At 39.0% G+C, this 57,671-nt stretch carries 57 protein-coding genes, 1 tRNA gene and 1 rRNA gene (1 of these 59 running past the window's edge); 54 read left to right on the plus strand and 5 right to left on the minus strand.

The annotated features are described in order from the left end of the window. From rrf to tmk, 4 genes are all read left to right on the plus strand, one after another. A 5S ribosomal RNA gene (gene rrf, locus ACIQAA_RS32435) occupies nt 1-80 on the plus strand; the annotation flags it as partial. Between the two features lie 240 nt (nt 81-320). Next, nucleotides 321-536 (plus strand): sigma factor G inhibitor Gin, encoded by a 216-nt coding sequence (locus tag ACIQAA_RS30250; protein WP_402627023.1) that lies wholly within the window; start codon nt 321-323, stop codon nt 534-536. A gap of 84 nt (nt 537-620) precedes the next feature. Beyond that, nucleotides 621-2,060: an aminotransferase class I/II-fold pyridoxal phosphate-dependent enzyme gene (locus ACIQAA_RS30255; protein ID WP_402627027.1), complete on the plus strand. Its 1,440-nt coding sequence runs from the start codon at nt 621-623 to the stop codon at nt 2,058-2,060. A gap of 30 nt (nt 2,061-2,090) precedes the next feature. Beyond that, nucleotides 2,091-2,714 (plus strand): dTMP kinase, encoded by a 624-nt coding sequence (tmk, locus tag ACIQAA_RS30260; protein ID WP_402627029.1) that lies wholly within the window; start codon nt 2,091-2,093, stop codon nt 2,712-2,714. A gap of 48 nt (nt 2,715-2,762) precedes the next feature. Here the strand turns inward: tmk and ACIQAA_RS30265 are convergent, their stop codons facing one another. Together ACIQAA_RS30265 and ACIQAA_RS30270 are read right to left on the minus strand one after the other, a co-directional pair. Then, nucleotides 2,763-3,749 carry a glycoside hydrolase family 43 protein gene (locus ACIQAA_RS30265; RefSeq protein ID WP_402627031.1) on the minus strand — a complete coding sequence of 329 codons (987 nt, stop codon included), beginning with the start codon at nt 3,747-3,749 and terminating at the stop codon, nt 2,763-2,765. Between the two features lie 127 nt (nt 3,750-3,876). Next, nucleotides 3,877-5,028, minus strand: coding sequence for an ROK family protein (locus ACIQAA_RS30270; protein WP_402627170.1), 1,152 nt, complete (start codon nt 5,026-5,028; stop codon nt 3,877-3,879). Between the two features lie 325 nt (nt 5,029-5,353). Here ACIQAA_RS30270 and xylA point away from each other — a divergent pair, with 325 nt between their 5' ends. From xylA to ACIQAA_RS30300, 6 genes are all read left to right on the plus strand, one after another. Continuing rightward, entirely contained in the window at nt 5,354-6,685 is a 1,332-nt protein-coding gene (xylA, locus tag ACIQAA_RS30275) for a xylose isomerase (protein WP_402627034.1), read from the plus strand. 77 nt (nt 6,686-6,762) lie between these two features. Next, nucleotides 6,763-8,262, plus strand: coding sequence for a xylulokinase (xylB, locus tag ACIQAA_RS30280; RefSeq protein WP_402627037.1), 1,500 nt, complete (start codon nt 6,763-6,765; stop codon nt 8,260-8,262). A gap of 11 nt (nt 8,263-8,273) precedes the next feature. Then, nucleotides 8,274-9,644, plus strand: a complete 1,371-nt coding sequence (locus tag ACIQAA_RS30285; protein ID WP_402627039.1) for an MATE family efflux transporter — start codon at nt 8,274-8,276, stop codon at nt 9,642-9,644. 66 nt (nt 9,645-9,710) lie between these two features. Then, nucleotides 9,711-10,367, plus strand: a complete 657-nt coding sequence (locus tag ACIQAA_RS30290) for an SGNH/GDSL hydrolase family protein (protein ID WP_402627042.1) — start codon at nt 9,711-9,713, stop codon at nt 10,365-10,367. A 44-nt stretch (nt 10,368-10,411) separates the two neighbouring features. Further along, nucleotides 10,412-11,395 (plus strand): aldo/keto reductase, encoded by a 984-nt coding sequence (locus ACIQAA_RS30295; RefSeq protein WP_402627045.1) that lies wholly within the window; start codon nt 10,412-10,414, stop codon nt 11,393-11,395. 13 nt (nt 11,396-11,408) lie between these two features. Beyond that, complete coding sequence (locus ACIQAA_RS30300) at nt 11,409-12,011, plus strand: polysaccharide deacetylase family protein (RefSeq protein ID WP_402627047.1); 603 nt, start codon at nt 11,409-11,411, stop codon at nt 12,009-12,011. A gap of 16 nt (nt 12,012-12,027) precedes the next feature. On the opposite strand, the gene ACIQAA_RS30305 is transcribed toward ACIQAA_RS30300, so the two are convergent. Continuing rightward, nucleotides 12,028-12,645 (minus strand): YesL family protein, encoded by a 618-nt coding sequence (locus ACIQAA_RS30305; protein ID WP_402627050.1) that lies wholly within the window; start codon nt 12,643-12,645, stop codon nt 12,028-12,030. A 173-nt stretch (nt 12,646-12,818) separates the two neighbouring features. On the opposite strand from ACIQAA_RS30305, the gene ACIQAA_RS30310 reads away from it, so the two are divergent. The 11 genes from ACIQAA_RS30310 to rsmI all read left to right on the plus strand — a co-directional run bounded on the left by ACIQAA_RS30310 (nt 12,819) and on the right by rsmI (nt 23,311). Then, nucleotides 12,819-14,588 carry a sensor histidine kinase gene (locus ACIQAA_RS30310; protein WP_402627053.1) on the plus strand — a complete coding sequence of 590 codons (1,770 nt, stop codon included), beginning with the start codon at nt 12,819-12,821 and terminating at the stop codon, nt 14,586-14,588. Further along, nucleotides 14,557-15,342 carry a response regulator transcription factor gene (locus ACIQAA_RS30315; RefSeq protein WP_402627173.1) on the plus strand — a complete coding sequence of 262 codons (786 nt, stop codon included), beginning with the start codon at nt 14,557-14,559 and terminating at the stop codon, nt 15,340-15,342. The genes ACIQAA_RS30310 and ACIQAA_RS30315 overlap by 32 nt, the downstream gene beginning before the upstream one ends. Nucleotides 15,343-15,479: 137 nt before the next feature. Next, nucleotides 15,480-16,772 carry an extracellular solute-binding protein gene (locus ACIQAA_RS30320; RefSeq protein ID WP_402627176.1) on the plus strand — a complete coding sequence of 431 codons (1,293 nt, stop codon included), beginning with the start codon at nt 15,480-15,482 and terminating at the stop codon, nt 16,770-16,772. Nucleotides 16,773-17,056: 284 nt separating this feature from the next. Continuing rightward, nucleotides 17,057-17,932, plus strand: coding sequence for a carbohydrate ABC transporter permease (locus tag ACIQAA_RS30325; RefSeq protein WP_402627056.1), 876 nt, complete (start codon nt 17,057-17,059; stop codon nt 17,930-17,932). A gap of 17 nt (nt 17,933-17,949) precedes the next feature. Next, nucleotides 17,950-18,843, plus strand: coding sequence for a carbohydrate ABC transporter permease (locus ACIQAA_RS30330; RefSeq protein WP_402627058.1), 894 nt, complete (start codon nt 17,950-17,952; stop codon nt 18,841-18,843). Between the two features lie 195 nt (nt 18,844-19,038). Further along, a complete protein-coding gene (locus ACIQAA_RS30335) occupies nt 19,039-19,368 on the plus strand; it encodes a cyclic-di-AMP receptor (RefSeq protein ID WP_045515592.1) in 330 nt (109 codons plus the stop codon). 30 nt (nt 19,369-19,398) lie between these two features. Next, nucleotides 19,399-20,406 (plus strand): DNA polymerase III subunit delta', encoded by a 1,008-nt coding sequence (holB, locus tag ACIQAA_RS30340; protein WP_402627063.1) that lies wholly within the window; start codon nt 19,399-19,401, stop codon nt 20,404-20,406. Then, nucleotides 20,399-21,226 carry a PSP1 domain-containing protein gene (locus ACIQAA_RS30345; protein WP_402627065.1) on the plus strand — a complete coding sequence of 276 codons (828 nt, stop codon included), beginning with the start codon at nt 20,399-20,401 and terminating at the stop codon, nt 21,224-21,226. Before holB ends, ACIQAA_RS30345 begins: the two co-directional genes overlap by 8 nt. Nucleotides 21,227-21,238: 12 nt before the next feature. Further along, the gene (yabA, locus tag ACIQAA_RS30350; RefSeq protein WP_179603579.1) at nt 21,239-21,610 is read left to right on the plus strand and encodes a DNA replication initiation control protein YabA; all 372 of its coding nucleotides are present in this window, start codon (nt 21,239-21,241) and stop codon (nt 21,608-21,610) included. A 61-nt stretch (nt 21,611-21,671) separates the two neighbouring features. Continuing rightward, nucleotides 21,672-22,412, plus strand: a complete 741-nt coding sequence (locus tag ACIQAA_RS30355; RefSeq protein WP_402627068.1) for a tRNA1(Val) (adenine(37)-N6)-methyltransferase — start codon at nt 21,672-21,674, stop codon at nt 22,410-22,412. A gap of 17 nt (nt 22,413-22,429) precedes the next feature. Beyond that, complete coding sequence (rsmI, locus tag ACIQAA_RS30360) at nt 22,430-23,311, plus strand: 16S rRNA (cytidine(1402)-2'-O)-methyltransferase (protein WP_402627071.1); 882 nt, start codon at nt 22,430-22,432, stop codon at nt 23,309-23,311. Nucleotides 23,312-23,355: 44 nt separating this feature from the next. Here the strand turns inward: rsmI and ACIQAA_RS30365 are convergent, their stop codons facing one another. Next, on the minus strand, nt 23,356-23,646 hold the full coding sequence (locus ACIQAA_RS30365; protein ID WP_174524443.1) for a transition state genes transcriptional regulator AbrB: 291 nt from the start codon (nt 23,644-23,646) through the stop codon (nt 23,356-23,358). A 476-nt stretch (nt 23,647-24,122) separates the two neighbouring features. On the opposite strand from ACIQAA_RS30365, the gene metG reads away from it, so the two are divergent. From metG to ACIQAA_RS30500, 27 genes are all read left to right on the plus strand, one after another. After that, on the plus strand, nt 24,123-26,090 hold the full coding sequence (gene metG / locus ACIQAA_RS30370) for a methionine--tRNA ligase (protein WP_402627074.1): 1,968 nt from the start codon (nt 24,123-24,125) through the stop codon (nt 26,088-26,090). Between the two features lie 109 nt (nt 26,091-26,199). Next, complete coding sequence (locus ACIQAA_RS30375; protein WP_402627077.1) at nt 26,200-26,967, plus strand: TatD family hydrolase; 768 nt, start codon at nt 26,200-26,202, stop codon at nt 26,965-26,967. Between the two features lie 237 nt (nt 26,968-27,204). Then, a complete protein-coding gene (locus ACIQAA_RS30380; protein ID WP_402627079.1) occupies nt 27,205-28,383 on the plus strand; it encodes a ubiquitin-like domain-containing protein in 1,179 nt (392 codons plus the stop codon). Between the two features lie 197 nt (nt 28,384-28,580). Next, nucleotides 28,581-29,141 (plus strand): ribonuclease M5, encoded by a 561-nt coding sequence (gene rnmV / locus ACIQAA_RS30385; RefSeq protein WP_402627082.1) that lies wholly within the window; start codon nt 28,581-28,583, stop codon nt 29,139-29,141. Beyond that, complete coding sequence (gene rsmA / locus ACIQAA_RS30390; protein ID WP_402627085.1) at nt 29,134-30,012, plus strand: 16S rRNA (adenine(1518)-N(6)/adenine(1519)-N(6))-dimethyltransferase RsmA; 879 nt, start codon at nt 29,134-29,136, stop codon at nt 30,010-30,012. Before rnmV ends, rsmA begins: the two co-directional genes overlap by 8 nt. Nucleotides 30,013-30,136: 124 nt before the next feature. Continuing rightward, complete coding sequence (gene yabG, locus ACIQAA_RS30395; RefSeq protein ID WP_483874198.1) at nt 30,137-31,021, plus strand: sporulation peptidase YabG; 885 nt, start codon at nt 30,137-30,139, stop codon at nt 31,019-31,021. Nucleotides 31,022-31,226: 205 nt separating this feature from the next. Further along, on the plus strand, nt 31,227-31,490 hold the full coding sequence (gene veg, locus ACIQAA_RS30400) for a biofilm formation stimulator Veg (protein ID WP_132097037.1): 264 nt from the start codon (nt 31,227-31,229) through the stop codon (nt 31,488-31,490). A gap of 381 nt (nt 31,491-31,871) precedes the next feature. After that, nucleotides 31,872-32,057, plus strand: a complete 186-nt coding sequence (locus ACIQAA_RS30405) for a small, acid-soluble spore protein, alpha/beta type (protein ID WP_402627088.1) — start codon at nt 31,872-31,874, stop codon at nt 32,055-32,057. A gap of 695 nt (nt 32,058-32,752) precedes the next feature. Further along, nucleotides 32,753-33,622 (plus strand): 4-(cytidine 5'-diphospho)-2-C-methyl-D-erythritol kinase, encoded by an 870-nt coding sequence (gene ispE / locus ACIQAA_RS30410; protein WP_402627091.1) that lies wholly within the window; start codon nt 32,753-32,755, stop codon nt 33,620-33,622. Between the two features lie 56 nt (nt 33,623-33,678). Then, nucleotides 33,679-34,509 (plus strand): pur operon repressor, encoded by an 831-nt coding sequence (purR, locus tag ACIQAA_RS30415; RefSeq protein WP_402627093.1) that lies wholly within the window; start codon nt 33,679-33,681, stop codon nt 34,507-34,509. A 1-nt stretch (nt 34,510) separates the two neighbouring features. Beyond that, nucleotides 34,511-34,885 carry a 2-iminobutanoate/2-iminopropanoate deaminase gene (gene ridA, locus ACIQAA_RS30420; RefSeq protein WP_402627095.1) on the plus strand — a complete coding sequence of 125 codons (375 nt, stop codon included), beginning with the start codon at nt 34,511-34,513 and terminating at the stop codon, nt 34,883-34,885. 183 nt (nt 34,886-35,068) lie between these two features. After that, the gene (gene spoVG, locus ACIQAA_RS30425; RefSeq protein ID WP_003347151.1) at nt 35,069-35,359 is read left to right on the plus strand and encodes a septation regulator SpoVG; all 291 of its coding nucleotides are present in this window, start codon (nt 35,069-35,071) and stop codon (nt 35,357-35,359) included. Between the two features lie 382 nt (nt 35,360-35,741). After that, complete coding sequence (gene glmU / locus ACIQAA_RS30430) at nt 35,742-37,115, plus strand: bifunctional UDP-N-acetylglucosamine diphosphorylase/glucosamine-1-phosphate N-acetyltransferase GlmU (RefSeq protein WP_402627098.1); 1,374 nt, start codon at nt 35,742-35,744, stop codon at nt 37,113-37,115. Nucleotides 37,116-37,136: 21 nt separating this feature from the next. Next, nucleotides 37,137-38,093, plus strand: a complete 957-nt coding sequence (locus ACIQAA_RS30435; RefSeq protein ID WP_402627101.1) for a ribose-phosphate diphosphokinase — start codon at nt 37,137-37,139, stop codon at nt 38,091-38,093. Nucleotides 38,094-38,235: 142 nt separating this feature from the next. After that, the gene (locus tag ACIQAA_RS30440) at nt 38,236-38,871 is read left to right on the plus strand and encodes a 50S ribosomal protein L25/general stress protein Ctc (RefSeq protein WP_402627104.1); all 636 of its coding nucleotides are present in this window, start codon (nt 38,236-38,238) and stop codon (nt 38,869-38,871) included. Between the two features lie 313 nt (nt 38,872-39,184). Continuing rightward, nucleotides 39,185-39,745, plus strand: coding sequence for an aminoacyl-tRNA hydrolase (gene pth, locus ACIQAA_RS30445; protein WP_402627107.1), 561 nt, complete (start codon nt 39,185-39,187; stop codon nt 39,743-39,745). 130 nt (nt 39,746-39,875) lie between these two features. Further along, a complete protein-coding gene (gene fin, locus ACIQAA_RS30450) occupies nt 39,876-40,106 on the plus strand; it encodes an anti-sigma-F factor Fin (protein ID WP_063254885.1) in 231 nt (76 codons plus the stop codon). A gap of 99 nt (nt 40,107-40,205) precedes the next feature. Continuing rightward, nucleotides 40,206-43,739, plus strand: a complete 3,534-nt coding sequence (gene mfd / locus ACIQAA_RS30455) for a transcription-repair coupling factor (protein ID WP_402627111.1) — start codon at nt 40,206-40,208, stop codon at nt 43,737-43,739. A 192-nt stretch (nt 43,740-43,931) separates the two neighbouring features. Continuing rightward, entirely contained in the window at nt 43,932-44,468 is a 537-nt protein-coding gene (gene spoVT, locus ACIQAA_RS30460) for a stage V sporulation protein T (RefSeq protein WP_402627114.1), read from the plus strand. Nucleotides 44,469-44,668: 200 nt separating this feature from the next. Beyond that, nucleotides 44,669-44,917, plus strand: a complete 249-nt coding sequence (locus ACIQAA_RS30465; RefSeq protein WP_402627117.1) for a hypothetical protein — start codon at nt 44,669-44,671, stop codon at nt 44,915-44,917. A gap of 229 nt (nt 44,918-45,146) precedes the next feature. After that, nucleotides 45,147-46,769 (plus strand): putative polysaccharide biosynthesis protein, encoded by a 1,623-nt coding sequence (locus ACIQAA_RS30470; protein ID WP_402627120.1) that lies wholly within the window; start codon nt 45,147-45,149, stop codon nt 46,767-46,769. 6 nt (nt 46,770-46,775) lie between these two features. Next, the gene (gene yabN, locus ACIQAA_RS30475; protein ID WP_402627123.1) at nt 46,776-48,236 is read left to right on the plus strand and encodes a bifunctional methyltransferase/pyrophosphohydrolase YabN; all 1,461 of its coding nucleotides are present in this window, start codon (nt 46,776-46,778) and stop codon (nt 48,234-48,236) included. Nucleotides 48,237-48,253: 17 nt separating this feature from the next. Then, complete coding sequence (locus tag ACIQAA_RS30480; RefSeq protein WP_402627126.1) at nt 48,254-48,523, plus strand: RNA-binding S4 domain-containing protein; 270 nt, start codon at nt 48,254-48,256, stop codon at nt 48,521-48,523. 90 nt (nt 48,524-48,613) lie between these two features. Next, nucleotides 48,614-48,916, plus strand: a complete 303-nt coding sequence (gene yabP, locus ACIQAA_RS30485; protein ID WP_095250671.1) for a sporulation protein YabP — start codon at nt 48,614-48,616, stop codon at nt 48,914-48,916. After that, nucleotides 48,913-49,545 carry a spore cortex biosynthesis protein YabQ gene (yabQ, locus tag ACIQAA_RS30490; protein WP_402627129.1) on the plus strand — a complete coding sequence of 211 codons (633 nt, stop codon included), beginning with the start codon at nt 48,913-48,915 and terminating at the stop codon, nt 49,543-49,545. The genes yabP and yabQ overlap by 4 nt, the downstream gene beginning before the upstream one ends. A gap of 130 nt (nt 49,546-49,675) precedes the next feature. After that, nucleotides 49,676-49,954: an FtsB family cell division protein gene (locus ACIQAA_RS30495; RefSeq protein WP_402627131.1), complete on the plus strand. Its 279-nt coding sequence runs from the start codon at nt 49,676-49,678 to the stop codon at nt 49,952-49,954. Nucleotides 49,955-50,037: 83 nt separating this feature from the next. Then, the gene (locus ACIQAA_RS30500) at nt 50,038-50,481 is read left to right on the plus strand and encodes a S1 domain-containing RNA-binding protein (RefSeq protein WP_402627134.1); all 444 of its coding nucleotides are present in this window, start codon (nt 50,038-50,040) and stop codon (nt 50,479-50,481) included. Between the two features lie 115 nt (nt 50,482-50,596). On the opposite strand, the gene ACIQAA_RS30505 is transcribed toward ACIQAA_RS30500, so the two are convergent. Then, nucleotides 50,597-50,670 (minus strand) — tRNA-Met (locus tag ACIQAA_RS30505). Nucleotides 50,671-50,896: 226 nt separating this feature from the next. On the opposite strand from ACIQAA_RS30505, the gene spoIIE reads away from it, so the two are divergent. The 6 genes from spoIIE to ftsH all read left to right on the plus strand — a co-directional run. Continuing rightward, a complete protein-coding gene (gene spoIIE / locus ACIQAA_RS30510) occupies nt 50,897-53,377 on the plus strand; it encodes a stage II sporulation protein E (protein WP_402627137.1) in 2,481 nt (826 codons plus the stop codon). Between the two features lie 95 nt (nt 53,378-53,472). Beyond that, entirely contained in the window at nt 53,473-54,210 is a 738-nt protein-coding gene (locus ACIQAA_RS30515) for a VWA domain-containing protein (protein WP_402627183.1), read from the plus strand. Next, entirely contained in the window at nt 54,179-55,195 is a 1,017-nt protein-coding gene (locus ACIQAA_RS30520) for a protein kinase domain-containing protein (RefSeq protein WP_402627185.1), read from the plus strand. The genes ACIQAA_RS30515 and ACIQAA_RS30520 overlap by 32 nt, the downstream gene beginning before the upstream one ends. 155 nt (nt 55,196-55,350) lie before the next feature. Next, entirely contained in the window at nt 55,351-56,739 is a 1,389-nt protein-coding gene (tilS, locus tag ACIQAA_RS30525; RefSeq protein WP_402627139.1) for a tRNA lysidine(34) synthetase TilS, read from the plus strand. 25 nt (nt 56,740-56,764) lie between these two features. After that, nucleotides 56,765-57,310: a hypoxanthine phosphoribosyltransferase gene (hpt, locus tag ACIQAA_RS30530; protein ID WP_402627142.1), complete on the plus strand. Its 546-nt coding sequence runs from the start codon at nt 56,765-56,767 to the stop codon at nt 57,308-57,310. Between the two features lie 133 nt (nt 57,311-57,443). Further along, nucleotides 57,444-57,671, plus strand: the start of a protein-coding gene (gene ftsH / locus ACIQAA_RS30535; RefSeq protein WP_402627145.1) for an ATP-dependent zinc metalloprotease FtsH. The gene runs 1,719 nt beyond the window's last position; 228 of the gene's 1,947 nt are visible here — the first part of the coding sequence; it begins with the start codon at nt 57,444-57,446; its stop codon lies beyond the right edge, outside the window.

The following is a 57,671-nucleotide window of genomic DNA, read 5'->3' on the forward strand; positions in this document are numbered from 1 at the left end:
ATACCGAACACGGAAGTTAAGCTTCTCAGCGCCGATGGTAGTTGGGACTTTGTCCCTGTGAGAGTAGGACGTTGCCAGGCAAACGAAGCACAACCCGATAAGGGTTGTGTTTTTTTGTATATTCTAAAAGAAGAAGTTGTTGAATCCTGCCCTCCTTTAATATCACAAACCCCCAAAAAAAGTACGAAGTGTTTTTGAATAAATCGTTACTAGACATACACCCAAAAGCATTTGCCTACATAAGATATATCGAGGGATGCCCTGAAGATGATAATTCTAAATATTGTATACAATTGATAAATACCGGGAAGAATAGGTGTATGGAGGTGGTGTGGTTGAGTTCATTAGCACATAGTCATTATCATGAAACATGCGTTATATGTGAGGATCTAAAACCAAAAGGGATACATCTATATACTTCGTTTATCTGTACTGATTGTGAAAAAGACTTAATTCAAACCGAGACACATGATCCAAAATATAAATATTATCTCAAACAGTTAAAAAAAATAACAACACCTGAAATTTTTTCATAAAAAGTCCATTTGGGCTTTATTTTTTTGCTTAAAATGGGGCAGGTCAGGTAAAATAAATGAGACTCTTTAAAGGAGTATAACTATATGAATAAACAAACACGAATTCCATTATATGAAGCATTAATCCATTATAAAAATACAAATCCAATTTCATTTCACGTTCCCGGCCATAAGTCTGGAGTTGTTCTGAACCCACAATCTAAAAATCTGTTTCAGGAGCTTCTAAAAATTGATGCCACAGAAATATCCGGTTTGGATGATTTACACTCCCCTGAAGGTGTAATTAAAGAGGCTGAGGAGCTCTTAGCAGCACTTTATCAGGTCCAAGAAAGCTTTTTCTTGGTAAATGGATCTACTGTAGGCAATTTAGCAATGGTCTTGTCAGTTTGTGAGAAGGACGACATTATCCTTGTTCAAAGAAATTGCCATAAGTCAGTCTTAAATGCTCTAAAACTAGCGAAAGTCAGACCCGTTTTTTTAGAACCGGATTATAACCTGGAGTGGAAAACGGCAACAGGTGTTTCGAAAGAAATAGTGGAAAGAGCCATTTCCCTCTATCCAGACGCCAAAGCGGTTGTTTTAACCTATCCGAACTACTATGGTATGGTGTATGATTTAAAAAGTGTTATTGACCTTGCGCATTATCATAACATTCCTGTATTAGTAGATGAGGCACATGGGCCTCATTTTATTATTGGTGAGCCATTTCCGGCGTCGGCTATCCAATTAGGAGCAGATATGGTTGTTCACTCCGCACATAAAACACTGCCCGCCATGACAATGGGTTCTTTTTTACATATAAATAGTGATCGAGTCAAACGCGATAAGGTGAAGGATTACCTGCAAATGCTTCAATCCAGCAGTCCATCATACGTGATTATGGCTTCACTGGATTTAGCGAGAAACTATTTAGCAGCGTATCAACGAAACGATATAGAATTTTTACAAAAGGAAATTTCAAATTTTAAAAAGGAGCTCTCAACTGTCCAAAGCATTAAGGTACTAGAGTATCCCAGCCTATATGGGGACACATTAAAAGTAACCATACAGTCAAGGTCTAAGTTAAGTGGATTTGAACTCCAGAAAAGATTCGAAGAGAAAAGTATTTATACTGAGTTAGCAGATCCTTATAATGTGCTATTGATCCTTCCCTTATTAAAAGAAAACCAAGACTATCCATTACTAGAAGCAAGCAGGAAGATAAAAGAACTGCTTGCGGAGATACCATATTGTCCAATTGAGGAAGGATTTATAATTAGTACCGAAAAGATATCGGAGCTAGCGATTCCCTATGAGAAGCTGTCGAATATTGAGAGTGAAATAATACACATTTCAGAAGCTGCGGGGCAGGTGTGTGCAGAGACGATTATTCCATATCCGCCGGGAATTCCCCTTCTGTTAATGGGGGAGTTAATTTCGGAGGAAAAGGTAAAGCAACTTACCCAGCTAATCAATACGGGAGCGAGATTTCAAGGAGGCTCCTGCCTAGACAGTAATCAAATTAATATAGTAAAAACAAGTTAGTAAATTGAAAAAATGATTGGAGAAATTTATATGAGTTACTTCATTACCCTTGAAGGTGTCGAGGGATCTGGCAAATCGACAATAATTAATTTCATTAAAGATTCACTTGAGACCAGTGGAAAAAAGGTAGTGGTTACAAGAGAGCCAGGAGGAATCGATATAGCAGAGCAAATTCGTTCCGTTATTCTAGACCCGAAAAACACTAAAATGGAGGGTAGAACAGAAGCCCTGCTTTATGCAGCAGCAAGAAGGCAGCATTTAGTGGAAAAGGTAATACCGTCTCTTAATGAAGGCAGTATTGTATTATGTGATCGGTTTGTAGACAGCAGCTTAGCATATCAGGGATATGCTAGAGGATTAGGTATTAGTGAGGTCTTTTCCATTAATAAATTCGCAATTGGAGACCTAATGCCGGATTTAACTTTGTACTTGGATTTGGACCCTCAGATAGGGTTAAGTCGAATTGCCAAAAATAAAGAAAGAGAAATAAATAGATTAGATTTAGAAGAAATAAATTTCCATGTTAACGTTCGGGAAGGCTATGAAGAAGTAATGAAAATATTTCCAGAAAGAATGGTTAGAATCGACGCCAATCAAGAAGTTGAAGAAGTTATGGCTGATATCAATGAAGTATTGGCAGCGAGGCTGAAATAGTACATAAAAAAAAGCTGGCTTCAACTATGAAGCCAGCTTTTAATCTGCCTATTTATCTCCGTAAGGCTCAATCGTTTGAATGGTTCCGTCACTGTCATATTTTAGTTCGGTGTATTTCACAGAACGCTTATGATTCACGCCATTTGATAACTCGCAATCGTGATAGAACAGGTACCATTTATCGTTAAACTCAACAATTGAATGATGTGTGGTCCAGCCAATTACAGGGGTTAGAATCGTACCTTTAAACACAAATGGGCCTTGAGGATTCTCACTTACCGCATAAACTATTTTATGAGTTGTGCCGGTTGAATAGGATAGATAGTAAAGACCATTGTATTTATGAACCCATGGTCCTTCAAAATATCTTCTGTCTTCGTCACTTGCAAGAATCGGGCTGCCATCTTCGTCAACAATGGAAATTTCTTTTGGTTCACTTTTGAACGTAAGCATGTCATCGCTTAATTCAGCTACTCTAGGTCCTAATGCAGGAGCATCTGGTGCTGGACCTTCCGCATCTGGAACAAATGTACCAGTCTGCCACTTTTCTAACTGTCCTCCCCAAAGGCCGCCAAAATAAACATACGCTTTTGAATCTTCATCCACTAATACCGCTGGGTCGATGCTGAAGCTGCCGGGTATGTAATTTTCCTCTGGTGTAAAAGGGCCTGCAGGATTAGGGCTTGTTGCGACGCCAATTCTGAAAATGCCGTCTTTATCTCTTGCCGGGAAAAATAAATAATACGTGTTGTTTTTGTAAGCTGCATCAGGTGCCCACATTTGTTTAGATGCCCATGGAACATCTTTTACGTGAAGCGCTTCCCCGTGGTCGATAACAGGTGAGCTTACATCATCCATAGATAGGACATGGTAATCTTCCATCTTATATTGGTCGCCATTATCATTAGAAGGTTCATCGTGATCAAGGTCATGAGATGGATAAATATAAAGCTTGCCTTCAAAGACATGTGCGGAAGGATCTGCAGTATAAATGTGTGTAACTAAAGGCTCATTTGGTTTTGAGTTTTTCTCCATAATATCTCCCCATCGAATAGTATAGTGATTTACAAATTTATTATAACTGATGTTAATGAACTTTGTATATCCAAACAACTAACTTTTTTCTCCTCTTAAAAAAGAGGGGAAACTCGATTAGAAAAGATTATAAAACTCTGGATTCTTCTTTTATGAAATTCTCAACCACAAAAGCAGAAACACCTAATACGGTTGAATACTTTCCAAGTCCCGAAAAACCCAGCTTCATTTCATGTTGATGATGGGTGAGTGTGTGATTTTTAATGGTATTTCGAATTGGTTCCTCAATCCATTCTTTTGTTAAAGCTAATCGATTACCGACGATTACCTGATCAGGGTTAAAGGTATTGATAATGTTATTGATACCATATCCTAGGTAAGCGCCAATTTTTTGGAATAGATTCTTGACGGCCTCATCACCGTTTTCTGCATGGCTTATTAAAGACTCAAGTGTATCTGTGTTTTCACCAGCCATCTCCAGCAGGGCATTTTCAGAAGCGTAAGCTTCCCAACAGCCTCGGCTGCCACAGCTGCATGGTTTTCCGTCAATATCGATAATCATGTGTCCCATCTCGCCTGAGAATCCATTTTTGCCCTGATATAATTCTTTGTTTAAAATAATTCCTACACCGATACCAATCCCAGCACTAATATAAATAATGTTTTGATAGTCTTGGCCAGCACCAAACTGTTGTTCACCAAAGACCCCGGCATTTGCTTCGTTCTCAATAATGACAGGAACTTGGAATATTTTTTCAAGATCCATTTTTAACTGTATATTTGTCCAGCCTAAGTTTGGAGCAAGAAGAACAGAACCCTCTTTGTTCACAATTCCAGGTACACCGACTCCTATACCTATAACTCCATACCTGCTGGCAGGCATTTCATCGATAAGTGACTGAACCATGTTCTGAACAGTGCTAAAAATCGTTGGATAGGGAGTTCGGTTAACCAGCTGATTTTTTTCTATTAAAATATTTCCTTTTAAATCGGTTAGTACACATAATACATAGTTTACCCCGAGGTCAATTCCAATTGCATATCCTGCCACTTTATTAAAGTGAAGGATCACGGGACGTCGTCCGCCGCTTGATTCTCCTGGTCCTGATTCAAAAATAAGTTCTTCATCTAATAACTCATTTACGAGAGAAGAAACAGTTGCCTTATGTAAACCAGATACCTGAGCAATGTCCGCCCTTGAAATCGGCTCCTTTTCCATAATTAACTGTAATACAAGTGCTTTATTATTTTTTTTAACTGTTTGCTGATTCCATGTCATGGTTACCACTTTTAAAAACTCCTTATTTGGTAGTATCTTTATACTAACACAAACTTTGTTTATTGAATATACAATCGTACGGACTGGTGTTATTATGGGCTCATTATTGCCTTTTATAAGGAAAGACAATCACTTTTTACGAAAGATGATTGGAAGGATATGAAAATTTTTATAAAATCTTTGTTTATTCAATAGACAAACTAAGATTACCCTGCTATAATCTGATTAAACAAAGGTTACAGATTAAGAGTAAAAAAATTCTTGTAAGCATTTACATACTAATCTGTTGCCATAAAACCAACCAACTACTAGGAGGAATAACCAAATGGCTTATTTCGAAACAGTTAACAAAATCAAATTTGAAGGCGCAGCATCTAAAAATCCTTTAGCATTTAAGTATTATAATCCAGAAGAAAAAATAAATGGTCAAACAATGGAGGAAATTCTACGCTTCTCTGTTGCTTACTGGCACACATTTACTGCTGATGGTACAGATCCATTTGGTGTAGGTACAGCTATCCGTCCTTGGGATCATTTAAAAGGTTTAGATTTAGCAAAAGCACGTGTGGAAGCAGCATTTGAACTTTTTGAAAAATTAAATGTTCCTTTCTTTGCTTTCCATGATGTTGATATTGCACCAGAAGGAAGCACTTTAAAAGAAACAAATGAAAATCAAGATGTTATTGTAGGTATGATTAAAGAATATATGAAAACGAGCAAAACGAAATTGCTTTGGAATACAGCGAACATGTTCTCTAACCCACGTTATGTTCATGGTGCTGCAACCTCTCCAAATGCAGATGTATTTGCATACTCTGCAGCGAAGGTGAAAAAGGCATTAGAAGTAGCTAAAGAACTTGGTGCTGAAAACTATGTTTTCTGGGGCGGCCGTGAAGGTTACGAAACACTTCTAAATACAAACATGAAGCTTGAACAGGATAACTTGGCACGCTTCTTCCATATGGCGGTTGATTATGCAAAAGAAATCGGCTTAAACGTTCCATTCTTAATCGAGCCAAAACCAAAAGAGCCTACAAAACACCAATACGATTTTGATGTGGCTACTGGTCTAGCATTCTTACAAAAATATGACCTAACAGATTACTTTAAGTTTAATATTGAAGCAAACCACGCTACTTTGGCTGGTCACACATTTGAGCATGAGTTAAGAACAGCTCGTATTAACGGAATGTTAGGATCTGTTGACGCTAACCAAGGTGATACACTACTTGGCTGGGATACTGATGAGTTCCCAACTGATCTTTACACGAACACATTGGCTATGTATGAAATTCTCAAAAACGGCGGTTTAGGAAAAGGCGGATTGAACTTTGACGCGAAAGTAAGAAGAGGTTCATTCGAAGCAGAAGATCTATTCCACGCACACATCGCTGGTATGGATGCATTTGCAATCGGCCTTAAAGTTGCTAACAAACTAATCGAAGATAAAGTACTTGATAGCTTTGTTGAAGAACGCTACAGCAGTTATACAAAAGGAATTGGCTTAGAGATCGTCGAAGGAAAAACAAATTTCCGTGAGCTTGAAGCTTATGCCTTTGGATTATCAGAAATCAAGAATACATCAGGCAGAACAGAGCGTCTAAAGGCTTTAATCAATCAATATTTATTAGAAACACTTTCAAGTGTAACAGTTTAATCTATACTCAATATAAACATGAAAAAAGTGCTGGCAGCCTATTACTCCAGCACTTTTTTTAGAAAAGGATGATAGGGATGAAGTATGTAATCGGAGTTGACCTTGGAACGAGTGCCGTAAAAATCTTACTTGTGAATCAAAAAGGGGAAGTGTGTAAGGAAGTTTCTAAATCATATCCTTTGATAATTGAAAAATCCGGTTATAGTGAACAAAACCCAGAAGAATGGGTAGAAAAGACAACGGCTGGATTGGCTGAACTAATCGGTCAATTCGATGGAGACGTAAACGATATTGAAGGAATCAGCTTCTCCGGCCAAATGCACGGCTTAGTTTTATTAGATGAAAGCAATCAAGTATTAAGAAACGCGATCTTGTGGAATGACACAAGAACCACAAAACAATGTCAGGAAATTTATGACGTTGTGGGCAGAGAGCGTTTATTAGAAGTAACGAAAAATCCAGCGTTAGAAGGCTTTACTTTGCCAAAAATCCTTTGGGTAAAAGAAAACGAACCAGAAATTTTTCAACGCGCAAGTGTATTTGTACTTCCAAAGGACTACCTTCGTTACCGGCTTACAGGAAATATCCACATGGAATATTCTGATGCAGCGGGAACGTTATTACTAAACGTTGCCGAGCGGGAGTGGAGCGGTGAAGTGTTAGATGCCTTTGGTCTTTCAGCTGATTTGTGTCCAGCTTTAGTAGAATCCCATGCGTTCGTTGGTACGATTACGGCTGAATTTGCGCAAGCAACAGGATTATCAGAAGCTGCTAAGGTATTTGCCGGCGGAGCCGACAATGCTTGCGGCGCAATCGGATCAGGGATTTTATCGGAAGGAAAAACGTTAGCAAGTATCGGTACCTCTGGTGTTGTTCTTTCTTATGAAGAAAGAAATGACCTCGACTTTGAAGGCAAAGTTCACTACTTTAACCACGGTGAAGAAAATACTTACTATACAATGGGTGTAACCCTAGCTGCTGGCTATAGCTTAAGCTGGTTTAAAGATACATTTGCGAAGGAAGAAGCATTTCACCAATTTTTAGCAGGTGTGGATGAAGTTCCGGCAGGAAGCAACGGATTGTTATTTACGCCGTATATCGTTGGCGAAAGAACTCCACATGCGGACTCAAATATTCGCGGCAGCTTTATTGGTATCGATGCTGCGCATGAACGTAGGCACTTTGCTCGTGCCGTGCTGGAGGGAATTACTTTTTCATTAAATGAATCCATTGAGATTTTTAGAAGCAGCGGGAAGACCATCGATTCAATTGTCTCAATTGGCGGAGGCGCTAAGAATGACACATGGCTGCAAATGCAGGCGGACATCTTCAATACAAAAATTGAAAAGCTTACGAGCGAACAAGGCCCTGGAATGGGTGCTGCAATGTTAGCGGCATATGGCTGTGGCTGGTACCCATCACTTAAAGAATGTGCAGAGGTATTTATCCAAACGGCAAAGACCTATTACCCTATCCAAGAAAACGTTGAAGCCTATCAGAAACTATTTACAATCTACAAACAAGTTTATTTACAAACTAAGGAATTAAATGAACAATTAAGAGAGTTTAGAAAATAAGAGGATTTCTAATGGAAAAATCCGCAAATAAAACCACCCCGCAGATAAGTCTGCTAACCATTACTTGGCCAATTTTTGTAGAACTATTTCTACAAGTAATAATGGGCAGCACGGATACTATTATGCTGTCGCATATTTCGGATGATGCTGTCGCAGCTGTGGGTGTGGCAAACCAGCTTATATTTTTATGTATTCTCATCTTTAGTTTCATTTCAAGTGGTACTGCTGTTGTTCTCTCTCAATACTTAGGTGCAGGTTTAAAAGATGAAACGAAAAAGGTAACAGCGATCTCAATAACCCTCAACCTTGTCATTGGCTTAGTCATTAGCTTATTAATGGTTATTTTTAGAACAGAACTATTAAGCTTCTTTCACCTGCCGGAGCATATTGCTGAACTAGGGGAACAATACCTGATGATTGTAGGAGGAACAGTATTTCTCCAAGCAGTTCTAATTACTGTTTCTTCCATTTTAAGAGCAAATGGCTATACCAGGGATGCCATGATGATTTCCATCACAATGAACGTTATTCACTTAATCGGAAATGCCATCTTAATCTATGGATTGCTGGGATTTCCGGAAATGGGTGTAATCGGCGTATCCATTTCAACTGCAATTAGCAGGGCCATAGCCTTGGCTCTTATTTTAAAGTTACTGTATGATCGAATTCCGATTAACCTTAAATTAAGGGATTATATAACGATTGATGGTATTCAAATTAAAAGGATTCTGAAAATTGGGGTTCCTGCAGCCGGGGAACAAATTTGTTTCAACCTCAGCCAGTTAGCTATTACGGCCATCATTGCGATGCTGGGTGCGGCTTCGTTAACCACCCGTGTGTATACACAGAATATAGTGTCTTTTATTCTTGTGTTTGGCCTCGCGATGGGACAGGGAACGCAAATTCTAATTGGCTACAAGGCAGGAGCCAGAGATTTTGAAGGAGCCTATCATCAATTACTGAAAAGCCTGCGGTATAGTTTAATGATGACGGTGGCAATTGCAATCGTAGTAGCGATCTTTAGAGAACCACTGCTCAGTTTTTTTACCAGTGATCATGAGATTATTTCTATGGGCAGTACATTGTTATTGCTTTGTCTTATCCTCGAGCCAGGGAGAACCTTTAACTTAGTGGTTATCAATTCCTTGCGTGCAACAGGGGATGCAAACATTTCTCTCATTATGGGCTTTATATCAATGTGGGGAATTAGTGTACCATTAGCCTACTTTTTAGGGATTCACCTTGGATTTGGCTTACCGGGGATCTGGATAGCATTTATTGTTGACGAATGGTTTAGAGGAATTACCATGTACTTTAGATGGAGAAGCCGGGTTTGGGAGAAAAAAGTTTTGGTTCAAAATCAAGTTACAACCACTGTCTAATCAATTTTGGAATACTTCTAGAGGACTGGCCTTAGCCAGTTCTCTTAAGCCAGGGAGGAAAGAGAAATGAAGCTGGACCAAGGTCAGAAACTCTTATTTATCGGTGACTCTGTAACAGATTGTGAACGAGCAAAACCAGAGGGTGAAGGTTTATTTGCTGCCCTGGGTAAAGGGTATGTATCTTATGTTGATGGGCTGCTTCAAGCTGTTTATCCGGAATTAGGAATTCGGGTAGTAAATAAGGGCATTAGCGGCAACACCGTCCGTGATTTGAAAAATAGGTGGCAGGAAGATGTCAACGATCAAAAGCCAGATTGGTTATCCATTATGATTGGAATTAATGATGTATGGCGTCAATATGATACTCCTTTTATTAAGGATTGGCATGTGTACATTGATGAATACGAACAAACGCTTAGGGCGCTCGTGTTGGAAGCAAAGCCATATGTGAAGGAAATGGTTCTAATGACTCCATTTTATTTGGAGAGCAATGAACAGGATCATATGCGCAGGTCAATGGACCAGTACGGGCAGGTTGTCAAAAAAATAGCGGAAGAAACGAATTGTTTATTTGTGGATACACAGGCTGCATTTAATAATTTATTAAAAGATTTGTACCCAGCAACTATTGCTTGGGATCGTGTTCACCCTTCTACTGCGGGACATTTGGTGCTGGCTCGTGCCTTTCTGAAAACAATTGACTTTGATTGGAACCGTTCTTAAGCAGTGTCTAAATTGAAAAAAGAGTAGGTAAAGGAGTGATTGTTATGAATTATCGTGAACTAGGTAATACAGGAATCATGATTAGTGAGGTTAGCTTTGGAACGTGGGCAATAGGCGGTTCATGGGGCAGGACGAGTGATACAGAGGCACTGAAATCTTTAGAATATGCGATTGACCAAGGTGTTAACTTTTTTGATACTGCCGATGTATATGGTGATGGTCATAGTGAGGAGTTATTGGCCAAAGCTGCGAAAGGCAAGGAAGACCAGATACATATAGCAACCAAATTCTGTCGTCAGGGCGATATTTTTGATCCGAAAAATTATAGCTATGAAAAAGTAAGCGCTTATTGTGAAGACAGTCTGCGCCGTTTAAACAGGGAAGCGATAGATTTGTATCAAATCCATTGCCCGGCAACAGAGATTTTAAGAGATGGCAGTGTTTTTGACGTACTAGACCGTCTGAAGAAAGAAGGGAAAATCCGTCACTATGGTGTCAGTGTGGAAACCGTCGAAGAGGGACTGTTTTGTTTGGAACATCCTAATGTAAAAAGCCTGCAAATCATATTTAACATGTTCCGTCAGAAGCCATTAGAAAACCTAATACCGGAGGCTTATCAAAAAGGCGTCGGTTTACTTGTTCGGTTACCGCTGGCGAGCGGGCTGCTGACTGGTAAATTCACCACTGATCATGAATTTGAAGCTGATGACCATCGCCGCTTTAATGAAAATGGGGAGGCTTTTAATGTAGGAGAAACGTTCGCAGGTCTTGGATTCCGTAAGGGTGTCGAATTAGCTGACGAATTAAAGTGGATTGAAGAAGGCCGTAAATCAATGGCTAGTGCAGCATTACGCTGGATTCTAGATCAAAAGGAAATTACGTGTATTATTCCTGGATTTAAAAATGTTAAACAGGTAGAGGACAATCTCTCTGCTCTTGATACGAAGCCATTCTCTGCAGAAGAACAGAAAGAGATTCAATGTTTCTATCAGGAAAAAGTAAGGGATTTTATAAGAGGTCCTTATTAAGGGAGTGTGCATGATGATTAATGAAATTCCTACATCGCAGAGGGCTGTTGCCATTACATTTGATGATGGGCCAAATCCAGTTTACACCCCACAAGTTTTAAAGATTTTCTCGGAAGCAAAAGGAAAAGCAACTTTCTTTATGATCGGTGAACAAATGAGAAATCATCCTGAAATTGTAAAGCAGGTTTTTGACCAGGGACATGAAATTGGCAATCATACTTTCACCCACCCAAAACTATCTCAGTTAAGCATACAAGATTGTTTGAAGGAAATTGAAGAAACGGAAAAATTAATAGAGAAAATGGCGGGACGAAAACCTGTTGTCTTTCGTCCTCCCTACCTTGATTATAATCAGGACACGGTATCTTTGCTCCAAAAGAAGATATACCCCATGATTGGTGCGGTAAATTTAGACGCTCAGGATTGGGAGCAGCCCGGAGTTGAGCATATCCTGGAAAAATCAAGAGAGGCTGTAAAGAATGGCAGTATTCTCATTTTCCATGATGGCTATGGCGACCGCTCGCAAACCATAGAAGCTGTGCGAATGCTGGTTTCCGAATTAACATCACAAGGTTATCAACTCGTAACGGTCAGCGAACTATTAGCTTTAGCATAAAAAAGAGGAAGCACAACTATAGTGTTTGTGCTTCCTTTTGTTTTTTCTCAATTTTTTGAAAGGCTAGGTAACAGGATGACATGATAATTCCTGCCGAGAGGCTTCCGCCGAAGAAGACTGATAGTGCGGGTAAAAACTTCATAACAAAGAATAAAGCCACAAACCCTATCAGCATCATGACACTTGAAAGTGGATTGACCATCATAATGAAGAATGCGTTTTTAAACAGCTGAAAGAATGTAACGTTATAGTGAACGTATACCGGAAAGATATACAAAAGCGTCATGATAATCGCAAAAATAATGAGGTATAAAGGGATTTGAATGATCGAATCGAGTTGTATATAGTTCAAATCAATATAAATTATATAAGCTGATAAGGCTATAACGATTCCTACTCCATTACTTCTAAGAAACTCTGCTTTATAGGAATTCCAAAAGGTTTGAAATACGGGAATATCATTTTCACCCATGATCCATTTACGTATAATCGTAAACATCGCCACAGTTGCAGGGCTAATTCCAAAGACCACGAGACCAAGGAGCGAGAAGCCAATCCATAAGATATTTACATAGGCAAATCTAGTAATCCACTCGGTAAGCGCATACAGGCCATTCATTGATAGCTTATTCATAATCATTCCCCTTATTATGGTACTTTCTTTTTTATACACATTATAGACCACTGTGTACATATTGAACATGGTTAATTTTTAAAATTGACAGTTTTTTGATATTTTAAAATAATATTACCTAATTCGACAAAATGCGTTATAGTAGAAAAAAACTATCGTAGAAGGGCGATCTTATGTTCTCGAGATTACACAAATGGAACACATTACGAAATCAAATCCTTGTTGTATTTTTAGTAGTCATGCTGATTGTTTTATCAATTGTCAGCTTAATCACTTTTAATAGAGTGTCAACCTTATTAAAAAATAATGCCGAAAAACAAATTCACCAGACGGCGGTAGAGGCAAATGGAAGATTAGAATCTTTATATAAACAAATTAGCACCTCATCTAAACTGGTAATGACAAATGATGCGATTCAAAGAACCTTAACAAAAGCATATCAAGGACAAACCATTAGTTTTGCTGAGCGGCAGCAATTAGACGGCATTGTGACCACGATACAAGCAAATACAGATGGCATTTTTTCGTTTGAACTCTATACAGGTACGATGGATCGTTTAATCCCCCTAGATGATACGAATTTACTCACGAGAATTGACGGGAAGTGGATTCAACAGGCAGATTATGCAAATGGCAGCCTGGTATGGATTGGGGACGACCCGCGTAACTCAGATAATATTCTCGCGCTCAGGCGCGTCAATATATTAAACCGGGGTTTTGAGAATGGCGGTTACCTGCTCATTAGTATTTATCGAAATTATCTTGAGTTTATGGATCAAGATAAAACAAAAATTAAAAATCAATATTCCATTTTACTAGACCAATATTCGGAGCCTATTCAATCAAACTATCATAAACCCCTTGAACCCATAATTTTAAATGATGATCCTACGTTAACATTGGGCAGCCAGGAGTATATGATGACAAGACAAACGTCGAATGAAACCGGTTGGACACTGATCATCTTAACTCCGATTAAAGCGCTTACAGAAGGGATTAATGTATTACGATCGGGGATTATTATCGCTGGGATAATCGGGTTTATTATCTTTTTAATTAGTACGCTGGGTCTATCGACCTTTATTACAAGACCGATTATCAAGTTAACAGAAACCATGCAGCAGGCAAGTGCAGGTTCCTTAACCTTGAACCCCAGTGTTACCGCAGTTAATGAAATTAATGAGTTAAATAGTACCTATAACCAACTGGTAAAAGAAACAAATCATCTGATTAAGATGGTCTATCAAAAGGAAATTACCCGCAGCCGGAGTGAATTAAAAGCCTTACAAGCACAAATTAATCCGCACTTTCTTTTTAATACATTGGATGCGCTTAAATGGTCGCTGGAAGATAAAGATGAGGATGAACTAGCGGAGCTTGTGGTGGCAATGTCCAACTTATTCCGTTATACGATCACGAAGCAAAGTGATGGGGATTGGGTTCCAATCAAGGCTGAAATCAAACACATCGAAGACTATATGGAAATTATGAAAATGCGCTTCGGTGATCACTTAACGTGGAATCTAGACATGCCATGTGAACTAGGGCACGTCAGAATCCCTAAACTGTTGATTCAGCCGTTAGTCGAAAATGCCGTTCTGCATGGGGCTGGGAATACATTACAGCCATGTACCATATCGGTTTCGATACAACCTGCGGAAGATCAGGAATACCTTGAAATAGTCGTTGAAGATGATGGACCGGGGATGAATCAACAAAAATTAGATTCTATTAAACAAGCAATAAAGTCAGGAGGGGTCATCTCAAAAAGGGGTAATGGGATGGCAATCTCGAATGTACACAAACGCCTGGAATTATACTATCAAAAAAGTGGTCTTACGATTAAAAGTGAAGAAAATAGAGGGACAAAGGTTTCGTTTGTCATACCTGTGAAGGGGGAGGAAAAACATGTTGAATACAAAGACGATTTTGATCGTGGATGATGAACCAAGAACCCGCCAAGGACTGAAAAAATACTTAGATACATGGGCGAATGGGAATTATCAAATTATCACCGCTTCAAATGGAGAAGAAGCCATCCAATTGATGAAAGAGCATAAAGTTCATATCCTCATCACCGACATCCGGATGCCAGAAATAACAGGATTAGAATTATTAAAAATCGCAAAAGAACATAATATTTTTCCTGTAATCATCGTGATTTCGGCATACTCTGAGTTTGAGTATGCCCAGGAAGCCCTGCGTTTAGGGGTGATAAACTACCTCTTAAAACCCATCAGCAAAAAAGCATTAATTGAGGCTGTGGAAGAGGCGCTTAAAGAGGTTGAGAAAAAAGAACGCGCCGGTCTGATTGAAAAAGTAGTGGATACCAAGCTCGTGGAAGCAAACACTCAAAATCCATCGAATCGTGAACCGATTAGAGAAGCAATTGACTATATCAACAACAATCTCAAAAATGAGTTAACTCAGAAAGAAGTGGCGGACCATGTTCATTTAAACCCTAGCTATCTAAGCTCTCTTTTTAAAGAACATGTGAAATTAACCTTCAGTGAATATGTAACCCGTCGTAGAATTCAGCGGGCAAAGGAATTGTTGATGACAACGAATCTCCCAATTAATGATATTGCCGAAGAATCCGGCTATAAAACGGCAAAATACTTTATTAAAATCTTCAGGGAATTAGAAGGTGTGACACCAAGCGCTTACCGAAAAAACAATAATGAAAAGGCTTTCTAAAAATAGTGGCATTTTTCCTAATCGTTGTGACCTATTTTTCAGAACTGTCTGAATGTAAGATATAAATGTAAGCGAAAACAAAGAAAAGGTCATAGGGGGAATCACAATTGTTTAATAAGAAAACGGTTGCAATCTTCATGTCAGTCATCATGCTGCTCTCTCTAGCACTTGCAGGATGTTCTTCTTCAAGTTCTTCAGAAGAAAGTAGTGCCGATGGTAAAAAGGTTATTAAATTCATGCATTTATGGCCGGAAGGCAGCTCAAATGCTCAGTTCTCTATTGTAAAAGATGTGATTGCAGAGTATGAAAAAGAGCACACAGATATTAAAATCGAAACTGAAATCTTAAACCCAGATCAATACCGCGAAAAGCTTAAGGTATTAGCTTCTTCTAATGAACTACCAGATATCGGTATGACTTGGTCAGATGGTTTTATCAAGCCTTATGTTGAAGGTGACATGTTAGCTCCACTAGATGATGTTGTTGAAAACGATGCAGACCTTAAAGATGCGTTTATCCCTGGTGTAAAGGAATCATATGCAGTAGATGGAAAAACATATGGTCTTCCACTTGAATTAAATATTTCTTATGTATTCTACAACAAAGAAATTTTTGAGAAATATAATTTAGAAGTTCCAAAGACTTTCGAAGAGTATAAAAAGGTTGTAAAAACTTTAGCAGACAATGGCGTTGTTCCTGCAACTGTTGGTGCGAAAGACGGCTGGCCAGCATCATTCTGGTTCATGTATCTAGCAGACCGTATTGGCGGATCTACGATTCTAACAGACGTTATTAAAGGTAAAGCAAAAATGGACGACCCTGCGATCGTAAAAGCAGCTGAGGAAGTACAAAACCTAGTAGATATGGGTGGATTCGTTAAAGGTTCAAGCGCATTATCAAACGACGATGCAAAAGGTTATTTCATGAACGAACAAGCAGCGATGTTCTTAACAGCTACTTGGGAATTACCAAATTACACAACAAGCCCTGACGTAGCACAAGAATTCAAAGATAAGATTGGCTATTTCAAGTTCCCAACATATGAAGGCGGAAAAGGAGAAAGCATCGACAGCTACGTAGGCGGCCCTGGTGTTGGTTTATTCGTAGCAAAAGAATCTAAAGTTCAAGAAGAAGCAAAAGACTTCGTTGGATACCTTGTAAAGAGATGGGGAGAAAAATCAGTAATCGACGCTGGTGTTATTCCTGCAACGAAAGTAGACACAGCAAGCCTGGACCTTGCTCCAATGTACATTGAAATCTTAAAGGATTTGAGCGAAGCATCAAATGTTACAACATACTTTGATACTCAATCCAGCCCAGCAGTATCTGAATTACACCATGATTTAGTAACAGCTCTATTTGGAAAACAAGTGACACCTGAGGATTTTGTGAAACAACACAAGGATGAACTTGCTGAAGAGAAAAAGTAAAATCGCCTAATTAAAATCTCAGTGTAGAGGGCATACAGGATATGCCCTCTATCATTTTAGCCACTTTTACAAATGGCTGTGTTAAAGGCGAATGTTGATATTGGCACTCTGTTGATTTGCGCGGAAGGTACGAAGACTCCTGCGGGAGGACGGGGCAGGGGAGACCCCGCAGGCGCTTTAGCGCTGAGGAGGCTCCCCGTACCGCCCGCGGAAAGCGAAGTGCCTGGAGCGCAAATCAACAGACAAATTTAACACAGTCTTTCAAATAAGAAGGGAGTATAAACATGAAAAGTGTAATGTCAAACAAATGGGTAATCAGCCTTTACGTACTTCCATCGTTACTTCTTATTCTGCTATTAATCTATATCCCAATTGTCCTAACTGGTTATTACGGTCTAATGGACTGGAACGGCATCGGCAAGATGAAGTTTATTGGTTTAGAGAATTACATTGAATTAGCAAAAGACACAAAGTTTTGGCAAAGTGCATGGCATTCCCTATTGCTCGGTCTTTTTTCCACTTTGAGCTTGGTTGGCTATTTAATTTTATCCTTGATTTTAGCTAGTAAAATCAAAGGAGCTAACTTCTTAAGAAAAATCTACTTAATCCCGATGTTATTATCTTCTGTAGCTATCGGACAGCTTTGGGCGAAAATTTTTGACCCTACGAACGGTATGCTTAACAGATTGCTAGTGTTGATTGGCGTTGACAATCCTCCGCTATGGTTAGCGGATTCTAATATCGTATTATACGCTCTCTTCTTTCCAATCGTTTGGCAATATGCAGGATTCTATATCATTATTTTCTATGCAGCATTAAAAAATGTTCCCGAAGAACTGATCGAGGCTGCAAAAATTGATGGAGCGACTCCTATTCAAATTGCTTATAAAATTAAGGTTCCTTTAATCGCAGGTGTAATCAGGGTCATGGTCATCCTGGCAATTGTCGGTTCATTAAAGTACTTTGACTTGATTTTCGTCCTAACAGGCGGCGGTCCTAACGGTGCCTCTGAGGTTATGGCCTCTTACATGTATACAGAAGCATTCAGCAAATACAACTTTGGGTACGGAAGTGCCATTGGATTCGGTTTATTAATCATTTGTATTGCTGCAACATGGGTAATTCAAAAATTACTTAATACAAAAGATGTTGACTATTAAAAAGGGGAGTGAAAAATATGAGTAAGATTGCATTAGAAACACAAAAAACGACCCTATCAGCTTCTTATAAAACCAGTAAGACACTAGGAAACAAAATTGGATACGGAATTCTTTATTTTATCTTGGGAGTTATTGCAATCATACAGGTTTACCCGTTATTATGGTTGTTCCTGTTTTCCTTAAAAACCAATCAGGAAGTTTTCGGGATGTCCCCGTTTGCACTTCCGCAAGACCCACAGTGGGGCAACTATGCGAAGGCTTGGACAGCAGGCCACATCGATGTTTACTTCTTTAACAGTGTGTTGTATACGGTAGCGGCGGTTGTACTTACCGTTATACTTGCTAGCTTTGTAACGTTTGCTATTACGAGAATGGAATGGAAATTAAGTGGATTAGTCCTTGGCTTGTTTATGGCTGGATATATGATTCCGCTTCATTCAACCTTAATTCCATTATTTAATTTCTTTAAAACGGCGAATATGATTGATAATCCAATGTCCGTTATCTTATCGTATGTAGCATTTAACTTGCCGATTACGATTATGATATTAACTGGATTTTACAAAACCATTCCACGGGAGATTGAAGAAGCAGCCGTTGTGGATGGCTGTTCCATCCACCGGATCTTCTTCCAAATTACACTTCCAATGACCGTGCCGGTACTTTCAACCACTGTCATTATCAACATGATCTATAACTGGAACGAATTCGTATTTGTTAACACGTTCCTGAGCTCTGACAAGTGGAAAACAATAACCGTTGGGGTAAACAATTTCGTAGGACAGTATTTGACTGATTGGGGCGCAATAGGTGCCACATTGATGATTAGTATTATTCCGGTATTAATAGCTTACTTTATTTTAAGTGATCGTATTGTAGAAGGTATTGCAGCAGGATCTGTAAAAGGTTGATGATGAGGAAAAGCTGACTTGAAAATGAGTCAGTTTTTTTTGTATATAAATGCGCAGGGAAAATGGATTAGGCAGCCCATAAAAGAAAACAGACAACTTTCGAAAACAACCTCTGTCGAATATCAATGTAACAAGGACAAATACCTGTTATAATATAGGAAAGATAAATGAATGTTGACGAAGGGGCTGGTAGAGATGAAACTTATCATCGCTGTTGTTCAGGACCAGGATAGCAATCGGTTATCAAAAGCACTGGTTGATAATAATTTTAGAGCCACAAAGCTGGCAACTACAGGCGGCTTTTTGAAATCTGGCAACACCACCTTTATGATTGGAACAGAAGATATTCGTGTCGATCGTGCCTTGCAAATCATAAAAGATAACTGTAAATCACGGGATCAATTAGTGGCGCCCGTTTCCCCTATGGGAGGAAATGCAGACTCTTTTGTACCTTATCCGGTTGAAGTTGAGGTCGGCGGTGCTACCGTTTTCGTTCTTCCAATTGAACAATATATGCATTTCTAAATCTATCATAAATGTAAGTGGGTGATGAACTTGGTGAAAACATGGGATCAACTAGAAGAACTTCAGCCTGCCGTGCTAAAAATGTTAAAGAACAGTATGTTAAAGCATCGTGTCGCCCACGCCTATTTACTTGAGGGAATCAGAGGGACTGGAAAAAAAGAAATCGCCTTGTTAATCACAAAAGCTTTATTTTGTGATTCTGTAATAGAAGGTTTTAAACCATGTGAGACCTGTCATAATTGCCGTCGTATTAATAGCGGTAATCACCCGGATGTCCATAAGGTTGAGCCTGATGGGTTATCGATTAAGAAACAACAAATTCAAGATCTCCAGGAGGAGTTCTCAAAAAAAGGTGTGGAATCGTCAAGAAAGGTTTATATGATTAGTGACGCCGATAAAATGAGTGTGAGTGCGGCAAATAGTTTGTTAAAGTTCCTTGAGGAACCGAATTCACAAACAACAGCTTTTCTATTAACAGAGCAGCCTCAGCAGCTGCTGCCAACCATCCTTTCACGGTGCCAAATTTTATCATTTAAACCATTATCTCCATTAGCGATGATTAATCAACTGACTGAAAACGGCGTAAATCCAATGAAAGCGCCCTTATTAGCACAGCTGACAAATAACCTTGATGAGGCCTATGAATTAAATGTCGATGATTGGTTTGCACAAGCTCAAAAAATAGTGTTAAAATTATATGAGGTGTTGAGAAAAAATTCTTTAGAAGCAATGGTTACTCTTCAAGGAGATTGGTTCTCACATTTTAAAGAGAAAGAACAGATTAATCGTGGTTTAGATCTTTTACTTCTTATTTTTAAGGATTTATTATATATACAATTAGATAAACAGGAGCAAATCGTCTTTAAAGCTGAAAGTGACCGGTTAAGACAGTATGCTCTTGAAACATCCGGACGGCGGTTATCGGATCAAATGTCGGCTATTCTCGAGGCAAAAAGGAAGCTTGCGGCGAATATGAATCCGCAGCTAATGATGGAAGAGCTTGTGTTGAATTTGCAGGAGGGATCTTCATTTGTATGATGTTGTAGGAGTACGCTTTAAAAAAGCGGGTAAAATCTATTATTTTGATCCTGGAGACCTCTCAATTCAAAAGGACGACTTTGTAATTGTCGAAACAGTGCGCGGCGTAGAATACGGCAGGGCAGTTGTTCCGCGTAAACAGGTTGAAGAGCACGATGTCGTTTTACCTTTAAAAAAGGTAGTGAGAATTGCAGATCACAAGGATCGAATGATCGTTGAAGAAAATAAACAAGCTGCCCAGGAAGCATATGATGTTTGTAATGAAAAAGTAAATGGACATCAATTAGATATGAAACTAGTCGATGTTGAATATACATTTGACCGAAATAAAGTGATTTTCTATTTTACTGCTGACGGAAGAGTTGATTTTCGTGAGTTAGTAAAAGATTTAGCGTCCATTTTTCGGACAAGGATTGAATTGCGCCAAATCGGTGTCCGGGACGAAGCAAAAATGCTTGGAGGAATTGGTCCGTGTGGAAGGATGCTGTGTTGTTCCACATTTTTAGGTGATTTTGATCCTGTGTCCATTAAGATGGCAAAGGACCAAAATCTCTCATTGAATCCTACCAAGATATCCGGGTTATGCGGCAGACTGATGTGCTGTTTAAAATATGAAAATGATGAATATGAAGCTGCTAAGGAGCAGTTGCCTGATTTAGGCGAAATGATTGAAACTCCTCAAGGTCGAGGAAAAGTGGTAGGATTAAATATATTAGAGCGGGTACTTCAGGTGGAACTAAAGGAACAGGATCGAGTTCTGGAGTATACATTGGACGAAATCATTAAAGAGGGTGCCTTGTCTATACAATCCACAGATTAAGAGGTGTGCGACGTGGATAAAAAAGAGATATTTGAATCAGTAAGTAATATGGAAACACAAATTGGCCATCTTTACCAACAGCTCGGGGAATTAAAGCAGCATTTAGCCGAAATACTAGAAGAGAATCACTATTTAAAACTAGAAAATGAACATCTAAGACGCCGTTTAGATGTAACCACGGACAAAGAAAAAAAGGATGAGAAAGTTAAAAAAGGGACAACTTCTCGTGTGTCTGCCGGAGATCGGACTTTAGATATCGGAGAAGGCTATGATAATCTTGCTCGTCTGTACCAAGAAGGATTTCACATTTGTAATCTTCATTTTGGAAGCTTACGTAAGGAAGGCGATTGCTTATTTTGTCTCTCCTTTCTTAATAAGAAATAACATGAAGAGGTTGACTCAGGTCAGCCTCATTTTTTTACATATTATTTAGAGGTGTATAGTGATGGTTATATTAAAGGGTGATGAGCGGCTCGATTACTTGCTTGCAGAGAATCTAAGGATTATTCAAAGTCCTTCCGTTTTTGCTTTTTCGCTCGATGCGGTTCTGCTTGCTCGATTTGTGTATGTCCCGATACAAAAAGGGAATATCATTGATCTTTGTAGTGGAAATGGTGTTATTCCATTATTTTTAAGTGCCCGTACAAAGGGGAATATTGTCGGTGTAGAGATTCAAGAACGTCTTTATGACATGGCAGTAAGGAGTATTGAATATAACAATCTTCAGGAACGTCTGCAGATGATTCATGGTGATATAAAAGAAATGCCAAAACAATTGGGTTATGGAAAATATGATGTCGTTACCTGCAATCCTCCCTATTTTCTAACTCCATCAAAAGAAGAAATAAATCCAAATGAACATCTGGCGATTGCCCGTCATGAGATCCTATGTACTCTTGAAGATGCGGTGAAGGCTTCGAGTCAGCTGGTGAGACAGGGTGGGAAGGTAGCGTTTGTCCATCGTCCAGGAAGGCTGATGGATATCATTACGGTCATGCGACAGTATCGCCTTGAACCGAAGCGCATCCAGTTTGTTTATCCAAAGCAGGGAAAAGAGGCAAATACATTATTAATTGAAGCGATTAAAGACGGCAGTCCAGATTTAAAAATACTTCCTCCCTTATTTGTTTATAATGAAGAGGGGGAATACACAGCAGAAATTAGAAAGATTTTATATGGAGAATAGTAAGGGGTTGTGGTTAGATGTGGCAGCAAAAGAGTTTTGAGAACGAGGCGCAAAAAGGAATACTTTATCTTGTTCCAACACCAATTGGCAATCTTGAGGACATGAGTTTTCGTGCTGTAAGGATTTTAAAGGAAGCGGATTTGATTGCTGCAGAGGATACAAGAAATACAAAGAAATTATGCAATTACTTTGAAATTCCAACCCCAGTTGTCAGCTATCATGAGCATAATAAAGAATCAAGCGGGGAAAAGCTTATCCATAAAATCAAGGAAGGCATGAAAATTGCTTTGGTGAGTGACGCTGGTATGCCGGCAATTTCAGACCCAGGGTATGAGCTTGTAGAGGCTGCAATCAGTGAAAAGGTAACGGTAGTACCATTACCAGGAGCTAATGCAGCCCTCCCAGCATTAATTGCCTCAGGACTTACCTGTCAGCCCTTCTATTTCTATGGATTCTTAAATCGAAGTAAAAAAGAAAAGAAATCTGAATTGGAGAGCCTAAAGAAACAAACAGGAACTCTAATTTTTTACGAGTCGCCGCATCGACTTAAAGAAACCTTAACCGTAATGTATGAAATTCTCGGTAATCGTAAAGCGGCTATTTGCAGGGAATTAACGAAAAAATTTGAGGAATTTATAAGAGGAAACTTATCTGAAGTATTGGAATGGGCTCATCAGGATGAAATTCGCGGTGAATTTTGTTTGATCATTGAAGGTGCGGATGAAAGTAAACTAAAGGAAGAAGAAAGTTCCTGGTGGGAAACCTTGTCGATTGAAGAACATGTAAATCACTACATAAATGTAAAAGATATTCCATCAAAAGAGGCAATTAAACAAACAGCGAAAGATCGCAGCATAAACAAACGTGAGGTGTACCAGGCGTACCATATCGACCAATAATCATAAAAAAAGCTTCTCCTGATCTAGGAGGAGCTTCATTTATATTATTTTACTAATTCAAATTGGCTTTTGATTTCATTTACTAGCTGTTCTGCACCTTCGCGGCTAAGTATTAACTTTCCGCCAGCAAGTGCTAAGTTATCATCAGAAACTTCACCAGTAACTTGGCAAGTCATATTAGGCTTGTATTTCTTTAAGATAATGCGCTCATCATCAACGTAGATTTCAAGTGCATCTTTTTCAGCGATACCAAGTGTTCTTCTTAATTCGATTGGAATTACTACACGACCTAATTCATCAACTTTACGTACAATACCTGTAGATTTCATTTTAATAGCTCCTCTCTTATTTAACCTAGTAATTTATTTCTCTATCAATTCGTCATTATTCGACATTATTTTTATAAATTTATAATACCAGCCATTCCCATTTTCGTCAATTATTTTATAGTAAAAAATACTGGCAAATATTATCATTTTACAGGAATGTTGATATACCAATGTATAATGAATGACCATTCAGGTGAAACAGGTTTTTAACATTATTGTTGCGTTTTATATTAGAATTTTAATGTCTTTGTAAAATTCGACAAAAAACTACAATAATCAACTATTTCATTAATATAAATTTCGCAGAGGTTTTATTTTTTTGGGGGGGAGGTTGAAAAATGATAAAATTAATCTACCATTAATAAATGGGCTTTATTGCACAATTATTGATTTTTGGGTATATTTTGATGATATAAGAGGATGAAAAAAGGTAATAATGTTTTAATAGAAATGTCGATTGTTTACTATTAGGAGGGTATCAAATGCAAGAAAAATTAAAAACCTTTTATCTCACCACTCCGATTTATTATCCGAGCGGAAATTTACATATTGGCCATGCTTATACCACTGTAGCAGGGGATGCAATGGCACGCTATAAAAGGATGCGCGGTTTTGATGTTATGTATTTAACAGGAACAGACGAGCACGGGCAAAAGATCCAGCGCAAAGCAGAGGAAAAGGGGATATCCCCGCAGCAGTATGTTGATGAAATTGTAGATGGAATTAAGGATTTATGGAAAAAGCTTGATATCTCTTATGACGATTTTATTCGAACAACGGAAGAGAGACATAAGCAAATTGTCGAAAAGATTTTTGCTAGACTGCTTGAACAGGGGGATATCTACCTGGACAAGTATGAAGGCTGGTATTGTACACCGTGCGAATCCTTTTATACTGACCGTCAGTTAGTTGAAGGAAATTGCCCTGATTGCGGCAGAGGCGTAGAAATTGTCAAAGAAGAATCCTACTTTTTTAAAATGAGTAAATATGTCGATCGACTGTTGCAATACTATGAAGAAAATCCAGAGTTTATCCAGCCAGAATCACGGAAAAACGAAATGATTAATAACTTTATTAAGCCTGGTTTAGAGGATTTAGCCGTTTCGAGAACGACCTTTGATTGGGGAGTAAAAGTACCAGGAGATCCAAAGCACGTCATTTATGTTTGGATCGATGCGTTATCTAATTACATTACTGCCCTCGGTTATGGAACAGAGAATGATAGTAAATATTTGAATTACTGGCCTGCAGATGTTCATCTTGTTGGGAAAGAAATCGTTCGTTTCCATACTATTTATTGGCCGATCATGTTAATGGCTTTGGATCTTCCACTTCCTAAAAAGGTGTTTGCTCACGGCTGGCTTTTAATGAAAGACGGAAAAATGTCTAAATCAAAGGGAAATGTAGTGGATCCTGTTACATTAATTGACCGCTATGGCCTTGATGCCCTTCGTTATTATCTACTAAGAGAAGTGCCATTTGGGGCTGACGGTGTTTTCACACCAGAAGGTTTTGTTGAAAGAATTAATTTCGATTTAGCCAATGATTTGGGTAACTTATTAAACCGTACTGTTGCGATGATTGAGAAGTATTTCGATGGCATTATTCCAACTTATTCGGGTTCTACGGGTGAATACGATGAAGCTTTGCTTCAAGTAAACCGAGAAACAGTCTCGAAATATGAGGAAGCCATGGAGAAAATGGAATTTTCAGTTGCTTTAACATCCATTTGGCAATTAGTTAGCCGTACCAATAAATATATTGATGAAACACAGCCATGGACATTGGCAAAATCAGAAGAAGGCAAGGATGAGCTGGCAAGTGTAATGGTGCATTTAGCTGAATCATTAAGAAGAACAGCAGTACTGCTTCAGCCATTCTTAACTGTGACACCGAATCGTATTTATGAACAGCTGGGTGTTAACAACGAAGACCTTAAAACATGGGATAGTTTAGCAGGTTTCGGTGCTATTCCAAGCGGAATGAAGGTTTCTAAAGGAAATCCTTTATTCCCGCGCCTTGAAATTGCAGATGAAGTAGAATTTATCCGCGCTAAAATGGGAGGTTCAACTCCCGTTGCTGAGGAGAAGCAAGAAGAAAAGCAAGCCGAAAAGCCAGAGGAAATCGCTGAGATTGCTATAGATGACTTCATGAAAATTGATTTGCGAGTAGCAGAAGTTATTCAAGCTGAACCTATTAAAAAGGCAGATAAGCTGTTAAAGCTTCAGTTAGACTTAGGCTATGAAAAACGTCAAGTCGTTTCAGGTATTGCTCAATATTATAAACCTGAGGAGCTAGTTGGAAGGAAAGTAATATGTATTACAAACCTTAAGCCGGTGAAACTGCGTGGTGAATTATCACAAGGAATGATATTAGCAGGATCACAAGATGGGGCTTTGTCGCTTGCCACAGTTGACCAAACATTACCTAACGGCTCGAAGGTTAAGTAGAATTTTTGAATGGAAATGTTCCACGTGAAACAAATTTCGTGGCATTTCCATTTTTTCTTTCCATGTTCGACAGGAAATTGTGATGAAAAACAAAAAAGGAGATAGGTTCATGTTATTTGATACGCATGTACATTTAAACGCTGAACAATATGAGGAAGATCTTGAGGATGTTATTCAACGTGCCCAAGAAGCAGGAGTATCCCATATGGTTTGTGTGGGCTTTGACAGACCGACTATAAAAAGAGCCATGGAGCTTGCTGTAAAGTATGACTTTATCTATGCCTGCGTAGGCTGGCATCCGGTAGACGCTATTGATATGACAGATGAGGACCTGATTTGGATTGAAGAACTAGCTGCCCATCCAAAAGTAGTCGCAATCGGAGAAATGGGACTAGATTACCATTGGGACAAGTCTCCAAAGGATATCCAAAAAGAGGTATTCCGAAAGCAAATTCAGCTGGCCAAGAAGGTAAAACTTCCAATTGTTATCCATAATCGGGAAGCAACAGCAGATATTGTAGAAATTTTACAGGAGGAGGGTGCAGCAGAGGTTGGAGGAATTATGCATTGCTTTAGTGGAAGTCCTGAAGTTGCAGTAGAATGTCTAAAAATGAATTTTTACATTTCACTTGGCGGTCCTGTTACGTTTAAAAATGCTAAAAAACCCAAAGAAGTGGCAGGCGTGGTTCCAATAGAAAAACTGCTGATTGAGACCGATTGCCCATATCTTGCTCCTCATCCGTATCGCGGAAAACGCAATGAACCAGGATATGTAAAGTTAGTTGCAGAGCAAATTGCTGAAATCAAAGGGATATCCTTTGAAGAAGTTGCAGAAATAACCACTGCTAATGCGAAAAAATTATTCGACATAAACTGATAGACAAGCTTGTCGAAGTAAATAGAAGCTTGTCCGAATTTTTTACTATAACTTAAAGTTCTACACGTCTCCTTTTCCTCATAGGATAACCGTGTCGATAAGTTTCCCTTTGCAAATTTCCCAACTATATGCATAATAGGAAATACGTTCACAACAAATGCAAGGGTTGACAGCCGACAGCATGGTTCTCAATAATCTCTCCGAGAGAAGGAGGCGTTTTTCATCGTATTCAAAAACATGAAAAACCTGTTTTCCAAGTCTTTGAGTAGTAAAAGGTTGGCGATCACTTTTGCTAGTTTTGTAGTTTTAGCAGCACTTCTTGGTTTTTCATACTATGAAGGATCTAAGAAAACGTTAGCACTGACTCTTAACGGACAGCAAAAAGTAATAAAAACGCATGCCAATACAGTTAAGGAAGTATTCGCACAACTGGAAATACCGCTCAACTCAAAAGACTACTTGTCACCTTCAGCTGACGCTAAGGTGAAAGACAATCAAAAAATTGTCTGGAAGCAAGCAAAGCAGGTTCAAATTGTCCAAGACAACGAGAAAAAAACGATATGGACAACAGCAGGTACAGTCGCTGAACTACTAAAAGAACAACAAATTGTATTGAACGAACAGGATGAAATTTCACCAAAACCGCAGGAAACGATCAAAAGCAAGATGGATATTCGCATTAAATTCGCTCTTCATCTTACACTAGTTGACGGCGGGAACGAGCAGCAGGTATGGTCCACTTCGGCTACGGTCGCTGACTTTTTAACACAACAGGGTATTAAACTTAATGAATTTGACCGAGTTGAACCGTCATTATCAGAGACATTGCAAAAGGATGGCGTTATTAATGTCATTCGCGTAGAAAAAGTCACCGATGTAGTGGAAGAACCAATTCAATTTGCCGTTATCACAAAGAAGGATGAGGGCTTAGAAAAAGGAAAACAAATAACTGTTAATGAAGGCAAACAGGGACTTGTTTCGAAAGAATATGAAGTCATCTTGGAAAATGGTAAAGAAGTTTCAAGAAAATTAATTGGTGAGCAGAAACTTAGAGAAAAACTCGATAAAGTTGTGGCTGTCGGAACGAAGGAATTAGATATTCAAGTTTCCCGTGGAGCAGAAACTGGAACTGAGTTTTATGTTAATACTACTGCCTATACTGCCTATTGTAACGGCTGTTCAGGAACAACAGCTACGGGATTTGATCTGCGTGCTAACCCAGGTGCAAAAGTAATTGCAGTCGACCCGCGAGTTATTCCCCTGGGGACGAAGGTTTATGTGGAAGGCTACGGCTATGCTGTAGCAGCTGATACTGGCGGTGCCATAAAGGGACACAAGATTGATGTTTTTTTTCCAACAAAGGCGGAGGCTTTCCGCTGGGGAGTCAGAAAGGTAAAGATAAAGATATTACAATAAGCTTCATGCTGCAGAGGTGTAATCAGCCTCTGCATTTTGCTTTTTCTCAAATATTCTTTATACTTACATCGAACACATCAAGCTATTTACTAAATAATATGAATGCATTTGTTAATATAGACGATGGACATTACAAAAATGTTTCATTTTTTTTTCAATATATTTTATCTTTTTATCATTCATGTGCGGAGGAAATAATGAAGATTAAGGAATTCATTGTGGTGGAAGGAAAAGACGATACCACCACAATTAAACGAGCAGTTGATGCAGACACGATTGAAACCAATGGTTCTGCAATTAATGAAGAAACCATCGAAAAAATAAAAAGAGCACAAGAAACAAGAGGGGTTATCATCTTTACAGACCCTGACTTTCCAGGAGAAAAAATCAGAAAAACGATTGCGGAAAAAGTACCCGGTGCAAAACATGCTTTCCTGCCGAAAGAAGTAGCGATCGCTAAAAACGGAAAAGGTCTTGGCGTGGAACATGCTTCTCTAGAGGCGATAAGGAACGCATTAAAAGACGCGCAAACCATGTCAGAGACCATCCAAGAGGAAATCACACAAGAGGATTTAATTATGGCCGGACTCGTTGGAGGACCAGGTTCAAAAGAACGCAGGATCCTGTTGGGAAAACTTTTGAAAATTGGTTATACCAATGGGAAACAATTATATAAAAGATTAATGATGTTCCAAATCAGCAAGCAGGAATTTGCAGAAGCCCTTGCGGTTGTGACACAGGAGGAAAAAAATGAATAAAGACATTGCTACCCCGATTCGTACACGTGCGATACTTGAAAAATATGGATTTTCTTTTAAGAAAAGTCTGGGTCAAAACTTTTTAATTGATACAAATATCTTACATAGAATTGTTGATTTTGCTGAATTAGGCGACCATTCAGGGGCGATTGAAATTGGCCCCGGTATTGGAGCTCTGACAGAACAGCTTGCCCGCAGGAGTAAAAAAGTTGTTGCTTTTGAAATTGACCAGAGATTATTGCCAATATTGGCGGATACTCTTTCACCATATGAAAATGTAAAAGTGATACATAAAGACATACTGGAGGCCGACGTTCAGGAAGTCATAGAAACAGAATTTACAAATACCGATGACCTTATGGTTGTGGCCAATCTTCCTTATTACGTAACGACTCCGATTATAATGAAACTCTTGGAGGAACAAATCCCAATTCGAGGCATCGTGTGTATGCTTCAAAAAGAGGTCGCAGACCGCATTTCAGCAAAGCCGGGGACAAAGGAATACGGATCACTTTCCATCGCTGTACAGTACTATACAAAGGCGGAGACCGTTATGATTGTCCCGAAAACAGTCTTTGTTCCACAGCCAAATGTAGATTCGGCTGTCATTCGCTTAACAAAAAGGGAAGAACCAGCGGTTATCGTAAAAGATGAAACGTTCTTTTTCCAAGTAACACGAGCAAGTTTTGCCCAAAGAAGAAAAACGTTACTAAATAATTTGACCAGCCAGCTTCCGGATGGAAAACAAAAGAAGGAAGAAATCATCAGTGCACTAAACGCAGCTGGTATTGAGCCGACAAGAAGAGGGGAAACCCTGTCTGTTCAGGAATTTGGCCGTTTGAGTGACGAATTGCTTCACTATTTCCAATAGACCTTTATGGTCTATTTTTTTTGGCTTTAGGAGGCCATTCACAAAATCATGTGTAGCTGCATAGCCTAACACAGAGAAACTTTATTTGGAAGGCCTATATGCTGGTCTAATTGGAGTGACAGCAGTGAATATAAAGAAGATGGATATTGTCGGCAGACGGTCCTATAACTGTGATATTCTATTCCGAGTCATTGATATTGAAACACTAAATGGCCAGAAATTTGCAATCCTATATGGTGAGGATATTCGTTTGATGGCAGATGCACCTTACGAGGATTTAGTAGTGATAAATCCAAATGTAAGGTCAAAAATCGTACAGCAATACAAAACCCTTGAGGAGCAATCCTTCCGTTTATTTGCACAGGACGTTGATTTACTAAAGCAAAGGCAGGATTATGAAGCAACCGGCGGTTATGTTCAGCCCGCCAATTACTTTCAAATGCCAGGTAAGGTTCTTCATTTAGATGGAGACTCTGATTACTTACAAAAGTGCATGACTTTATACGAGAAAATCGGTATTCCTGTCTATGGCATTCATTGTAATGAAAAGGAAATGCCAAATAAAATTGGTGGTTTAATCGATCAATACCGTCCTGATATTTTAGTCATTACTGGCCATGATGCCTATTCAAAGGCGAAGGGGAAGATAACAGATATTAATGCATACCGCCATTCGAAACACTTCGTCCAAACCGTCAAGGAGGCACGCAGGAAAATACCTCATTTAGATCAACTCGTCATTTTTGCAGGTGCCTGTCAATCACACTTTGAGTCCTTGATACATGCAGGAGCAAATTTTGCTAGTTCCCCATCACGAATCAATATACACGCACTAGACCCTGTTTATATCGTTGCGAAGATCAGCTTCACGCCGTTTATGGAAAGTATCAATGTTTGGGATGTATTACGAAACACACTTACAGGAGAAAAAGGACTGGGAGGCATTGAAACTAAAGGAGTTCTACGAACAGGAATGCCTTATAATCCTGTCCAGGAAGAAGAGTCATAAGTCTTTAGGAAAAAAATAAAGGCTTTTTTTTTTTATATACACATAATCCGCCCTTGTTAAGGAAACTATAATGATTGTTGAAAATTAGGAGAAAAAGTAGAAGAAAAGATATTGACAATCTTTTTGTCGGACTGATATAATTTTATGTTTTTATTTGACAAGGACTATGTCAGTGTGATATACTTTACACAGTGAGGTGGACCGAATGCCAAAAACCTTAGCCGATATCAAAAAGGCTCTTGATTCAAATTTAGGGAAAAGATTGTTGCTCAAGGCAAACGGAGGACGTAGAAAAACAATCGAACGATCAGGCGTATTAGCCGAAACGTACCCTTCGGTTTTTGTAATCGAGTTAGATCAAGAAGAGAATTCATTTGAACGAGTTTCATACAGCTATGCTGATGTACTTACTGAAACGGTTCAAATAACCTTCTATGAAGATGCAGCAGGAAACATAGCTTTAAGTTAGAATATAGGGCAATTTTTAAGGCAGAAAATCATCCGATTTTCTGCCTTTTGCTTTTTATAAATGGCTGTGTTAGAGATATTTTTGACTTTGTAACTAAGTTGATTTGTGCGGAAGGCGCGAGACTCCTCGAAAATGCTATCGCATTTTCTTCGTGCGTGGGCTGATTCAGGATGTAAAATTCAATGTCCTGCGGGAGGACGGGGCAGGGGAGACCCCGCAGGCGCTTTAGCGCTGAGGAGGCTCCACGGACCGCCCGCGGAAAGCGAAGCGCATGGAGCACAAATCAACGGACCAATTTAACACAGCCAAATAAAAAACTAATGAAAAAATCTCCTAATACCATACTAATAGTGCCGTGAGTGTAAAAAAGGGGTTGTTTAGATGGCAAGAAGAAGAGGTGTAATGTCTAGTCAATTTAAAGAAGAACTAGCAAAAGAGCTAGGTTTTTACGATGTCGTTCAAAAAGAGGGCTGGGGCGGCATCAGAGCTAAGGATGCAGGGAACATGGTGAAAAGAGCAATCGAACTAGCCTCAGAGCAGCTGATCAAAAACAACAGAAACTCTTAAAACAGGCTGTTCGCAGTCAGTAAATTTAAACGCAGCACTGCGCTTCTCATGTTTAAACAAAACAAACACCACGGTAAGGCCAGAGGGTAGAATCCCCCTGGTCTTTAAATATTGCTCTTTTCAGAAATACTGTTGATAAAATCGGTAATTGTTGAATCAAAGGTATGTAAAAGAGTTCTTGCAGGTCTCATTCGGACAAGGCAAGCCCAAAAAAAGCGGAAGCTGTCCAAATACCGGTCTCATTTGGACAAGGCAAGCCCAAAAAAGGCCGAAGCTGTCCGAATACCGGTCCCATTCGGACAAGGCAAGCCCAAAAAAAGCGGAAGCTGTCCAAATACCGGTCTCATTCGGACAAGGCAAGCCCAAAAAAGGCCGAAGCTGTCCGAATACCGGTCCCATTCGGACAAGGCAAGCCCAAAAAAAGCGGAAGCTGTTCGAATACCGGTCTCATTCGGACAAGGCAAGCCCCAAAAAAAGCCGAAGCTGTCTGAATGAAGGTCTCATTCGGACAAGGCAAGCACTAAAAAAGCCAAAGCTGTCCAAATACCTTTCTCACAAGGAAGGATTGAAAAAATACTAAAAGAACAAACATTGCGAAAGCAGCGTTAAATATTATTAATAGACTTTTTTCCTATCAGAAGTTTTGTGGTAAAATAGGAAAAAATATATGAACGATAGAAGTGTAGGTGTGCGTAGTGAAGCTTTTAGTAAAAGCACCAGCCAAAATCAACTTATCCTTGGATGTTTTATATAAGCGTCCGGATGGTTTTCATGAAGTTGAAATGATCATGACGACGATTGATTTGGCGGACCGGGTTGAACTAACATTATTAGAACAGGATAAAATACATATTCTTTCACATAACCGTTATGTTCCTGATGACCAAAGGAACTTAGCGTTTCAAGCAGCACAATTATTAAAGGACCGATACCAAGTTAAAAAAGGGGTCCAAATAACAATCGAAAAAACAATCCCTGTTGCGGCTGGACTAGCAGGGGGCAGCAGTGATGCGGCTGCAACCCTTAGGGGCCTTAATAAATTATGGGAACTCGGTTTAACGTTGGACGAATTAGCTAGTCTTGGTTCGGAAATAGGATCGGATGTATCATTTTGTGTGTATGGAGGCACAGCTTTAGCGAGGGGCAGAGGTGAGATGATTACTGACCTTCCTGCTCCGCCAACATGCTGGGTCATTTTAGCAAAACCGTTTATTGGTGTTTCGACAGCGGAGGTTTACCGCCGTTTAGATTTAAATGGAATGAAGCACCCTAAAATTGATGAGATGGTCAAAGCCATTCAAAACAATGACTATCAAAGTGTATGTGAAAATGTCGGAAATGTCCTGGAAGATGTTACATTAAAACTTCATCCAGAGGTAGCGCAGATTAAGGAGCAAATGAAGCGTTTTGGTGCGGATGCGGTACTGATGAGCGGAAGCGGACCAACCGTTTTTGGGATTGTCCAGCACGATTCAAGAATGCATCGAATCTATAACGGGCTGAGAGGATTTTGTGACCAAGTATTTGCTGTAAGGATGCTCGGTGAACGACACACTCTTGATTAAAAACGTACGTTAGTGATATCCTATAAATAGAATATTCGTCTTTTTGGAGGATTGCTATGAAGTTTCGCCGCAGTGAACGATTGATTGATATGACGAGCTATTTACTTGATCATCCGCGCCAACTGGTACCGCTTACCTTCTTTGCTGAACGTTACTCTTCTGCGAAATCTTCAATCAGTGAAGACTTAGCTATTGTTAAGGAGACCTTTGAACAAAGAGGAATTGGAACGCTGCAAACAGTACCTGGTGCGGCGGGTGGAGTGAAATTTTTTGTAAATGTAAGTGATGAAGAGGCAAGACCATTTGTGAATGAGTTATGTTCGCTAATTGAACACCCTGACCGTCTTTTACCAGGAGGCTACTTGTATTTAACTGATATTTTGGGTGACCCATCCGTTGTCCAAAAAGCAGGCCGGATTATTGCGTCAGCTTATGTGAATACTAAAATCGATGTGGTCATGACAGTAGCTACAAAAGGGATTCCTCTTGCTTATGCTGTAGCGAGTCAGTTGAATACACCTGTTGTGATCGTAAGACGAGATAGTAAAGTAACGGAAGGTCCAACTGTGAGCATTAACTATGTTTCTGGATCTGCCAAAAGAATTCAAACGATGGTTCTTTCAAAAAGAAGTTTAGCTCAGGGCTCCAGGGTCTTGATTGTCGATGACTTTATGAAAGCAGGCGGAACAGTAATGGGAATGATCAGCCTGCTGGAAGAATTTAATGCCCAAGTAGCTGGTATAGCCGTTTTAGTTGAAGCCGAAAAAATTGAAGAACGACTCGTTGATGAATACAAATCACTGGTTAAGTTAACGGATGTGGACGTAAAAGAAAAGAGAATTCAGGTTACAGAAGGTAATTATTTTAAACGCAGAACGGAGGAATAGTATGAAAGTTGTTCAAACAAATCAAGCGCCTGCCGCTATAGGACCATATTCTCAAGGAATTATAGTAAATAATCTTTTTTATAGTTCTGGTCAAATCCCGCTTACTGCAGAGGGAGTTATGATCGAGGGCGGTATAAAAGAACAGACTCATCAAGTTTTTAAAAATTTGGATGCCGTGCTCACAGCTGCAGGGGCTTCGTTTGAAACAGTCGTGAAGGCTACTGTTTTTATTAAAAGTATGGATGACTTTGCAGCAATTAATGAAGTCTATGGTGAATATTTCTCAACCAATAAACCGGCGCGTTCTTGTGTAGAGGTAGCAAGATTACCGAAAGACGCATTGGTGGAAATTGAAGTCATTGCGCTCGTGAAATAATCGAGCGTTTTTTTATTTTATTCTATAACCACTATATTTAACACTGAAATATCTGACTTTTAAAAATGTTCACCATTTTGTCTAAAATATTTTTAAAATATTTAATAGATTAAGAAGGATTTACTAGAAACCATGTTGAATTAATAACACTAGCTTTTTAACATAAGAAAAGGGTGTGAGCACATGGAAGTAACAGACGTAAGATTACGCCGTGTTAACACGGATGGCCGTATGAGAGCGATTGCATCAATTACATTAGACAATGAATTCGTTGTTCATGACATCCGCGTTATTGACGGCAACAATGGTTTATTTGTCGCTATGCCAAGTAAACGTACTCCAGACGGAGAATTTCGTGACATTGCGCATCCAATCAACTCTGGTACGCGAGGAAAAATTCAAGAAGCTGTACTGGCTGAGTACCACCGCTTAGGTGAATTAGAAGTAGAGTTTGAAGAAGCCGGAGCTTCCTAGAAAGTAGTATTCAACTAGAGCCTACTACACAAGTAGTGCTCTTTTTTTATTTCTCCCCCATACATCCTCCTGTTGTTTCCTTCTAATTTTTTCAAAATAACAAATTCGGACACTTTTCTTACATTCCTTGAAATGACTGACTAATTACGTTAATATTTTTAATGGATAAGGCTGTTTTAATAAACATGTTTGTTAAAATCATAAAGCCGATTTTAACGTGGAATAAGATATTTTGGGCTTTATAACGAAGTTTACAGGCTCTTTTCTCATAAAGTGAAGGCTTTTTATATAAAAATAGTGCTCAATCAATCGTATTTTACTTCGAAAAGCAACAACAATTGAGAAAAGAGTATGGATAAAAAGGTAAATTGGAGGACTGTTCATGTCTAATCGTTATGCTGTGATTTTGGCCGCAGGACAAGGCACCCGGATGAAGTCAAAGCTATATAAAGTATTACATCCTGTTTGTGGTAAGCCGATGGTTCAACATGTTGTTGATGAAGTGAAGAAGCTAAATATTCAAGAATTGGTTACCGTGATTGGTCATGGAGCTGAACTGGTAAAAGCACAATTAGGGGAAGAAAGCCATTATGCCCTGCAAGAGGAGCAGCTTGGAACAGCACATGCCGTTATGCAGGCACAGCAGAGCTTAGAGGGTAAAGAAGGGGTTACCATTGTAGTTTGTGGTGATACGCCTCTAATTAAAGCAGAAACGATGGAGTCATTATTTAAACATCATGAGGAATTATCTGCAAAGGCAACAATTCTTACAGCAAGAATTGATGACCCGACAGGATATGGGCGAATTATTCGAAATGAAAATGGCTTTGTTGAAAAAATTGTTGAACATAAAGATGCAACAGAGACAGAGCGGGAAATAAATGAAATTAATACAGGTACTTATTGTTTTGATAATGCTGCTTTGTTTGAAGCATTGAAGAAGGTTTCAAACGATAATGTTCAAGGCGAATTTTACCTGCCGGACGTAGTTGAAATCCTTAAAAATCAGGGAGAAGTAGTTACTGCGTTCCAAACGACTGATCTTGAAGAAACGTTAGGTGTTAATGATAGAGTTGCTTTGGCTGAAGCAGAAAGAATTATGCGCAGCCGTATAAATGAAAGTCATATGCGTAATGGTGTCACGATTATTGACCCTGCGAATACATACATCGAATCAGATGTTGTAATCGGTCAGGATACAATTGTTCTTCCAGGTACAATCTTAAAAGGCAGGACGGTTATTGGTTCAGAATGCCAAATCGGCCCTAACTCAGAAATTGATACATGCGAAGTAGGAGATGAAACGGTAATCCGTCAATCTGCCGCTTATAATAGTTCGATTGGCTCTCTTGTTAATATCGGTCCATTTGCACATATTAGACCTGATTCTGACATTCATGATGAAGTGAAAATTGGGAACTTTGTTGAGATTAAAAAGGCTGTATTCGGTAAAGGAAGCAAGGCTTCTCACCTTAGCTATATCGGCGATGCCGAGGTTGGCAGTGATGTTAATATCGGCTGTGGATCGATAACGGTTAATTATGATGGAAAAAATAAATTTTTGACCAGGATTGAGGATGGAGTCTTTATAGGCTGTAACTCTAATCTAGTTGCGCCGGTGACCGTTGGAGAAGGCGCGTACGTTGCTGCAGGTTCAACGATTACAAAGGATGTTCCTGGCAATGCATTATCGATTGCACGTGCACAGCAGGTAAATAAGGAAAACTACGTCGATAAGCTTAATAAGAAAAAATAAGCATGAATATTGGAGGGCATTATGTCGAATCAATACTTAGATCCAAACTTAAAGGTATTTAGTCTAAATTCAAATCTGCCTTTAGCGAGAGAAATTGCCAAGGTTATTGGTGTGGAATTAGGAAAAAGCTCTGTAACAAGATTTAGTGATGGAGAAATTCAAATTAATATCGAAGAGAGTATCCGCGGCTGTGATGTATATGTCATTCAATCGACTAGCTCACCTGTTAATGAAAACATCATGGAATTGTTAATCATGATAGACGCCTTGAAAAGAGCCTCTGCGAAGACAATCAATATTGTTATGCCATACTATGGCTATGCGCGTCAGGACCGTAAAGCACGTGCTCGTGAGCCGATTACGGCTAAATTAGTAGCAAACCTTCTTGAAACAGCAGGGGCGACCCGTGTTATCTGCTTAGACTTACATGCACCACAGATTCAAGGATTCTTTGAAATTCCAACCGATCACTTAATGGGCGTACCGATCTTAGCGGAATACTTTAAAAAGCGAGAATTTAATGGCGACATCGTTATCGTTTCTCCTGACCATGGCGGTGTAACAAGAGCTCGGAAATTAGCTGAACGATTAAAAGCACCTATTGCGATTATTGACAAACGTCGTCCACGGCCGAATGTTGCCGAGGTAATGAATATTGTCGGTAATATCGAAGGGAAAATTGCAATCTTAATTGATGATATCATTGATACAGCAGGGACCATTACACTTGCTGCAAATGCGCTCGTAGAGAACGGTGCAAAAGAAGTATATGCTTGCTGTACTCACCCTGTTTTATCTGGACCAGCGATGGAAAGAATTCAAAATTCAAAAATTAAAGAATTAGTTATTACAAATTCTATCGCTATGCCGGAAGAGAAAAAGACAGATAAAATCATTCAGCTTTCTGTAGCACCTTTAATGGGCGAAGCAATTATCCGTGTTCATGAAGAACAATCTGTAAGTACTTTATTTGATTAATCGAATCTAGCTCCAGCGCCTAGCCCCTCGGGGCTGAACAAGGCGCTTCCGCTTTTTAATCAAATAAAATGTTTAGACCTTCCTGTTTTGGGGAATTTTTATAGAGACAGTTAAGAACAAAACTAGGAAGGTGACTAAACGCATGAGTACGGTTTTACAAGCAAAGGAACGTAAGGAATTACGCAGTTCGGAGTTAAGAAGGATTAGAGAGACTGGTAACATTCCTGCTGTCATTTATGGGCGGAAGGTTGAAAGTAAACCTGTTTTTGTCAGCTCTGCTGATTTAACAAAAACGATTCGAAATGTAGGCAGGAACGGAGTTATTTCACTTGATATAGACGGCAGTAAGCATGATGTTATTTTATCTGACTATCAAGAGGATTTTATTAAAAAGGAAATCATCCATGTTGATTTTCTGGCCGTTGATAAATCCTCTAAGATTAATGTAACTGTTAGACTCGTCCTAACTGGCGAGGCTGCCGGGGTAAAGGATGGCGGTGTTCTTCAGCAGTCTGTTCATGAATTATCGATTACCTCTACTCCATCAGAAATTCCACAGCAAATTGAAGTAGATGTAAGTAACCTCCAGGTGGGCGAAACAATGAAGGTTTCCGATATCCTTTTTCAAGGATCATTTACGATCAATCATGAAGAAGATGAAGTAATCGCCAGCATTCTGCCTCCTCGACAAGAAGAGGAAATCAATGCAGGTGAGCAGCAAGAAGGCGGCCACCCCGATAACGAAGAAGGCAGAGAAACTGATCCAGTGGGTGAATAGAAAAGCGGAAGCGCCTTCGGAACAAGCACAGCTTGTTCCTGCGAAGTTTATTCTAAGGAGCTTCCCTTTGTGCACAGGGGCGACAGGCATAAGACGAGCCGGCGAGAAGGTTGCTCTTTAACATTCTTGACGGATTGGCTTATGACCCCGAGCCCCTAGGCGCTGCAGCTAGACAATATTTTTCAGACGTAACCTTAAATGGGTTACGTCTTTTGTCGCATTTAATTTAAAAAAGACGTATTATTAAGTGGGAGAGAAAAGAATGCTCCGAAAATTATTTAACAGGTGGACTGGGCCGAAAGAGAGGATAAGAATGAAATTAATTGTTGGTTTAGGAAACCCTGGGAAGCAGTATGAAAACACGAGACATAATATTGGATTTGAAGTCATTGATGAGCTTGCGAACCAATTAGATATTCCATTAAATCAATCAAAATTTAAAGGACTATTTGGAATTGGTTTTCATAAAGGTGAAAAAGTAGTTTTATTAAAACCGCTGACTTATATGAATCTCTCTGGAGAATCCATTAGAGCGACAATGGACTATTACCAGATTGAATTAGAAGATTTTGTTGTCATCTACGATGATCTGGACTTGCCAGCCGGAAAAATCAGGCTTCGCCAAAAAGGAAGTGCTGGCGGGCATAACGGTATAAAATCCACAGTGGCACATCTTGGGACCCAAGAATTTAACAGAATAAGGATTGGGATTGATCGACCTAGAAACGGTATGAAAGTTCCTGATTATGTGTTGGGACGGTTCAACGAAGAGGAATCTCCATTAACAAAGGAAGCAGTAAAAAAGAGTGCTGAAGCATGTAAGTCATGGTTAGAAAAGCCATTTTTACAGGTAATGAATGAATTTAATCAGTAATTCGTTCATGAGATAACCTTTACTATCATAAACTAAAACAATTCTTTTTTTATGAAGAAATCAAATGAATAACTTCCCTTTTCACCGTAAATACTATTATTAATAGTAGTAGAATAGGGAGGGTACCTGAGTGGCCATTCATTACCATTGCCGTCATTGCGGCACGAACCTAGGCTCCATTGAACAGTCATCGATACACAGCGAAGCACTCGGTCTTCATAAATTAACGGAGCAGGAAAGACAAGAGATGGTCGCGTATGATCTGTCTGGTAATATTAACATTACAGCCATATGTGAGGACTGTCAGGAGGCATTAGAAAGAAATCCAGATTATCACCAATATGATTTCCTCATTCATTAAACCGCTTTGGAAGCACTCCAAAGCATTTTTCTATTTTTTAAAATATTAACGTATCGTTAAAATACTAAAAAAGATTCAGGAGAGAGGAGGAACGGGCTTTTGAAAGGTTTAAAATCATTATTTCTAGATCAAGAAGATATTCACTCTATCATATCTGGAGTCCAAGAGGGCTTGAAGGAACAGCTTATTGCTGGATTGTCGGGTTCTTCTAGAACAGTCCTAACCGCTGCTATTTACGAGCAGATGAACAGACCGATTCTATTTATTACCCATAATCTCTTGCAAGCACAAAAACTATATGATGATATTGTAAATCTATTAAGTGAGGATGAAGTTTTTCTTTTCCCAGCAAATGAACTAATAGCTGCTGAAATGAGTATTGCGAGTCCAGAGTTAAAGGCACAAAGGATTGAGGCCTTAAACCATTTTAGTAAGAAAAAAAAGGGTATTATGATTGTTCCTATTGCTGGGCTAAGAAAAGTCATTCCTCCAAAAAACGTCTGGAAGAAGTACCAGCTGACCTATAAGATAGGTGATGACCTTGATGTAGCAGAGGTACTAACCACTTTTGTTAAGATGGGATATGTTCGGGTAGATATGGTTTCGACACCGGGTGAGTTTAGTATCAGGGGCGGGATCATTGATATTTATCCACTTACCGTGAGCAATCCGATAAGAATTGAATTATTTGATACGGAGATTGATTCAATCCGCTATTTTTCCTTAGAAGACCAGCGTTCCATTGAGAAAACAGGTGAAGTTTTAATTGGACCTGCTACGGAGGTTCTTTTTGAGGCAGAGAATTATAGCCGGTTAATTGGTAATCTGGAGGATGGGTTAGCAAAAAGTCTGCGGAAATTAAAGGACGATAAAGCAAAAATTCAGCTCTCGCAAAATATTAGTTATGAGCTCGAGCAATTAAAAAATAGTCATAAACCAGATCATGTATTTAAATATCTTTCACTAGCATACGAAGGGGGTACTAGTTTACTAGACTATCTTCCTTCTAATGGAATGGTCTTTATTGATGAAATAAGCCGGGTCCAAGAGATGAATGACTCATTAATAAAAGAAGAGGCAGAATGGTATACTGCCCTGCTTAGTGAAGGTCAAATTATTCATGATTTGGCTATTTCCCATGATTTACACGGGCTGCTTCAAAAGAACGAGTTTCCGATTCTATATATGAGTTTGTTTCTTCGTCATGTTGCGAATACGAGTCCGCAAAATATTATCAATGTTTCCTGTAAACAAATGCAAAATTTCCATGGACAAATGCACCTGCTGAAATCAGAAGTCGACAGATGGAAAAAAGGAAATTATTCGGTTCTCTTTTTAGGACCAGATGATGAAAGAGTAAAAAAATTAGAACGAGTTTTAGAGGATTATGAAATAGACGCCTCCATTGCACGCAGCGGCCAGCAGCTATTACCTGGAAAAGTGCAGATTATGAAAGGGAACCTGCAAACTGGATTCGAGCTTTCAATTCAAAAGCTTGCTGTCATTACAGAGGAAGAGCTTTTTACTAAACGTGTCAAAAAATCTACTAATAGACAAAAGCTTTCAAATGCCGAAAGGATTAAGAGTTATTCTGAACTTAAAGTCGGGGATTATGTTGTTCATGTTAACCATGGGATCGGAAAATACTTAGGTATTGAGACTCTGGTAATAAATGGTGTTCATAAGGATTATCTCCATCTTCGATATCATGGGACAGATAAGCTTTATGTTCCAGTCGAGCAAATTGATCTTGTTCAGAAGTATGTTGCTTCAGAAGGCAAAGAGCCAAAAATTTATAAGCTCGGCGGCAGTGATTGGAAAAAGGTTAAAAAGAAAGTTCAATCCTCCGTTCAAGACATTGCCGATGATCTAATTAAGCTTTATGCAGAACGCGAAGCTGCTGTAGGTTATGCCTTTTCTCCGGATGGGGACATGCAGAGGGAGTTTGAAACGGCTTTTGCCTACCAGGAAACTGAGGACCAGCTTCGGTCCATCCATGAGATTAAAAAGGATATGGAAAGATCTAGACCAATGGACCGCTTACTTTGCGGTGATGTTGGCTATGGAAAAACAGAGGTCGCGATTCGTGCTGCCTTCAAAGCGATTGCTGATGGTAAACAAGTGGCACTGCTTGTACCAACAACGATTTTGGCCCAGCAGCATTTTGAGACGATGAGAGAAAGATTCCAAGACTATCCAATCAATATTGGTCTCTTAAGCCGCTTCCGTTCTAAAAAGCAGCAAACAGAAACCATTAAAGGATTAAAAGCAGGTACAGTCGATGTGGTAATTGGAACACATCGTATCCTTTCGAAAGATATCGTTTATCGTGATTTAGGTTTATTAATCATTGATGAAGAGCAAAGATTTGGGGTAACCCACAAAGAAAAGATAAAAAGGTTAAAAACAAATATCGATGTTTTAACATTAACGGCAACACCGATACCGAGAACACTTCATATGTCCATGCTCGGTGTTCGTGATTTATCTGTTATTGAAACACCGCCAGAGAACCGTTTCCCCGTTCAAACGTATGTAATGGAATACAATGGTTCGCTTGTCAGAGAAGCAATCGAGAGAGAGCTGGCACGTGACGGACAAGTATACTTTTTATATAACAGAGTGGAAGATATTGAACGGAAGGCCGAAGAAATTTCCATGCTTGTTCCAGATGCTCGTGTCACGTTTGCACATGGGCAAATGTCAGAAAATGAATTGGAATCGGTAATGCTCAGCTTTTTATCCGGTGAGTTTGATGTGCTAGTCAGCACAACCATCATTGAGACCGGGGTAGATATTCCTAATGTAAACACGTTAATTGTCTATGATGCTGATCGGATGGGACTTTCACAGCTTTATCAGCTTCGCGGCCGTGTTGGAAGGTCAAATCGTGTGGCATATGCTTACTTCACGCACCGGAAGGATAAGGTATTGACAGAAGTAGCGGAAAAACGATTACAGGCAATAAAGGAATTTACGGAGCTTGGTTCCGGTTTTAAAATCGCTATGCGTGATTTATCCATTAGGGGTGCAGGTAATTTACTAGGGGCACAGCAGCATGGATTCATCGATTCAGTAGGATTTGATCTGTACTCTCAAATGCTAAAAGAAGCAATTGAGGAAAGAAAAGGTGATTTGAAGGCAGAGCAAAAAGCTTCTGTAGAAATTGATTTAGAACTAGATGCCTATATCCCTGATACCTACATTAAAGATGGTCATCAAAAAATTGAAATGTATAAGCGTTTTAGAGGCCTGCAAACACTGGAAGATATTGAAGAACTTCAAGCAGAGATGCTTGATCGTTTTGGTGAATATCCTGAAGAAGTTGATTATCTATTCCAGGTGGCAGAAATGAAGGTTTATGCGCTTCTAGCGGGTGTTGAAAGCATTAAACAAGCTAAACAGGAGATAACCATTTTAGTCAATGAACGAGCCAGCAGCACAATTGACGGACAAAAGGTATTTGCTATCAGCAGTAAATATCCAAGAATGATTGGTCTTGGAATGGAGGGCCAGAAACTAAAAATGACCCTTCAGATTAAAGGGACAGAAACTGCACACTGGCTAAATATTGCATTTGAGATGATAAAGGGGCTTCAAGCTGCAAAAAAGGGTCAGGAAAATCCTGTATAACTATGTAAATTGGCAGGAGTTAAATTCTCCAGTAATAGGATAATTTTTCTGTTTGTGAAAAAATATTACGAATGTGTATAGAACTTTCCAGATGAAAGATACTAAGTTCAAAGTTGGTGATGATTCCATCTACAGGAAGGATTATCATAACCAAGTTAGTAAAATCATCAGATGAAAGTGAGGCAACATTGGATGAAAGCAACTGGAATAGTTCGTCGAATCGATGATTTGGGTCGTGTGGTCATTCCCAAAGAAATACGCAGAACGCTGCGTATCCGTGAGGGGGATCCGTTAGAGATCTTTGTGGATCGAGATGGAGAAGTTATCTTAAAGAAGTATTCACCAATCAGCGAGTTAAGCGATTTTGCCAAAGAGTATGCAGAAGCCCTTTTTGACAGCCTCGGAAACCCGGTATTAATTTGTGATAGGGACAGTTATATTGCATTAGCAGGCAGTTCTAAAAAAGATTATCTAAATAAAAATATAAGCGATTTAGTTGAAAAAACAATGGAAGACCGTACTTCGGTCCTTGTCACGCAGCAAGGTGATATTTCGTTAGCCGATGGCAACGATGAAACCATTTCATCTTATACAATTGGACCAATCATTGCAAACGGCGATCCAATTGGAGCAGTTATCATCTATTCAAAAGAAGGAACCCTTGGGGAAGTAGAGAAAAAGGCTGTTGAAACTGCTGCTGGATTTTTAGCAAGACAAATGGAGTCGTAGAACTAATATTATTCTCACAAATAAAAGAGGCAGCCTTAGCTGTCTTTTTTATTTTTCTCGATAATCCAGCTGAGCAAGAGTAGGCTTCGGAAGCGATACATCGCACGAAAGAAAAGCGTTAGCTTTTCTGAGGAGTGCCAAGGGGGCTCTGGGTCATAAGCTTGTCTAGTTGTGGCTCCTCGGAACTCGAACAATAAGAGGTGCATAGTGCCGATAAATCAAGAGAGCAGGATTTACGGGAACTAAAAGAGGTTTATAGTGCCGATAAATCAAGAGAGCAGGATTTACGGGAACTAAAAGAGGTTTATAGTGCCGATAAATCAAGAGAGCAGGGTTTACGGGAACTAAAAGAGGTTTATAGTGCCGATAAATCAAGAGAGCAGGATTTACGGGAACTAAAAGAGGCTCATAGGCCGATAAATCAGGAGAGCAGGGTTTACGGGAACTAAAAGAGGTTTATAGTGCCGATAAATCAAGAGAACAGGATTTACGGGAACTAAAAGAGGTTTATAGTGCCGATAAATCAAGAGAACAGGGTTTACGGGAATAAGCCGCTGTCAAGAAGGTAGAGACCAACCTTCTCGCCGGCTCGTCTTATACATGTCGCCCCTGAACAAGGCGCTTCCGCTTTATAATATGCTATAATACACACGAGTTACGTTAGTTAGGAGATAAAAAATGAAGCACGTAAACCAGTCAAAGGCTCTTTTTAGGGGGGCTTTTATTTTAGCCGTTGCAGCATTAGTTACAAAAATCCTAAGTGCTGTATATCGGGTTCCGTTTCAAAATATTGTTGGGGATGTTGGCTTTTACATATATCAGCAGGTATACCCATTTTATGGTCTTGCCATGGTCTTGGCGACAACAGGTTTTCCGGTGGTTATTTCTAAGTTATATGCTGAACAAAAGGTAAAAGGTGACCATGAGAACATAAGACGGCTTTTATTTATCTCGTTCATGATTTTACAGTTATTTGGACTTATATGTTTTCTTATTCTATATTTTGGTTCCGATTATATCGCTATTTGGATGAATGACGAGAAGTTAGCCATTTTACTTAGGGTTGTCTCGATTGTCTTTTTATTATTTCCGATTGCCTCTATTTTGAGAGGCTATTATCAGGGGAAGGGGGACATGGTGCCAACGGCCATATCACAGGTGGGTGAACAATTAATAAGGGCTTTCACCATTCTTTTTTTGGCATATGTTCTAACCAAGCTGGGTTATTCGCTGTATCTAATTGGCGGAGGGGCCATGTTTGGGTCGATTACTGGGAGTATGGTTTCAGCCATTATTTTGTTTACATTCCTTTGGATTCGTAAAGAATGGGGAGTAATTGCTCCACGAAAAGGAATGCTGTCGGGCTATTATCGAGAGGCTGGCATTATTTTAAGAACGCTGGCCTATCAAGGTCTGACAATCTGTATCAGCGGCATGTTGATGATTTTGATACAAATGGCTGATGCATTGAACCTTTACTCTTTATTAACAGAGAATGGATATGGGAAAGAAATGGCCAAGGGGATAAAGGGAATATTTGATCGCGGGCAGCCATTAATCCAGTTAGGGACTATTGTTGCTGCATCCATGTCCTTGTCACTTGTACCGTTAATAACAAGTGCAAGAATAAAAAAGGACATGTCCTTCTTACAGGATAAAATTCAGCTGGCTTTAAGAATTGCAGTCGTCATTGGTGTCGGAGCTTCTGTGGGCCTATGGGCAATTATTGAACCAGCCAATATTATGCTATTTGAGAATAACTCAGGTTCATCCGTATTAGGAGTTCTTAGTTTTGTTATTCTCCTTAGCTCAATCATTACGACGATTATTGCGATCATGCAGGGGCTGGGGTCATTGCTTTTTCCTGCTGTAATCGTTCTAGCAGCCTTTCCTTTAAAATACATTTTAAATCATTTTTTTGTACCGGCATTTGGGACCATGGGGGCAGCTTATGCAACCATCATCACGTTAGTTTTTGCTTGCTGCATTCTTTACATGAAATTTAAAAAAATGCAACACATACCGCTGCTATCGTTTCACTTCCTTCGCACCCTTATGACAGCTGCTTTCATGATGGTACTCCTTTTAAAAGGCTGTCTAGCCTTAACAGATATGATTACCATTCCGGTTGGAACCGAAAGGATAATGGCAGCTATACAGGCGCTCGGAGGTGCCGTTTCAGGAGGATTCCTTTTCTTGTTTTTTATCATTAGAGGGGGCGTCTTTTTGGAAAAAGAATTATCATTATTTCCTTTCGGCAGCAAATTAAGCCTTTTATTACCTAAGAAGAATAGGAGTTAGAAATATATGGGCAAAACAATTGAAGTTCTCGGTTTAGGAGCGGGAGATCTTGAACAGCTCCCATTAGGCGTTTATAAGAAGTTAATGAAGGCAGATCATGTTTACTTAAGAACAAAGGAACATCCCGTTATTGCAGAACTAGTTCAAGAAGGACTGGGCTTTTCATCATTTGATTTCATTTATGAAAAGCATGACCAATTTGAAGAGGTATATCAAGAAATTGTCCAGACCCTGCTGGAAAAAGCAAAAACGGAGCAGGTGATTTATGCGGTTCCAGGTCATCCTCTTGTCGCCGAAAGAACGGTGCAGCTGCTTCTGGAATTTGGCTCAAAAGAGGATGTAGACATCATCATTGGCGGTGGTCAAAGCTTTATTGATGCCATTTTTCAATCACTAAAAATTGATCCTGTAGATGGTTTTCAGCTTTTAGATGGAACCTTGCTCAAATCCAGTCAGCTGCAAATAGATCAGCATATTTTTATAAGTCAGGTCTATGACCAGTTTGTCGCTTCAAATATTAAACTAACCCTTATGGAAAGACTTCCTGATGATTATGAGGTTGTCATTGTTACGGCCGCGGGAGGCAGGAATGAACGCATTGAGCGGGTTCCTTTGTATGAGTTAGATCGAAAAGTAACCCTTGATAATCTGACGTCTGTTTATGTACCTCCTGTACAGGATGAACAAATCATGCTGAAAAATTTCTCCAAGCTGCGGGAGATTATTGCTGTATTAAGAGGTCCGAATGGCTGTCCATGGGATAAGGAACAAACACACGAGTCATTAAAAAAGTACTTGATTGAAGAAACCTATGAAGTAATCGAAGCGATTGATAGTGGTGATATTGACCATTTAATAGAGGAGCTCGGTGATGTTTTGCTGCAGGTTATGCTTCACGCCCAAATCGGTGAGGATGAAGGCTACTTTGCGATTGAGGATATCATTGAGGTACTATCGGAGAAAATGATTCGCAGACATCCACATGTTTTTGGCGATAAGAAAGCAGAGGATTCTAAAGAAGTTCTTCGTAACTGGCAGGAAATTAAGAAGCAGGAAAAGGGCGAAACAGAATCCTCTCTGCTTGAGGGTATTTCCAAATCGTTGCCGAATTTATTAAGAGCTTACGAAATTCAGAAGAAAGCGGCAAAAGTTGGCTTTGATTGGCAGGAAATAACACCAGCTCTGAAGAAAGTGAAAGAAGAGCTTGAGGAATTTGAGAATGAGATAATGCAGGCAAGTTTTGTTGAGGCTAAAAAAGAATTTGGTGATATCCTGTTTGCTTTTGTGAATGTCGCAAGGTTTCTGGAAATACATCCTGAAGAGGCGTTATTTGAAACCAATGAAAAGTTTATTCGAAGATTTCGATTTATAGAAGAAAATGTAAAGAAAAGCGGTAAGTCTATTGAGGAGCATTCACTTGAGGAGCTTGATCAATTTTGGGATGAAGCAAAATCAAAAGGACTTTAGAAACGGGGGAGCATTTAATGAGATTAGATAAGTATTTAAAGGTATCAAGACTAATAAAAAGAAGGACTCTGGCAAAAGAGGTTTCCGATCAAGGGAGAATTCTCATAAACGGAAAAGAGGCTAAAGCAAGTTCCACAGTAAAAGTTGGTGACGAAATTACAATCCGTCTTGGACAAAGACTGGTTACAGCAAGAATTGATCAAATTCAAGATACAACTCGCAAAGAAGCAGCAGCTGAAATGTACACGATTATTAAAGACGAAAGAATTGGCGAAACACAGTTCTAATCATAGCACCGAAAAGGCTTGTTCTAATTCATTTATCCCTTACATAAAAATGTAATAAATGGTTGTACAAATGATTGTGAGGGATGAATGATGAGCCAATATTATGAAACAAATCCTGTCAAAAGTACTGTTCCAGAGCATGATGTCATCATGAGGGGAAGAAAACTTCTCGATATAACAGGTGTTAAACAAGTAGAGAGCTTTGATAATGAGGAGTTCTTATTAGAAACTTCTATGGGATTTTTAGCGATTAAAGGGCAAAACCTGCAAATGAAAAACCTCGATGTAGAAAAGGGGATTGTCTCCATTAAGGGAAAGATATTTGACTTAGTGTACTTAGATGAACAGCATGGGGAGAAAGCTAAAGGGTTCTTTAGTAAGTTGTTCCGATGACACTCTCCACTCAATTCCTCACCATGCTTTCAATGATTGGGATGGGTTCGCTGTTTGGAGTTATGTTTGATACCTATCAGCGTTTCTTAGACCGGCCTAACCGAAAGTCATGGATTGTTTTTATTAATGACTTGATGTTTTGGGTCATTCAAGCACTAATTATCTTTTACATTCTATTCCTTGTTAACAATGGAGAGTTACGTTTCTACATTTTCGTTGCCCTTCTTTGCGGATTCGCGGCCTATCAAAGTTTATTTAAAGGTATATACTTAAAATTACTTGAATTCATGATAAGAAGTGTAATAGCACTTTATCAGTTTTTAAGAAGGACTTTCCAACTGCTTATCTATAAACCTGTCGTAGGCATCATTCAGCTGCTAATTTCTATTATTATTCTACTTGGCAGGGGGACTTTTTCCCTTGTCAAATTTATTTTAAAGGTTTTATTGTTTATTCTTAAGGTACTATGGGTGCCAATCGTGAAGATAATATTAATTCTTTGGAAACTTTTGCCGAAAAGTATTAAAAAATACGTCGAGAAGTTATATAATAAAACGGCAGGAATTTTTATGGAAATCAAGAACTATTTAGTAAAGTGGAGCAAAAAGTGGAAAAAACCAAAAGAGTAAGGAGGGATGGGAACTGAGTTCAGTAAAAGAAAAGAATATAGCCAAAATCCAATCAACTTATGTCCACCAGCAAGAAGTAGCAGAAATTGCTTCAGCTAGGAAAAGGAAATTATTATATAGAAGACTTTCCTTGTTTTTAGTATTTGCTGCTGTCATGTCATATTTAATGATTACTAGCTTTATTTCCCAATCCTCGACTTTGGATAAAAAAGTGGCACAAAAGAGACAGCTGGAACAAGAGCTGACGCAATTAAAAAAACAACAGCAAATCCTTAAAGAAGATATCGTAAAGCTTAATGATGATGAATACCTTGCTAAGCTTGCTAGAAAAGAATATTTTTTCTCGGAAAATGGTGAAATTATCTTCAATATACCAGAAGAAAAAAAGGTAAAAACAAACAATAACTAGTCTTATTGACACTTTTTTTTGCCATTTTGTATAATATAAAACAGGTATGATTTTTTTATTTCTTAAGGAGGAAAATTCTTTTTATGTCAATCGAAGTAGGCAGCAAGTTACAAGGAAAGGTAACAGGGATTACAAATTTCGGAGCTTTTGTGGAGCTGCCTGATGGCTCAACTGGACTCGTACACATCAGTGAGGTTGCTGACAATTATGTGAAAGATATCAATGATCATCTTAAAGTTGGTGACCAAGTAGAGGTTAAAGTCATCAATGTCGAGAAAGATGGGAAAATTGGGCTATCCATAAAAAAGGCAAAAGATAGACCTGAGGCGCCGCAAAGATCCCATTCACACTCGAACTCACATTCACAACGTCCTCGTCAGGGCAGACAAAATGATCGGAATGCTCCTAGAGTAGAGACGTTCGAGTCAAAAATGGCGAAGTTTTTAAAAGATAGTGAGGATCGTTTAACTTCTTTAAAACGTCATACGGAATCTAAGCGTGGCGGAAGAGGAGCTAGAAGGGGTTAACTTGTTGCTTATTTATAAAAAACATATATTGCCTATTCAAGACAGGTCAAGCGGCTTGTCTTTTTTGTTTGCCAAAAATAAAAAAGCGTCGAAAAAGTCGACGCTTTTTAATAGATAGCGGCGGAGGGGATCGAACCCCCGACCTTACGGGTATGAACCGTACGCTCTAGCCAGCTGAGCTACACCGCCAAGTATTCAAGACACAATGAATATAATACAGGTGAAAACTAATAGTGTCAATTAGTTTTTTTAGTTATTCCGTATTCCGACATCCTTTCGATTTGTCAACATTATTTGAATAAATATAGTGGAAACCGTCGAACGAAACTTTGCATACGTTCACTAATTTGACAAAATTCTGAATCTATTAATTTTATAATAGTCTTTAACAAGAATTAATAGAGGAGTGTGACTTATGGAAAAGCTAGAACGGAGTTTACTAGAACCGGTCGGAGAGGTTAACTTTCGATCCTCTAAATGGTCTTGGGACGGCGTCTTGAAAAAATTCCAATTAAAAGTTGAATCCTTCTTTCTTATAAAGGGTTACCTGTTACTGATTGTAGGTTTCTTATTAGGAAGAGCTTTGATACTATCCACGCTTGCTCCCTTTAGTCTGCCTTTTTTCGCTGCAGTCTTTTTAATAAAAAGAGATCGGTCTCCACTGGCACTAGTAGGATTGGTTGCGGGCGCAGCAACTGTCTCATTGAAGAATGCAGCATTTACATTTTTGGTATCCATTCTTTTTCTAGTTATTTATCGAATTAGTGAGAAATGGATTAAAAATGAAATGAGAATGATCCCATTTTTTGTTGCCATCATTCTAGGGATGGGGAAATTAGCCGAGGCTTTTATTATTTCTAGGCAGCTGACACTTTATGACGCAATGATGGTTGGTGTTCAGGCCAGTCTATCGTTTATTCTAACGCTAATCTTCTTACAGAGCATCCCCTTATTAATCTTGAATAAGCGCAGACAATTGTTAAAAACAGAGGAAATTGTCTGCTTAATCATTATGCTTGCTTCAATCATGACCGGAACAATCGGCTGGAAAATTTACGATTTATCACTTGAGCATATTATGTCTCGCTATCTGGTTTTAGTATTTTCATTTATTGCCGGTGCCACAGTGGGTTCGACAGTAGGTGTCGTAACGGGTTTAATTTTTAGCCTTGCAAGTGTTTCAAGCTTCTATCATATGAGCCTGCTTGCGTTTTCGGGGGTACTGGGCGGTTTATTAAAAGAAGGGAAGAAAATAGGCGTTGCGATTGGTTTATTTATAGCAACTCTTTTAATTGGAATGTATGGTCAGGAGGGTGGTTCGGGCCCATTAACTATTACATTATTGGAGTCCGCTGCAGCGATTGTACTTTTCCTATTAACACCGCAGCTATTTACTTCTAAATTGGCCAAATATATTCCTGGTACACCAGAATATACAACAGAACAACAGAAATACATGCGAAAAATGCGCGATGTGACGGCACAAAGAGTGGCTCAATTTTCAAGTGTCTTCCATGCACTTTCAAATAGTTTTTCACAAATGGAAACAAAGCCTAGCAATGGAGAAGATGAACGTGAAATGGACTATTTTATGAGCCATGTAACGGAAAAAACCTGTAATACTTGCTTTAAAAAGGAACAGTGCTGGGCGAAGAATTTTAATACAACCTATGGGTATCTAGAAGAGATTATTCATGAGATGGATCAAAATGATGGCGTAGTTTCGCCTAAATTATCTCGTGAATGGGACAAGCACTGTACCCGGTCAAAAAGAGTATATGAGGCAGTTGGGCAGGAGTTGACCTTTTATCAAGCGAACCAAAAATTAAAGAAACAGGTTCAGGAAAGCAGGAAACTAGTAGCAGATCAACTCCTCGGTGTTTCCGAGGTAATGGATAACTTTGCAAAAGAGATCCAGCGCGAAAGAGAGAATCATCATAAGCAGGAAGAACAAATTCTGGAGTCCATTCAAGCATTCGGTGTCCAGGTTGAGCATGTCGAGATTTATAGTCTTGAGTCAGGAAATGTGGATATCGAAATGTCCGTTCCATTTTGCAATGGACATGGGGAGTGTGAAAAGTTAATTGCACCAATGCTATCTGATATTCTCGGAGAACAGATTATCGTTACCTCCGAAGAATGTGCTGCATATCCTAATGGTTTCTGCCATGTAGTGTTCCAATCGTCAAAAGCTTATACAGTTGAAACAGGAATGGCCCATGCTGCAATGGATGGCGGTTTTGTTTCAGGTGACAGCTATTCAACCATGGAACTTGGGTTAGGGAAATTTGCTATTGCTATTAGTGATGGAATGGGGAATGGAGAAAGAGCTCATTATGAGAGTAAAGAGACACTGCAGCTTTTACAAAAAATACTGCAATCAGGTATTGATGAAAAGGTCGCCATAAAGTCAGTCAATTCCATTCTATCGCTTCGAACGACAGATGAAATTTTTGCGACATTAGACTTAGCGATGATTGATCTTCAAAACGCTTCAGCGAAATTCTTAAAAATAGGTTCAACCCCTAGTTTTATTAAAAGGGGAAATAAAGTAATCAAAATCCAAGCCAGTAATTTGCCGATAGGAATCTTAGAAGAATTTGAAGTGGATGTGGTCAGTGAGCAATTAAAAGCCGGAGATTTACTCATTATGATGAGTGATGGAATCTTTGAGGGTCCAAAGCATGTAGAAAATTATGACTTGTGGATGAAACGAAAAATACAAGAATTACAAACGCAGGATCCTCAGGAAATATCTGATCTAATATTGGAAGAGGTGATTCGTTCACGGGATAACTTGATTGGTGATGATATGACCATTGCGGTCGCAAAGATAAAGCACAATACACCTAAATGGGCGAGTATCCCTGTTACAAAGATGAAGAAACGAGCGTAATCAATTATTTTATCCGGTATATCCTTTAAATATGTATAAATCCCCTCCACAGTGTCGAAAATGGGGGTAACTCGAAAAGTGGAGGGAGAATGAGTATGTATACAGGGAAAATTCGTCAGATTTTATTAATAACAGACGGCTGTTCAAATCAAGGGGAAGATCCCATTGCCATGGCTGCACTTGCAAAAGAACAAGGTATATCTGTAAATGTTATCGGTGTAATGGAACAAGATGTGATTGATGAAAAGGGAATGACGGAAATAGAGGGAATAGCGATGTCCGGAGGCGGAGTCAGCCAAATTGTTTATGCACAGCAGCTCTCCCAAACCGTTCAAATGGTTACAAGAAAAGCAATGACACAGACAATCCAAGGTGTAGTAAACCGGGAGCTTCAGCAAATTCTTGGGCGTTCACAGACAATCGAAGATCTTCCTCCTGAGAAAAGAGGGGAAGTCATGGAAGTAGTCGATGAACTTGGAGAAACTGTCGAATTAGAGGTGTTGATTCTTGTCGATACAAGCGCAAGCATGAAACACAAGCTTCCAACAGTTAAAGAAGCCCTGCTTGACCTTTCCCTAAGCTTAAATGCACGTACAGGTGATAATCAGTTTGCCGTTTTTGTATTTCCCGGGAAAAAGAATGATGTCGAACAAATTCTAGATTGGACGCCAAAGCTACAATCTTTGACAAGTATCTTCTCTCAGCTTACAACAGGGGGAATTACTCCAACTGGACCAGCAATCCGTACGGCTCTATCTTCATTTAATTCAAAACGTTCATTAAGGAGTCTCATGACCGGTGATGATGAATCATTCCTTGAAGAGTCGATGTAAAGTAGCTCCAGGCACTGTAATCACAGGGAAATGGCATTCGAATAAATATACAGTTTTAAAGGAACTAGGATATGGAGCAAACGGCATTGTCTACCTTGCAAAGTTTAAAAATTCGCAAGTAGCCTTAAAGATGAGCGATAACGGGATGTCCATTACCTCAGAGGTGAATGTATTAAGGTCGTTTGCAAAGGTCCAAGGGTCTGCCCTCGGGCCTTCTTTACTTGATGTGGATGACTGGAATAGTAACACAGGACAGATTTCATTTTATACGATGGAATATATTCAAGGACCGGACTTGCTGACTTTTATTCAGAATAAGGGGAAATCATGGACCACTGTCCTCTTTCTTCAATTATTAAATGACTTGAATAAACTGCATGAGAATGGCTGGGTATTTGGAGATTTAAAACCAGAAAACTTAATCGTTACCGGTCCAACACCAAAGATTAGGTGCATTGATGTTGGCGGCACAACGATTCAAGGGAGAGCAATTAAGGAATTCACTGAGTTCTATGATCGAGGATATTGGGGATTAGGAACGAGAAAGGCCGACCCTGCTTATGATTTATTTGCTGTTGCTATGATTATGGTTAATACCGTCTATCCAAAACGCTTTAACAAAACAACAGGTGGTCTCCCGCAGCTTAGAGAGGCCATTAGAAGACAAAAAGATTTACATCCATTCGAAAAGGTCATCGTAAAGGCCCTCCAAGGACATTACACAAATGCACTTCAAATGAGAACCGAAATAATGTCGTTGGCCCTGGGCAGTCAAAATCACGGAACAGTCCATAAATCAGCCGCAACTGCAGCTAATCCCAAAAGCACGATTCAAACACAAAAGATTCATCAAACCGGAAGTCAGCCAAAAACCAGGCATAATTACCGAAAGAAAAAGAAAAAAAGCAGCTGGGCAGAAACAATCATCATCATGATGTCTATTGCACTTTTATACATTTTATATATTTTTCAAAAACTTCTTTGATTTTTGAAACTAATGGTGAATCATAACGTATAAAAGGGAAGGAAAAAAAGACCTAAACCATTAGGTCTTTGTTTTTGATACTTTTGTCATAAAAGTGGTAAGCTAGGATTATTCAAATTAATTATTAAAGAAACTTTTTTAAGGAAGAATGCAGAATGTTAGAAGCAAAGGTAGCAGCACTGCTTAACCGCATCTCATTTGAAATGGAAAATAAAAAAATGGTGGTTGGTGTTTCGGGCGGTCCAGATTCACTCGCATTGCTTCACTATTTGTGGGCCCAGCAGGAAAGGAAAAATCTCTCCATTGTTGCAGCACACGTGGACCATATGTTTCGTGGTCAGGAGTCACTTGAAGATGCTTTATTCGTGAAAAATTATTGCGAACAAAGGGGAATTCCTTTTGAAATGGCACGAATAAATGTTCCCGAGATTATTAAGAAAACAAAGAAAAACTCACAGGTGGCATCTAGACACGCAAGATATGAGTTTTTTGAAAAAGTAATGAAAAAATATGGTTATAACTATCTTGCCCTTGGTCACCATGGAGATGACCAGGTTGAGACGATATTAATGCGGCTGACAAGAGGAAGTTCCGGTGCCGCGAGAGCCGGTATTCCGTTTATGAGACCCTTCGGAAATGGATACATTTTCCGTCCCTTCTTATCTTTAACGAAGGCAGAGCTTGCGGAATATTGTCAGAAGCAAAATTTGGTGCCTAGAATTGACCCTAGTAATAAAAAAAGTATTTATAGCAGAAATCGTTTTCGAAACGAAATTCTTCCCTTTTTAAAAGCAGAAAATCAGCATGTTCATGAACATTTCCAACGTTTTAGTGAAGAACTGCAGAATGATGAAATACTTCTTCAGGAATTAACTGTCCAAAGAATGAATAAAGTAATGAAAAAGAGAGAAAAGAATAAAATTACCATTGACATAATTCCTTTTTTGGAAATGCCAAATTCTTTACAAAGAAGAGGGATTCAACTAATATTAAACTATCTTTACAAAGTAATACCAATGTCACTTTCTGCTTTACATATTGATCATGTTCTATCTTTAATTCGACATCATCATCCTTCTGGAACACTTGATTTTCCCAACGGTCTAAAGGTTATTCGATCGTATTCACTACTGTCTTTCCAATTTGAAGTTAGTGAATCCCGCTCCTATTTATTCGAAATGATAGAACCCGGCGTAATTGAATTACCTACTGGTGCAAGTGTAAAAATGGATGTCATTAATGATAAAGAAAACATTGAAACAAAAGGATATTATGCATTATTTCCTGCTGACAAGATTAAACTGCCCATTCAGATTCGAACGAGAAAAATGGGGGACCGCATGAACCTGAAAGGAATGTCAGGAACAAAAAAGCTAAAAGATATTTTTATCGATAGCAAAATTCCTCTCCAGGATCGTGATGCTTGGCCTGTAATTACTGACAAAAATGGGTGTATTCTTTGGCTTCCTGGAATAAAAAAATCAGCACTTGAAGGCATTAATCATTCAACAAGTCAGTATATACTACTCACATATCATAAGTAATGATCTTCTAGGAGGCACAATTATTATGAAACAGGATATTGAAAAGGTTTTATTTACTGAAGAAGAAATTCAGGGAAAAATCAAGGAGTTAGGTGCTCAATTAACAGAAGAGTATCAAGACCGCTTCCCTCTCGCAATTGGTGTTTTAAAGGGTGCCATGCCATTTATGGCTGATTTACTAAAACGAATGGATTGCTATTTGGAGATGGATTTTATGGATGTATCAAGCTATGGTACTGCCATGGTATCTTCAGGAGAAGTAAAAATCCTAAAGGATTTAGATACTTCGGTGGAAGGAAGAGACATCTTGATCATTGAGGATATTATCGACAGCGGCTTGACCCTAAGCTATCTTGTTGATTTATTCCGTTACCGAAAAGCAAAGTCAATCAAAATTGTTACCTTACTTGACAAACCAACAGGAAGGAAGAGTGCAATAAAAGCAGATTATGTCGGTTTTATTGTCCCAGATGAATTTGTGGTTGGGTACGGATTGGATTATATCGAAAAATACCGAAATCTTCCATATATTGGTGTTTTAAAACCGGAAGTATATAGCGATAATCTTTAAGTGAAAACTAAAAGGGCTATTGCAAGTGTCATTGTCAAAAAAGGTCTACGTAGTTAGAAACAGTAATTTAAGAATTGGAATGATTTTCTATGATACTATCTAAAAAAGTTTTTATCGCGGGAGGAGGTAAGAGATGAATCGGATTTTCCGTAATACCATCTTTTATTTATTGATATTTTTAGTCATTATTGGCGTGGTAAGCTTCTTTAATGGCAGCAACGAACCTACGGATAACATTTCCTACAATGAGTTTGTTGACCATTTAGAAAAGAATGAAGTGGATTCATTTTCTATGCAGCCTGAACGTGGTGTCTTTGAAGTTCGGGGGCAGTTTGAAAAAGGGGTAAAAAACGGTAAGAAC

It is taken from the genome of Neobacillus sp. NPDC093182 (assembly GCF_044754045.1).

Coding starts and splice junctions, on each gene's coding strand:
- ACIQAA_RS30250 (WP_402627023.1), top strand. CDS start 321: ATGGAGGTGGTGTGGTTGAGTTCATTAGCACATAGTCATTATCATGAA.
- ACIQAA_RS30255 (WP_402627027.1), top strand. CDS start 621: ATGAATAAACAAACACGAATTCCATTATATGAAGCATTAATCCATTAT.
- tmk (WP_402627029.1), top strand. CDS start 2,091: ATGAGTTACTTCATTACCCTTGAAGGTGTCGAGGGATCTGGCAAATCG.
- ACIQAA_RS30265 (WP_402627031.1), bottom strand. CDS start 3,749: ATGGAGAAAAACTCAAAACCAAATGAGCCTTTAGTTACACACATTTAT.
- ACIQAA_RS30270 (WP_402627170.1), bottom strand. CDS start 5,028: ATGACATGGAATCAGCAAACAGTTAAAAAAAATAATAAAGCACTTGTA.
- xylA (WP_402627034.1), top strand. CDS start 5,354: ATGGCTTATTTCGAAACAGTTAACAAAATCAAATTTGAAGGCGCAGCA.
- xylB (WP_402627037.1), top strand. CDS start 6,763: ATGAAGTATGTAATCGGAGTTGACCTTGGAACGAGTGCCGTAAAAATC.
- ACIQAA_RS30285 (WP_402627039.1), top strand. CDS start 8,274: ATGGAAAAATCCGCAAATAAAACCACCCCGCAGATAAGTCTGCTAACC.
- ACIQAA_RS30290 (WP_402627042.1), top strand. CDS start 9,711: ATGAAGCTGGACCAAGGTCAGAAACTCTTATTTATCGGTGACTCTGTA.
- ACIQAA_RS30295 (WP_402627045.1), top strand. CDS start 10,412: ATGAATTATCGTGAACTAGGTAATACAGGAATCATGATTAGTGAGGTT.
- ACIQAA_RS30300 (WP_402627047.1), top strand. CDS start 11,409: ATGATTAATGAAATTCCTACATCGCAGAGGGCTGTTGCCATTACATTT.
- ACIQAA_RS30305 (WP_402627050.1), bottom strand. CDS start 12,645: ATGAATAAGCTATCAATGAATGGCCTGTATGCGCTTACCGAGTGGATT.
- ACIQAA_RS30310 (WP_402627053.1), top strand. CDS start 12,819: ATGTTCTCGAGATTACACAAATGGAACACATTACGAAATCAAATCCTT.
- ACIQAA_RS30320 (WP_402627176.1), top strand. CDS start 15,480: ATGTCAGTCATCATGCTGCTCTCTCTAGCACTTGCAGGATGTTCTTCT.
- ACIQAA_RS30325 (WP_402627056.1), top strand. CDS start 17,057: ATGAAAAGTGTAATGTCAAACAAATGGGTAATCAGCCTTTACGTACTT.
- ACIQAA_RS30330 (WP_402627058.1), top strand. CDS start 17,950: ATGAGTAAGATTGCATTAGAAACACAAAAAACGACCCTATCAGCTTCT.
- ACIQAA_RS30335 (WP_045515592.1), top strand. CDS start 19,039: ATGAAACTTATCATCGCTGTTGTTCAGGACCAGGATAGCAATCGGTTA.
- ACIQAA_RS30355 (WP_402627068.1), top strand. CDS start 21,672: ATGGTTATATTAAAGGGTGATGAGCGGCTCGATTACTTGCTTGCAGAG.
- rsmI (WP_402627071.1), top strand. CDS start 22,430: ATGTGGCAGCAAAAGAGTTTTGAGAACGAGGCGCAAAAAGGAATACTT.
- metG (WP_402627074.1), top strand. CDS start 24,123: ATGCAAGAAAAATTAAAAACCTTTTATCTCACCACTCCGATTTATTAT.
- ACIQAA_RS30375 (WP_402627077.1), top strand. CDS start 26,200: ATGTTATTTGATACGCATGTACATTTAAACGCTGAACAATATGAGGAA.
- ACIQAA_RS30380 (WP_402627079.1), top strand. CDS start 27,205: ATGAAAAACCTGTTTTCCAAGTCTTTGAGTAGTAAAAGGTTGGCGATC.
- rnmV (WP_402627082.1), top strand. CDS start 28,581: ATGAAGATTAAGGAATTCATTGTGGTGGAAGGAAAAGACGATACCACC.
- rsmA (WP_402627085.1), top strand. CDS start 29,134: ATGAATAAAGACATTGCTACCCCGATTCGTACACGTGCGATACTTGAA.
- veg (WP_132097037.1), top strand. CDS start 31,227: ATGCCAAAAACCTTAGCCGATATCAAAAAGGCTCTTGATTCAAATTTA.
- ACIQAA_RS30405 (WP_402627088.1), top strand. CDS start 31,872: ATGGCAAGAAGAAGAGGTGTAATGTCTAGTCAATTTAAAGAAGAACTA.
- purR (WP_402627093.1), top strand. CDS start 33,679: ATGAAGTTTCGCCGCAGTGAACGATTGATTGATATGACGAGCTATTTA.
- ridA (WP_402627095.1), top strand. CDS start 34,511: ATGAAAGTTGTTCAAACAAATCAAGCGCCTGCCGCTATAGGACCATAT.
- spoVG (WP_003347151.1), top strand. CDS start 35,069: ATGGAAGTAACAGACGTAAGATTACGCCGTGTTAACACGGATGGCCGT.
- glmU (WP_402627098.1), top strand. CDS start 35,742: ATGTCTAATCGTTATGCTGTGATTTTGGCCGCAGGACAAGGCACCCGG.
- ACIQAA_RS30435 (WP_402627101.1), top strand. CDS start 37,137: ATGTCGAATCAATACTTAGATCCAAACTTAAAGGTATTTAGTCTAAAT.
- ACIQAA_RS30440 (WP_402627104.1), top strand. CDS start 38,236: ATGAGTACGGTTTTACAAGCAAAGGAACGTAAGGAATTACGCAGTTCG.
- pth (WP_402627107.1), top strand. CDS start 39,185: ATGAAATTAATTGTTGGTTTAGGAAACCCTGGGAAGCAGTATGAAAAC.
- spoVT (WP_402627114.1), top strand. CDS start 43,932: ATGAAAGCAACTGGAATAGTTCGTCGAATCGATGATTTGGGTCGTGTG.
- ACIQAA_RS30470 (WP_402627120.1), top strand. CDS start 45,147: ATGAAGCACGTAAACCAGTCAAAGGCTCTTTTTAGGGGGGCTTTTATT.
- yabN (WP_402627123.1), top strand. CDS start 46,776: ATGGGCAAAACAATTGAAGTTCTCGGTTTAGGAGCGGGAGATCTTGAA.
- ACIQAA_RS30480 (WP_402627126.1), top strand. CDS start 48,254: ATGAGATTAGATAAGTATTTAAAGGTATCAAGACTAATAAAAAGAAGG.
- yabP (WP_095250671.1), top strand. CDS start 48,614: ATGAGCCAATATTATGAAACAAATCCTGTCAAAAGTACTGTTCCAGAG.
- yabQ (WP_402627129.1), top strand. CDS start 48,913: ATGACACTCTCCACTCAATTCCTCACCATGCTTTCAATGATTGGGATG.
- ACIQAA_RS30500 (WP_402627134.1), top strand. CDS start 50,038: ATGTCAATCGAAGTAGGCAGCAAGTTACAAGGAAAGGTAACAGGGATT.
- spoIIE (WP_402627137.1), top strand. CDS start 50,897: ATGGAAAAGCTAGAACGGAGTTTACTAGAACCGGTCGGAGAGGTTAAC.
- ACIQAA_RS30515 (WP_402627183.1), top strand. CDS start 53,473: ATGTATACAGGGAAAATTCGTCAGATTTTATTAATAACAGACGGCTGT.
- ACIQAA_RS30520 (WP_402627185.1), top strand. CDS start 54,179: ATGATGAATCATTCCTTGAAGAGTCGATGTAAAGTAGCTCCAGGCACT.
- tilS (WP_402627139.1), top strand. CDS start 55,351: ATGTTAGAAGCAAAGGTAGCAGCACTGCTTAACCGCATCTCATTTGAA.
- hpt (WP_402627142.1), top strand. CDS start 56,765: ATGAAACAGGATATTGAAAAGGTTTTATTTACTGAAGAAGAAATTCAG.